This is a genomic window from Helicobacter suis HS1 (genome assembly GCF_026000295.1).
GTDB lineage: Bacteria > Campylobacterota > Campylobacteria > Campylobacterales > Helicobacteraceae > Helicobacter > Helicobacter suis.
Window position 1 is genome coordinate 57,672 of sequence record NZ_AP026769.1, and the last position, 56,253, is coordinate 113,924.

Here is a 56,253-nt window from a genome sequence, read left to right on the forward strand (position 1 = left end):
GCGTCTTTCAGATACAATCCCCTTATGCAACACCTCGCCCTTAAAGAGCCACACCTTTACCCCAATGTTTCCATAAACCGTAAAAGCCTCCGCAAAGCCATAATCAATTTTAGCCCGCAGCGTGTGCAAAGGCACGCGCCCTTCCATATACCACTCTGTGCGGGCAATCTCAGCCCCTGCTAAACGGCCTGAAACCCGTACCTTAATCCCTCTTGCGCCTGCTTTCATCGCGGTTTGCATGACCTTTTTCATCGCCCGCCTAAAAGCCACCCGTTTTTCTAGCTGGGTTGCAACATTTTCTGCAGCAAGTTGGGCGTCAGCTTGAGGCCGTTTAACCTCTTTAATATTAAGCGCGACTTCTTTACGAATCAGGTCTTTTAAAGAGGTTTTAACTTTCTCAATATCCACGCCCTTTTTACCAATGATAAGCCCGGGGCGTGCGGCTACCACAGTGACACGCAGCTTCTTAGCCGCCCTTTCAATAAGAATCTCACTCACCCCCGCGTAGTAAAGCTCTTTTTTGAGGAATTTACGGATACGGTAATCTTCTTCAATATTAGCCACTGCCACGCCAGAACTAGGAAACCAGCGAGAAGTCCAGTTGCGATTAATGCCCAGTCTCAAGCCAATAGGATTAACCTTTTGTCCCATTACTTGCTCCCTTCTTTGCCCACTTCCACCCGAATATGTGCGGTGGGCTTTCTAATAGAAGAGGCGCGGCCTCTAGCTCTTGGCATATGCCGTTTAAGAACAGGACCTGCATCCACGCGGCAACTCAAAACTTCTACATCTTTAGAGTCATGTTGGCCATTGTAGACCGCTGCGCTAATCACACGCGAGAGAATTCTAGCAGCCTTGTTGGGGGTAAATTCTAATCTAGCGATCGCAACTTCAGCGTTCATGCCTTGAATCTGTCTAGCTAGCAAGCGCGCCTTTGTAGGGGAAAGTCTGGTGTATTTAAGGAGTGCCACGCTCATTGATATTCCTTTATATAGTATGGTTATTTGCCTATTTTCTTTTGGACTGTGCCCTTATGCCCTTTAAAAGTGCGGGTGGGAGCAAATTCTCCTAATTTATAGCCTACATGGTTTTCGGTGATATAAACGGGGATAAAAATCCGCCCATTGTGCACGCTATAAGTCAAACCTATCATCTCAGGCAAAATTGTACTGCGCCGCGACCAAGTTTTAATGGGTCTGTTGTCTTTTTTGGCTTTGTGTTTGAGGGTTTTATCCATGAGATGCTTATCAATAAAAGGACCTTTTTTAATTGACCTTCCCATTACTTGCCTTTCTTGCGTGAAATGATCAAGCGATCGCTTGCTTTTTTATGTCTGGTTTTATAACCCTTAGTAGGTAATCCCCAAGGCGAAACCGGATGTCCACTAGATCCGGTTTTACCCTCACCGCCCCCATGGGGGTGATCAACTGGGTTCATTGCGCTACCTCTAGTCTGAGGTCTGACTCGTTTATAGCGGTTGCGCCCTGCCTTGCCAATGGTGGTGTTAATAAAATCCTCATTGCCCACCACCCCAATAGTGGCCATGCATTCGCTTAAAATATAACGCATTTCGCCACTTGGCATGCGTAAAGTCGTGTACTTGCCCTCTTTGCCCATGATTTGTGCGCTCATTCCGGCACTTCTGGCTAACTGCCCACCCGCACCCGGATGCATTTCTACATTGTGTACAATTGTGCCAATAGGAATACTCCTAAGCTTCATCGCAAAGCCCGGCTTAATATCTAACCCGCCCTCTGCTGCGATGATGGTATCGCCTACTTTTAGACCGCTGGGTTGTAAAATGTAACGCTTATCTCCATCAGGATAGATTATAAGAGCGATGCGGGCGTTGCGGTAAGGATCGTACTCAATACTAGCAACTTTGCCCTCAATGCCAAATTTATCGCGTTTAAAATCAATGATGCGATAAAGCCGTTTAGCCCCGCCCTCTTTGTGGCGGCTAGTGATACGGCCTTGGTGGTTGCGCCCGGCGTGTACGGGGAGTTTGATTAAAAGTTTTCTTACACTAGGTTTTGCGCTGATGTCTGCAGAGCTTAGTGTGCTCATAGAGCGACGGCTGGGGGTGTAGGGTTTGTAAGTTTTAATAGCCATAATGTCTCCTTAAGCGCTTAAAGCCGCAATATTGGCATCTTTGGGGAGGGTTACATAAAACTTTTTATAGCTACTGCGCTGTCCTGCCCTACCCTTAAACCGCTTGGCTTTGCCCTCTTGACGCAAAGAATTGATCTTAAGAGGCACAAAACCAAAGTAATCCTTAAAAATTGCCTTGAGTTGGTTTTTACTCACACCAATAGAAGTTTGAATCACAATCCTCCCACTTTCCTGCATAGACAGGGATTTTTCCGTATAAAGAATTGCTTTTATATCCGTGATGTCTGCCATGCTCATTCTCCTTCTTTGGCTGAGATAAGAGCCTCAAATGCGGACCTTTCCATGATAACAGCACTAAAGGCTGCAACTATATACCCATTTACCTCGCTTGATTCTACTAAAAAACAATTAGGTAAATTTCTAAAAGCTAGAACCGAATTTTCATCTAAAGCATGTTGGATCAATAACACATCTCTAAAACCTAGATTTTTCAAGAAAGCGTGGGCGTCCTTAGTTTTTTTACTAGGGATTTGGATGTTCTCCATTACAACTAATTTATCCGCTAAAGCCTTTTGAGCTAAAGCATACTCTAGGGCTAATTTTTTCTGCTTTTTATTAATCTTAAGGTGGTAGTTGCGCTCATTAGTGGCCCCGTGGGATACACCCCCGCCCACAAACACAGGAGAGGTGATACTGCCTGCCCTAGCGCGTCCGCCTCCCTTTTGGCTCCAAGGTTTGCGCCCCCCGCCACTGACTTCACCGCGATTCTTGCTTTTAGCGGTGTTGGCGCGTGCTAGAGCGCGGTAGTACTTGACAAATAAATATAAATTATGCGCGTTGATCTCTTGATACCTAGCAGGCAGATCTAGCGTTCCTGTTGCCTGCCCTTGCTGATCTAAGACTCTTGCTTTCATGATCTTCCTTTCTGGATACTGATACGGCCATAAGCACCTGCATAGCCAGCCGTCGATCCCTTGAGGACTAGAATTTTGTTTTCTTTATCAAAGGAGAGTACTTGGTTATGGCAGGTTACTTTTTCATTGCCATAGTGCCCTGCCATTTTTTTACCTTTCTGTACTCGTCCCGGCCACTCTCTATTCCCAATTGAGCCTAAACGGCGGTGGAAACGACTCCCGTGGGCTGCTGGTCCGCCTTGGAAATTCCAACGCTTCATCGCCCCACTAAAGCCTCGCCCTTTAGTATAAAAGGTGGCCTTGATGTATTGTACCCCCTCTAAAGGTTCTATACTCAAATCCCCCACCGCTTCCACATGCCCTTTTAAAGTAGCAAAATGGTTAAATTCTTGGCTTAACTGGTATTTTTTCTGCTGGCCGGCAATGGCTTTATTGTGTTTTTTATGCAGGGCATAAGCCACTAATAACTGCCCCTCTTTAATCTCGCAAACCTTGCTATCTAAAACTTTAAGCAAAGTTACAGGTACGCTACTAGCCCCCACAATGCGACTCATCCCGATTTTTTGCACTAAATATTCCATTTACATTCTCCTTTCCACAAAATCGCACTGGCCATTTAGGAATTACTTTTCCTCCATAGAAGTAACTTCTACTTCCACCTCGGGGGCTAGATCAAGTTTCATGAGACTATCTACCGTCTCTGGAGTGGCTGCCATAATATCAATCAAACGGCTATGTACGCGGATTTCAAACTGCTCTCTGGAATCTTTGTTGATGTGAGGGGAGCGTAGCACGGTATAGCGCCTGTTTTTGGTTGGCAGAGGAATAGGCCCTCTAATCTCAGAGCCCGATCGTTTCACCGCCTCCACAATCGCCACGACAGAGCGATCTAATACGCGGTGATCGTAGGCTTTCAACTTGAGTCGTATCTTTTCCATTTAGATCCTTAAAAACTATCAAACTTTTAGCGATTAAAAACTATTAGCCCGCTTTTTTGGATTATCTACCCTCACCTCCTTATCCTCTGTTTTAAGAATACAAACAAATCAGCGCGCCTATTGCTTTCTCCCTTTAGCTTTCCCCACACAAGAGCAACTTGAATACAGTCTACCCCTACTTGCCAATATTTTAGAAACTAGTTTTACACAAGCTAGCCAAAGACAACTCAAACCCCGCGATTATGACATCAAGCCTTCCACTTTACTTTATGGGGGGGCTAAGGTGGGTAAAAGCGCTTTGGCTCTGTTTGTCGCTAAGAATTATAAAAAGCCCATTTATGTAGACGCCACAGACTGGCGTTTGCCCTTAGACGCGCTTTTTAAATTTTTACCCTCCTTTGCTCAAGATTATGGAGCAGATCTGCTTATCCTCAAACACCCCCCTAAAGATTCTCCCCTGCCTACTTTGCCTACTTTACTCATTCAAAGAGACACCAGCAACACCCCAGAGGGTTTTAAGCAACAAGCCATTTCCCCTTTAAGTTTTTCTGAATTTGTCCATTTTTGCAACAAAGACCCTGCTACTCTCCTTGCTCGTTTTTTAAAAGAGGGGAATTTGCCTGAAATGCTAGCTTTATCCTCGCATGAGAAAATGCTTAAAAAACAAGCGCTTTTTACCTTAGAATTTGGCGCACAAACCCCTCTTTTTAAAGCAATTTTGCCTTTCCAAGCTAAGAGTTTGAGTACAAATCACCTCTACACCCAGCTTAAAAAGCAACTTAAAATTTCTAAAGATACTCTTTATCGCTTCCTTGCCTCTTTACAAGCTAACCAAATGCTTTTATCCATTCCCACAGAAAAGGGCTATCCTAAGCTCTATTTCTATGACTTTTCCTTGCCCTATACTTTTAGTTACAGCCACCCCCTCCCCCCTGTGTTTGAAAACATGATCGCTTTAGAATTAGCCCGCTTTTTTGGATTATCTACCCTCACCTCCTTATCCTCTGTTTTAAGAATACAAACAAATCAGCGCGCCTATTGCTTTCTCCCTTTAGCTTTCCCCACACAAGAGCAACTTGAATACAGTCTACCCCTGCTTTTAAAAAAGATACCCGCAGACCCGCTTTTTTGTATCAGCCTTAACCCCCTACCCTTTTCTTGCAAACTTCCTTGTACCCTCTGTGATTTCCTCACTTTTTGTCTAAAAATCCTCCCCACTCTTTAGCTCTCTCTCATGTATTTTTAGCTAGACTAGCGCCCTATTAAATCTTAAGGTTGGAAGTTTTGGTTGCGCGCTTTCTGACTAAAAAAATCTTTGTCGGTCCTGTGGCTGTGGGAGGCGATGCGCCTATTAGTGTGCAGAGCATGACCTATAGCCAAACCCATGATATAGAGGCCACTAAAAGCCAAATTGATCGCCTCAAATTAGCGGGAGCAGATATAGTACGCGTGGCTGTGCCCTATAAAAAAGACGCCCTTGCTCTTAAAGAATTGAAAAAAGCCACCTCTTTGCCCTTGATTGCAGACATTCATTTTCATTATCAATTTGCTCTTATTGCCGCTGAAAGCGTGGACGGTATCCGTATTAATCCGGGAAACATTGGCTCATTAGAAAAGATCAGATCTGTTGCTAAGGCTTGCAATGCACGCTCTTTGCCCATCCGTATTGGGGTAAATGCAGGGAGTTTAGAAAAACAATTTGCGCTCAAATACGGCCCTACGCCTGAGGGAATGGTACAATCTGCTCTTTATAACACCAAGCTTTTAGAAGATGTTGGGTTTGATAACATCAAGATTTCTTTAAAAGCTAGCGATGTAGAACGCACCGTTTTAGCCTACCAAAAACTCCGCCCGCTAGTTCCCTACCCCTTTCATTTAGGCGTAACAGAAGCCGGGAGTTTGTTTCACTCCACCATTAAAAGCGCGATGGCTCTAGGCCAATTGCTTAGAGAGGGCATAGGCGATACTATGCGGGTTTCTATTACAGGAGAACTAGAGGAGGAGATTCGCGTAGCTAAGGCCATTTTGCGTTATAGCGGGAGGCAAAAGGAGGGCATTACTTTTATTTCCTGCCCTACTTGTGGGCGCATTGAATCTAATCTAGTGGCTTTGATGGCTGAGGTAGAACAACGCCTAGCGCATATTAAAATCCCTTTAGATGTGAGCGTAATGGGTTGTGTGGTCAACGCGCTAGGGGAGGCTCAACACGCTGATATTGCGATTGCCTTTGGCAATAAAAGCGGGCTCATTCTTAAAAAAGGCAAGGTGATTCATAAATTACCCGAAGATCAGCTTTTAGAAACCTTTGTTGCTGAAGTGCAAGCCCTAGCAGATGAACATGCAAAGGAGATCCATGCCCTCTTTTAAACCCCTTGCCTTTGGCATTGCAAAAATGCAGTACGGACAAAAGAGTCAAAAGCCTTTGAGTGCGTGTTTTTTATGTTTGGAGTGGCAACCTTTAGAGCACTCCATTTTAAAGGCTTTGGAAGGGTTAAAACCCCTAAGTAAAACCCCAAGCGAGGCTATTTATAGCATTGATAAACTCTTTTTAAAGCAAGCTCTCCCCTACATTTCTCAAGAAAAAACCCCCCTTTCAGAAGTGCTTTTAGCCTTAAATGAGCAGGAGGAAAACCCGCAGTTTTCTTTTTATCACTTCGTTATTCTTTATGAAGATGGGCCATGCCAAAGTCTACAAACGGCCTATCTTAAACTCCACGCCCTTTCTCTAGGTAAAGCCCCTTTGCGTAGTTTAAATTTAGAAGGTATTTTTGCGCTGTTGCCTAATGTGGCTTGGAGTGGCAATAAAGCCTATGAATTAGAATGGTTACGCGAACATGAAATTTCTTTAAAAATGCAGGATAAATTTCCCTGTATAGATTTTGTAGACAAGTTCCCGCGCTATTTAATGCAAATCATTCCCCAGTTTGATAATATCCGCCTGCTAGATAGCGCTAAAGCGCGCTTTGGAGCTTATCTTGGCAAAGGGGGCTATACCCAAATGCCCGGGGCTAGCTATATTAATTTTAACGCCGGTGTAGAGGGGGCTTGCATGAATGAGGGGCGTATCTCCTCCTCTGTGATTGTAGGGGAGGGTACAGATATTGGCGGGGGCGCGGGGATTTTAGGCGTACTTAGCGGAGGCAATAGTAAACCTATTAGCGTGGGAAAAGATTGTCTTTTGGGGGTTAATAGTGTACTAGGCATTAGTTTAGGAAATGGTTGTATTGTAGATGCTGGTATTGGCGTGCTAGCGGGTACAATTTTTTATATAGCCTCTGAGGAATTAGCCAAATTGCAAGAAATCAACCCGCAACTAGAAACAAGAGATTCAGGGCTATATAAGGGTAGAGAATTATCCGGTTTGCATGGTTTGCATTTTAGGCAACACAGCCAAACGGGTAAAATGGTCGTTTTGCGTAGCACGCGCTCTATTGCGCTCAACACGGATTTACACCACTAGGGAATAAAATGGATTTTAAAAAATGGGGTTTTTGTCTTTTTTGCTTGCTCCTTTTAAATATAGTCCACGCCGCGCCTACACAGCCTAATGCCCAAACTCAAGCCACACCTCCGGCTACGCCTCCTACAGCCCCACAAAATGCCAGACCCCGCTTGATCCTAACTTGCGTTAAAGGCACTTTAAACCCGGATATTTTACAATTAGATCGCCTCACCCCCCCTGCAGTGGCACAAGATGCCTTGAGCGCGGGTATTGCTGCGGTTAAAAGTGGGGATTATAAAGATGCTTTTATACTCTTTTCTAGGTCCTGTGATCAAGGTAATCCGGCCGGTTGTTTTGCGGTGGGTACGATGTATGCTAATGGGGTGGGTATCCAAACAGATACAGAAAAAGCCACGCGTTATTATGAAATGGGCTGTAGTGGAGGCGATGCAAGCGCTTGTGCGAATTTAGCCCAAACCTATGATTATAAACAAAATGCCACCTTAGATGATAAAGAAAAAGCCGCCCAGCTTTATGCGGTGGGTTGTCGTGGAGGGAGCGCTCTAGCCTGTAATAATTTAGCATGGATGTATGCTAATGGGGTGGGAGTGCCTAAGAATTATTTTAAGGCAATAGATTATTACAAATACGCCTGTGAACATGGGAGTGATTTAGGTAGTTATAATTTTGTGGCTGAGTGATTTTGTAATGTTTCATGCCACTACGATTTTGGGCTATAAAACCCATTTTGAGGGGAAAGATTGGCCCATTATGCCGGAGACATGCAGGGTTGTGCCAACTTAGGTTGGATCTATGCTAAAGGAGCAGAGGGCGTACCCATTAATAATTTTTATGCTGCTAAGTATTTCCAACTAGCTTGTGAGAGTGGCAATCTCTCTAGTTGCAATAATTTAGGTGTGTTGTATCAAAAAGGTTTGGGCGTACCCCAAAATGACAAACGCGCCCTTGCACAGAGTGGCGCAAGGATAAATTTTTACGCCGTTTAGAGGTGAGATTGATTGTGCTTAATAAACAATCTATTTTTATTTTAAGCGGAACAGGAGATGTAGTTGAGCCTGAAGATGGCAAAATCGCTGCTATTGGAAGCGGGGGCAATTATGCTTTAAGTGCAGCCCGTGCGCTTGATTCATTTGCACACCTACCGCCTAAGACTCGCTACAAGATGTTAAAAATCTAGGCAAAGCTGGAGATGTGTGTGAGGTTAAAGATGGCTATGGCAATAATTTTTTACTGGCTAAAAACTTAGCCCAATTAGCTACTACAGAGGTGATTCGTAGATATAAAGCTAATGTGCAAAAACGGGTACAACAAGAGGCTTTAGAGTTAGCTGCCAAACAAGAGCTTGCCCAAACATTAGAGGGGATTATTCTAAAGATTAGTAAAAAAGTAGGGGCTAATGGCGCGCTTTTTGGATCTATTACTAAAGAAGAGGTGATTGAAACCCTGCAGGCAAACCACCCTATCAGCCTTGATAAAAAAACACTGGAACTTAAAACGCCTATTAGAAGCACCGGGATTTATGAAATTGATGTTAAGCTTGGATCGGGCGTGGTGGGTGTTTTAAAAATTGATGTTGTGGCTGAGTGATTTTGTAATGTTTCATGCCACTACGATTTTGGGCTATAAAACCCATTTTGAGGGGAAAGATTGCGCCATTATTGGCGGAGATGGACAGGTTAGTTTTAATAATTGCATTCTTAAGGGCAATGCCACCAAAATCCGCACTCTCCACCATGGCCAAATTTTAAGCGGGTTTGCAGGCAGTACAGCCGATGCCTTTAGTTTATTTGATATGTTTGAGCGCATTTTGGAGGGCAAAAAAGGGGATTTGTTTAAAAGCGTGGTGGATTTTAGCAAAGAGTGGCGCAAGGATAAATTTTTACGCCGTTTAGAGGCAATGATGATTGTGCTTAATAAACAATCTATTTTTATTTTAAGCGGAACAGGAGATGTAGTTGAGCCTGAAGATGGCAAAATCGCTGCTATTGGAAGCGGGGGCAATTATGCTTTAAGTGCAGCCCGTGCGCTTGATTCATTTGCACACCTACCGCCTAAGACTCTGGTAGAAGAATCGCTTAAAATCGCGGGTAATCTTTGTATCTATACCAACCAAAACATTAAAATTTTGGAGCTTTAATGGTAGGCCATGCAAAATTAAATTTAACACCTCAAGAGATTGTCCGTTATTTAGATGACTACATCATCGGACAACAAGATGCAAAAAAGATGATTGCTATTGCTCTGCGTAACCGCTGGCGGCGTCTGCAATTAAGTAAAGAACTCCAAGAAGAGGTCATGCCTAAAAATATTTTGATGATAGGCTCAACAGGTGTTGGTAAAACCGAAATTGCGCGGCGCATGGCTAAGATGATGGGTTTACCCTTTATCAAAGTAGAGGCTAGTAAATACACAGAAGTCGGCTTTGTGGGGCGCGATGTAGAATCTATGGTGCGTGATCTGGTAGTGGCAAGTATTCATCTAGTAGAAAATGAGGAGAAGGAAAAAAATCAAGCTAAGATTGAGGATTTAATCATTGAGCGCATCACTAAAAAGCTTTTGCCTCCCCTTCCAAGTGGTGTAGGTAAGGATAAACAGCAAGAGTATGCGCTAAATTTTGAGAAAACCAAACAAAAAGTACGCAGCCATGTTTTAGATGATCAAAAAATCCAAATTGAATTAGATAAAAGGGGTGTAGAGGGGGATTTTAATATGCCGCCTGAGATCATCAAAGTTCAAGAAAGTCTAACCAAAATTTTAAATAAGGGGGGTGAAAAGGTTAGTAAAGAAATGACTATTAAAGAGGCTAAAGAAGCTTTACGCCACGATGTTTCTCAAGCCATTTTAGACATGGAACAAGTACAAAGAGAGGGGGTTCAAAGAGCCGCACAGTGCGGGGTTATCTTCATTGATGAGATTGATAAAATTGCGGTTGGTTCTAAAGAGGGGCGCACCCAAGACCCTAGTAAAGAGGGTGTACAACGCGATTTGTTGCCCATTGTGGAGGGGAGTACGATTCAAACTAAATATGGACCCATAGCCACCGATCATATTCTTTTTATTGCCGCTGGGGCTTTTCATTTGAGTAAACCTAGCGATTTGATTCCTGAATTACAAGGGCGCTTTCCTCTGCGTGTGGAATTAGAAAGTTTATCTGAGGAAATCATGTATGAGATTTTGACTCGCCCTAAAAGCTCGCTGATTAAACAGTACCAAGCGCTTTTAGAAGTAGAGAATGTAGATTTAGCTTTTGAACCTGAAGCTTTAAGAGAACTTGCTAGATTCTCATATTTGGCCAATCAAAAAACAGAGGATATTGGTGCGCGCCGTTTGCACACCACTTTAGAAAAGGTGCTAGAGGATATTAGTTTTAACGCTACAGCTTATGCGGGGCAAAAGGTAGTGGTTTCTAAAAAAGATGTGAGCCAAACATTACAAGATTTGGTAGAGGATGTGGATCTAGCGCGTTTTATTCTATGAGTAAAGCCGGCTTTATCGCACTTATCGGACGGCCAAATGCTGGTAAAAGTACTTTAATTAATGCACTAGTTTATGAGCGTCTTTGTCTAATTTCTCATAAAGCTAATGCCACCCGTAAGATTTTAAAAGCCATCGTGCCCTACATGCAAGGGGATATAGAATGCCAGATGGTTTTTTTAGACACCCCCGGGATTTGTAAGCCCACCAAATTACTCAATCAAGCTATGATAAAACAAATCAGGCATGCACTAGAGTCTTGTGATTTGGCTATATTTCTAGCTAGTATCCATGACAGTCCAGAAAAATACCAAGAATTTTTAAACCTAGCCCCTAATAAACCCCATATTCTAGCTCTTAATAAAACAGATACAGCCACTCCTACTAAAATTCTAGCCCAAATTAAAGCCTACCAAGTTTATAGCGCCCACTTTGGTGCACTCATTCCTTTAAGCGCGGCTAAGGGGCATCATTTAGAGATTCTCTTAGAAGAGGTGGCTAAACTCTTGCCTGAATCTCCCTTTTATTATGATCCCAAACTTCTTAGCGATATACAGACTAAAGAGATTTATAAAGAGATGATTCGCGAACAGATTTTTCGCTTTTTGAGTGAGGAAATCCCTTATGCTAGCGATGTGCTCATTATGCGCATAGAGGAGGGAAAGACTAGGGATTTTATTGATGCTAGAATCATCGTAGAAAAAGAGAGCCAACAAAGAATGGTGATTGGTAAAGGGGGAAGTGTGGTTAAGAAAATCGGGCGGGAGGCAAGGTTACAAATAGAGGCTTTTTCTGAAAAAAAAGTGTTTTTACAGCTAGAGGTATTGGTACAGAAAAACTGGACTCAAGAAAAAGATCAGCTAAAAAAAATGGGGTATATGATAGAATAGCCCGTTTTCTTTTTGATTTTTACGCTTAGGGGTTTGTATGGTTAGAATGGGTTTGCGATCTGCTTTTTTAATTTTTGCTCTAACTTTAGGGGCTCAAGCAGGCACTTTAATGGGTTTTGTTAAAGTCTACCATGAAAAGGGGATAGGCTCTATTGAAAGACTTTTGCAGTCCTATTTAAGCCAAAAAGATTTTTGGGAAGATGTGCTAGAAACAAAAGACACCACCTATGGATACTACGAAAGCCTAGACTACCTTTTTATTATTAATAAAGCCGATCCTAAACTTATTCTTTACAAAATGGATGGGGAAAAAATCTCTAAGGTCAATGAAAGTAAGGCGTTGGTGGGTTCTAAAATTGGAATGAAAGTGAGTGAAGGGGATAAGGCTACTCCCATTGGTGTTTATCAAATCATTAAAAAGATCACCAATTTAAGCGCTTACTATGGACCCTTAGCCCTTGTAACTAACTATCCAAATCCCCTAGATGTGGTGCTTAAACATACAGGTCATGGAATTTGGATTCATGGCATGCCCTTAAAAGGTGATCGCGATAATTCCTACACTAAGGGCTGTATCGCTATTGATAATAAGATTTTGCAAAATTACGATAAATTGGTGCGGAATAAAAAGGCTCTATTAGTTGTTTATGAGGGGGATTTCCCCCATGCAAGCAAACAAGAGTTGGCGTTGTTATTGAGTAATTTATATGCTTGGCGCATGGCTTGGGCTAAGAATAATTTGATCTCTTATTTAGAGTTTTATTCCCCCAATTTTAAGCCTCGAGCAGGAAGTTTTGCCTCTATGCTTGAATGCTAATATTTTAGAACAAACCTATTTTTTAACACTCTTACAAGAAAGCGGTGCGCAGGTGGTGTTGTATGCACCAGAACTAGGAATAGGAACTTTAGAGAGTATTACACTACTTAATGCCATTTATCAAAAACTCTATGGACTAGATGCTATTTTGTATGCCTCTGATCTCACTAAACTTATAGAATGTTTAGAGCAAGCTAGAATTTTAGATTAGTGGAGAAATAAATACTAGATGTTTGGGTGGCTAGTACATGGTTGAGTTTGTCTATGTTAAAAACCCACATTATCCCCACGCGGTACTCCATGATCATATTCAGGTGTTAGACACGCCTATAGATATAGAATGTGTGGTGTCTAATGTGCCTTTAAAGGGCGCTCAAAGAGTGGCCACTGAAATTGATTTTCTAATAGAACACAGCGCCCAAGATCCTTTAGAATTAGCCAAGAGTCTTTCTTTACTCTATGAACTTCATGGCCTACAGTTTGATTTTAAAAACACCAAAACTTTAGAAACTCAGGAAGGTTCTCTTATAGAATACTTCACCTATGATAGTAATATCTGCCAATACCATCAAAGACGCGTAGAGTGTTGTGGCAAATGTAGCGAGGTGTGCCCAACTTTAGCGATCACCAAACTAGATCCTCAAATTGCCCAAGAAAAGGGTTTAGAATGCCATGATAACCGCCACTTGGTTTTAAAATACGAAGCTTGTATTGATTGTGGTAAATGCATAGCGGTTTGCCCTAGTGGGAGTTTGGAATATGGGGCTTTGAGTTTAGAGTGCATGCAGGCTGTGGCTAAACTTTATCAGGGTTATATCCCTTTGGTTATAGATCGCAATATAACCTTGCCTAATGTTGCGCTCGAGCAGGAAGTTTTGCCTCTATGCTTGAATGCTAATATTTTAGAACAAACCTATTTTTTAACACTCTTACAAGAAAGCGGTGCGCAGGTGGTGTTGTATGCACCAGAACTAGGAATAGGAACTTTAGAGAGTATTACACTACTTAATGCCATTTATCAAAAACTCTATGGACTAGATGCTATTTTGTATGCCTCTGATCTCACTAAACTTATAGAATGTTTAGAGCAAGCTAGAATTTTAGAGTACACCCACTTTAGCCCGCCAACAACCCCCACACACACTAAGCGCGATCTCTTTGCTAAACGGCTAGCGCATATAGTTGGAGAAAAAGATTATGGTCAGGTAGGCTGTGGAAACTTTATCCGTTATGGGCATATTCAAATTCAGGATAATTGTACCCTTTGTCTTTCCTGTGTGGGGGCGTGTAATACCCATGCTTTAAGCATTGATGGAAACCAATATACTTTGCTTTTTAATCCATCTCTTTGTACGACCTGTGGCTACTGTGTACCCACCTGTCCTGAAAAAGATTGCTTGAGTTTAGAGCGCGATGGAATTGCTCTAAACCCGGCCTATTTTAAACCCAAAGTCATGGCTCAAGACACACTATTTACCTGCCGTGTGTGTGGCAAGCCTATGGGTACAACTAAAAGTGTATTAAAAATTGCTAAATTTATGGAACCTCGCTTTAAAGGCGATGCGCGCCGTATCGCCTCTCTTTATGCTTGTGCTGATTGCAAGGTTAAGGTTATGCTAGAGGACATGCTAGACATCACCTCTATTTTACGCTAGCTTAAGTTTAAGATTATCTTTTTTTAACCAATAGCTTAACAAAGGCTATTCTTCTTTGATTGTATAGGCAATGGGAATGCGCAAACGCACGGTGTGTTTGGGGGCAGGGAAGAGTTTAGAAGCCTCTTTAACAGCCTGCAAGGCGGCGTGGTTAAGAATATCTGAACCTGAGCTTTTAGAGATTTTAATATCCTCCGTACTGCCATTAGCATTGAGTACAAATTCTACCAAAACTTCCCCCTCAATGCCCCTTGCCATAGCCATGCGAGGGTAGCGGTTTTTAGATGAGATAGCCTGTTGAATCTGCATTAAAAAGGCATCGCTAACCCCTTGATTATAGGCTAGGCTTGCCTTAGCCCCTTCTGCTGTCTGGTTAGACTGCTCTACCTTTTTGGGCTTCTCTTTAGGCGGCTCTTTAGCGGGTGGCGCTTTTTGAGGGGGCGCTTCTTTTGGTTTAGTTTCCTGCTTAGGCTGAGGTTTTTCCTCTACCTTAGGTTTAGGCTCAGGTTTGGGTTTTTCCTGTGGTTTAGGCTTGGGCTTAGGTTTTGGTTTGGGTTTTGGCTTTGGTTTAGGTTGTTCTTTAGGTTTATCCTTAGGTTTTTCTTGTACTTGTGGGGCTTGCTTAGCATGGCTAAGATGATTTGCATGTGTGTTGATACTAGCTAGGCTCATGGTTACAGATTGCGTACCTGCCTGAGCTATTTTTTGGATATGATTAGAGTTAGAAAAAAAAGCCCAAAGCGCCCCCGCGTATAAAATTAAAGTAATAAAAAAGCTAATCCAGGTTGCAGACTTACTTTTTTTCTGTAGAGATGGAGAAGTTTTCATGGTTGTGTTCTTTGAGAATATCAATGATCTCAATGAAAGTACCAAATTTAGAATCTTTATCGCTACGCAAATCCACAAGGGTTTTTGGATCTAAAGTAGAGATTAAGGCGCGTAATTGCTCTAAACTCTTTTGTTTGTCATCTATAAAAATCCCATCGGATTTATCCACCACAATCGTAACTTTCTTATCCTCTTTCCCTGCCTTTTCTGCACTAGAAGCACTGGGTAAGTTAACTTTGATTTTGCCCTGAGCGATGAAGGTAGAAACACTTAAAACCAATGCTAAAAGCACTAACATCACATCAATAAAGGGAACGATATTTAAACCATCACCTCTTCTTAATTTGGCGCGCATTAAGCCCTCTTTTTGTGCGCTAATTTAAATTGCTCAGATAGCACATCAGTTTTACGCAACATCGCGTTATAAACAACCAAAGTTGGAATTGCTACCACCAAGCCAAAGGCTGTAGCTTTCAAGGCTAGAGATAACCCTAAAGTAATAGCTTTAGCATCTAGCCCTGTAGAACTCGTACTCATATCATAAAAGGTAACCATCACCCCTAAAACTGTGCCCAAAAGTCCTACATAAGGTGCGTTAGAGTAGATGATATAAAGAGTGGTTAGATTTCTACTTAAATCTAAATCTAGGCGATCTGGATCGTCATATAAACTAAAATCTAGTTTAGTATAAAAGATGATTCGCTCAATGGTAAACCACACCGCTACAAAGCTCATTAAACCTAGTGCCGAAAAAATGGCGATGTCTACATATTCGCCAATTAGCTTAACAGATAAACCAGAATGCATGGCTATCCTTATTAAAAAGTTAAAAAAGAAGTGTTGATTGTATTCGCTTTGTAATAAAAAGTCAATACAAAAAGCCCTATTATGACAATAATAATAAATATGATTCTAAGAATTTAGAATAAAAAGGCATAACTAACATAAAATTGGCTTTGTGCAGAAATACTTAGAGTTTGCTTGATAGTTTGTTGGGTACCGGGGTTGCTATTTCCATAGTTATACCAATTTTGAGCGGTAATTTTATAGTAGGGAATCTTCCAGCCTAAATTAAAGCGGTTGTGTTTTCCCAAATATAATTGGTAGCCCACATTCACATAAAAGCCATTGCCAGCGGTAAAAAAGCGGGTTTTCTGTATATGGCCTTTGCTAAGAGAAGATCCACCCAGAGTACTTAAAGCTTGGTTGTTAAAATCATCGCTCCAAAGCATCGCATACTCCACACCCCCGCCTACAAAAACCCCCATTTTAAAAAAGAACATTTTAGAATAAAGGCGTTTGATCCAGTAATCAAGGGGGATATTGAGGAAAAAATCTACATTAAGCCCTAGAGTAACTAAATTAGCCGGCCGTTGTAATAAAACTTCTTGCGGATTGGGTGTAGGGCATAATCCTAGAGGGTTAGTTGTGCTTAGAATAGCACAAGGGGAGGAATAATCACTATGTACACTCTCTCCAATGACTTGATTATTGTTAGAATTAATGGCTTTAATATATTGTGGGTTATAGTTTTGCCCCCCTTGATTTTGAATCTTATAACGACTCCCTAAATTAGCCTGTGCGTATTCAATAGTCCCATAAACACGAATCCCACTAATGGCCAATTTATCAAAAAAGATTTCATCACCTAGCGTGTAAGTAAAGGCCGGACTAAGTTTATTAGATTTATAAAAGCCTACAATTTTATTTTCTTCGCATAATTCATTAGGGCAAACAAAAGTACCATTTGGCATGGTGCTAGGATTTTGCATGCTCACTTGTTGACTCAAGGTGCTCGTGGAATTTTTAATATAACCCAGACGCACACCGGTAAAAATATGGTTTTTAACCGCCCCTAAAAACTGACAACAAAGCATACTTAAGGCAACAAAAAATACAAGGCTTTTGTTCATCTAAAGGCTTTGGCGATTTAGAGTAATGATTTGTGGTAGGGGGCTAAGGGGTGCGTGGGTGCTAAAAAAATCCTCAATTTGAGCGCGGCTCTGTGCTGGCATAACCATCGCATTAACAGCCGATCTAAAAGCCCCAGCCCCTACATGCCCTTTGGCATAGGCATGGAGATTTTTTCTAAACATGATAACCCCCCTATCCCCATAAAAGGCCACCATTTTATCAAAATGCTCTAAAACCAAATCTTTTTTAAGAATCGCGGGTAATTCTTCGGTGTTATGTTTGATTTGCCAAAAAATCCAAGGCTGCGTTAGCGAGGATCGCCCAATCATCACCCCATTAGCCCCTGTATATTCTAGCACCTCCCTAGCCTTCTTAGGGCTATCAATTTCTCCATTAGCAATCAATGGTTTATGCAGTATTTGGCGCATCAAACGCACGCTATCATAATCAATGCGCTCTTTTTTATAGCGATCAGAACGAGTGCGCGCGTGTACCACCACAAAATCCACCGGCGCATCGTTAAGGGCATGGGCGATCTCTAATGGAATCTTTTCATCAAATCCTAAGCGCACTTTTACACTAGTATAAGGCTTATTGGTGGTTGTTTTGATCAACTCTAAGAGTTTAACCAAGTGTTTTAAATCCTTAAGTAGCCCGCTTCCATTGCCGTGATTGGCGACTTTAGGTGCTGGGCAACCGCAATTAAAATCTAAAATATCAATCCCTGTAGTGGTGTTGAGTAATTCTACTGCCTGTTTGACAACCTCCATTTTAGACCCGGCAATTTGCACGCTAAAAGGGCTTTCCTCGGGAGATTTTTGTAACATTTTACTGGTTTTATCAAAGGCATGTACCAAAGCGTGGCTACTAATCATTTCACTCACCGTTACATCTACCCCAAAGCGTTTAACCACACTTCTAAAGGGCAAATCCGTATAGCCTGCTAAGGGTGCTAAAAACAGCAAATCCTTAAACACCAATTTTTCCATAAACTTTATTTTAACGCATATTCTCTTAAATCTTTGATCCATTTTTGAGCCCATTCTAATAATGCTCCTAGCTCATTTTTAACCCTCTCTTGTACTACCTCTTTTAAACAGGCCTGCAAACACGCCCCAATTTCTGCACCTCTTAACCCTAGATTTTTGACATGATCACCTTTAAGGGCTAAAAAATGTAAAGAATAAACTTCTTTTTGTATGCCAATTACTTTAAAATGCACGCGTAAAGCACGGCTTAAAGGTACATCACTAGCCTGTAGCCACCCTAGCCACGCTCTAAACTGACTTAAACTTAAAACCTGTAATTGTTGCTTAACCCAGATTTTAGAGTCTTGCGGATTAATTTTGGTATATGGGTGTAGCTTATTTAGGGTTAGAATGAATTGTTTAGGGGCTTTTAAGTTTTTTAAACAAGTTTGCATACTTAATTGATCGCAATTTTGATAGATCAATAAAAGCCGCGCTACTAAATTAGGGGGTGTGCATGAGAGCTTGGCTAAAAGTTTACTATCTAAACTTCCAAAAATGCGCTCTAAAAGAGTGCAATAGCGCATACAGACATCAGAAGCGTTAAAACCTACCAACAATCTGGAGCATTCATGCCAAATGCGCTCTTTGCTGATTTTGTCTAATAAATTTGCTTGATCAAAGAGCGCATTCTCACTTTTAACATCTAGTTTAAAACCTAGAGTACTGGCAAAACGCATAGCTCTTAAAATGCGCAAAGCATCTTCTTCTAAACGCACAGAGGGCACACCTACGAAGGCAAGTTTGCGATCTTTTAAATCTTGTAGCCCTCCATGTAAATCTAAAAGCCCTTTTTTGGGGTGAAAGGCTAATGCGTTAATCGTTAAATCGCGGCGACTCAAATCTGATTCAAGTGAGTTAACAAAGCTTACTTTTGGGTGGCGGTGGTTGGTATAATCAAACTCTAAGCGATAAGTGGTTATTTCAAAAAACTGCCCTTTATATAAAACCCCTAGAGTGCCAAATTTTAAACCCACAAGGCTAGTTTGCATTTTAGATTGTAAAAGGGCTAATAATTGTTCCGGCGTAGCATTTGTCGCTAAATCATAATCCTTAGGCTTTTTATTAAGAAGTAAATCGCGCACACTCCCACCCACCACCACAGCTTCAAACCCACCTTGTTCAATTAAATCTATTAATTCTAAGAGTGCATGAGGGAGAGTTAAAGCATAGGTTAAATCCCAACCCACTGACAAGTCCTTTGCTATAATCCTTTCATTTTAATATAAAGAGCCACCATGAAACCCTTTGATTTACAAAGTTTACTAACCAAGCGCTATAAAAGTAGCTGTGTACTTTGCTTTAGTGGAGGACAGGATAGCACGACTCTAGCGCTTTGGAGTTTATCTGCCTTTGAAAAAACCTATTTATTGGGTTTTGATTATGCCCAAAGGCATGGCATAGAGCTAGAACAAGCCACAAAAATTGCCACACAATTAAAGTTACCTTTTAAAATTCTTAGTTTAGATTTTTTACAAGAGTTGAGTAACTCCGCTCTCTTTAAAAAAAGCCCCCAATCAATCCAAGCCCCACACATGAAAAACCCGCAATTACCCGCCTCCTTTGTACCCGACCGTAACGCTTTATTCGTCACTCTTGCTCATGCCTATGCTTTCAATTTAGGGGCTTCTTTTGTACTCTTGGGTATTTCAGAACAAGATTACAGCGGCTATTTTGATTGCCGCCAAAATTTCTTAGAAAGTTTACAAACTTCTTTAAATCTAGGTGCTTTTGGCACTCCTGAGGGCATCACTTTACTAGCCCCTTTCATGTTTATGAGCAAAGCCCAAGAATTTGCTTTAGCCCAAAAATTAGGGTTTTTAGATTTTATACTAGAACAAACCCATACTTGTTATATCGGGGATCGTAGCACCCGCCACCCTTATGGCTATGGCTGTGGTACATGCCCAGCTTGTCTTTTAAGACAAAAGGGTTATGAAAACTTTTTAAAAGAATCTAATAAATAAAATTGATACTATAAGACTAAAGTTTTATGCTATAATAGCTTTATATTTTTTAAAGGATATACATGGGAAAAAGTTTATACGCGACCTTAGAGGTGAGCGAGCAAGCCAGCAATGAAGAAATTAAAAAATCCTACCGCAGGCTAGCGCGCAAATACCACCCCGATCTCAATAAGGGTAAGGAAGCTGAGGAAAAATTTAAAGAGATCAATGCTGCTTATGAAATTTTAAGCGATCCACAAAAGCGCGCCCAATACGATCAATTTGGCGATAACATGTTTGGAGGGCAGAATTTTAGCGATTTTGCGCGTTCTCAAGGCAAGGGCGCTAATTTTGATGATATTTTAGCCCAAATCTTTGGTCGTGGAGGATTTGGAGGGGGTGGTTTTGGGCATGGAGGTTTTGCAGACTTTGGAGGGTTTAATTTTGCTGAAAATTTAGATGTGCACGCAGAAATCCAAATTAGTCTACAAGAAGCTGTTTTAGGCGCTAAACGATCTATCAAACTCAACCACGATAGTTTTGAGATTAAAATCCCAGCAGGGGTTAAAGAGGGGGAGGTTTTGCGGGCTAAAGGTAAAGGGCGTACTCAGGGAGGATTAAGAGGCGATGTACTTTTAAAAGTGCATGTATTAGAAGATGGCACTTATACCCGTAGCGGTGATGATCTGATTAAGGATTTTGATTTGCCCTTAAAAACGGCTCTTTTTGGAGGTAAAATACAAGTCCCCACTTTACATAAAGAAATTGCCCTTAAAATCCCGCCTAATACCAAAAATGCCCAAAAATTCCGCATTAAAGGTTTGGGGGTGAAGAATCGAAAGAGTGCAGAAATGGGGGATTTGTATTTAAAAGCCCATGTGATTTTGCCCCATACAGATACTTTAAGTGCAGATGTTAAACAAGTTTTACAAGAACAATTACCCTAAGGAACAAACATGGTTGATTATGATGCACCTCTTTACTTAATTAGTGTGGTAGCCAAGATGTTAGATGTCCATCCCCAGACTCTGCGCCAATATGAAAAAGAAGGGCTTGTTGAACCCAAACGCACAGATGGAAAAGTACGCCTATATTCTCAGAGGGATATGGATAAGATCAAAACCATTTTGCGCTTAACTAGAGATATGGGCGTTAATTTAGCGGGGGTGGATATTATTTTGCGCCTTAAAGAGCGATTAGACGAGTTAGATAGCCTTAATGAGCAATTACAAACACACATGCAACAAAGTACGCCAAGTAGATCAGAAACCAAACAACTCCAAAAAACATCTTATGAATTAATTTTGTTTAAAAAAACCTAGTTGCCTACAATAAGCCCTTTAAAGCGCTCGCCAAACCCTTCAGGGTTGATAAGAGCACGGGCTTTAATGCTCTCTCTTTGGTAGGTTGTAAAGGGGGCGCTAGCATGGAATAATTCTAATAAAGACGCTAACCCCATTTTTAAAAGAGTCGTGCTTTGCGTACCATAAAAAAGGGTGTGTGCCCCCTGTGCTAGAAAGAGTGTTTCTAAGAGTTTAAAATCTACCTTAGGCATCTTATTTAAATTCTTTTTAGAAGGTTTAGAGAGTTCTATTTCTTTTAATTCAGCCTCTAAGGGTCTATTGACACCGCGTCTTAAACTAATCCCCCCATAACTCCCATATTGCCCATAATCAAAACTAACCATGATCCATTTTTTAGCCTCTTGCATGCTAGGCGTGATTTTATCTGCATAAAAAATCACCCTGCCATGTATATGCCGTGCTGCTCTGCCCATAGTTTGGATTAAAGCCATATTGCTACGCAAAAACCCTTCTTTATCTGCATCTAAAATAGCCACTAAAGACACTTCCGGTAAATCTAAACCTTCTCTAAGTAGATTAATACCAATTAAAACATCAATTTCTCCAAGCCGCAAGGCACGGATACTGGGTTGCGCGCGATCACATCTGCATTCAAGATCAACCCCTCTTTTGGCTAATTTTTCTTTTTGTAGATTAACTAGTCTATCTAAAGGTTCTACACTGATAAATCTTATGTGCTCTAACACGCCTTGACTTAAATCTTTTAAAAACCCCACCACATCACTTAATAATAACCCCTCTCCTGCCCCTATTTCTACAACACTTAAAGGCAAAGAAAGCCACCCATTCTCTAGTAAGGATAATAAATAAAACGCTAGTGTACCCCCAAAAAAGGCACTACTATTTACGGCTGTATAAAAATCCCCTTGCATGCCAATTAATGCGTGCCTATAATAGCCATTTTCACCATATAGCCACTCTTGCATGCACTGGCTAAAACTCTGCATTAAAGACCTCTAATCCTTGCAATTTCATCTCTTAGCTTAGCCGCATTTTCAAAGTCTAAAACCCTAGCCCTCTCTTGCATTTGGGCGCGCAAAGTTTTAATCAGCCGTTCTTTTTCACTCTTAGGCATCTTATTTAAATTCTTTTTAGAAGGTTTAGAGAGTTCTATTTCTTTTAATTCAGCCTCTAAGGGTCTATTGACACCGCGTGGAGTTAATCCATGCTCTTGGTTAAAGGCCATTTGTTTAGCTCGTCTACTATCTGTAATATCCATAGCCTCTTGCATGCTAGGCGTGATTTTATCTGCATAAAAAATCACCCTGCCATGTACATGCCGTGCTGCTCTGCCCATAGTTTGGATTAAAGCCGTACTGCTACGCAAAAACCCTTCTTTATCTGCATCTAAAATAGCCACTAAAGACACTTCCGGTAAATCTAAACCTTCTCTAAGTAGATTAATACCAATTAAAACATCAATTTCTCCAAGCCGCAAGGCACGGATACTGTGGTTGCGCGCGATCACATCTGTATCGCTGTGTAAATACTGCACTTTAAGCCCACATTCTGCATAGTGTTTACAGAGTTCCTCAGCCATGCGCTTTGTTAAAGTAGTTACCAATACCCGCTCTTTTTTAGCCACTACGCTTTGAATGGTCTTTAAAAGATCGTTAACTTGATTTTGTGTAGGTCTTAAGCAATACTCCGGATCTAAAAGCCCGGTTGGGCGGATAATTTGGCTAGCTACATGATTGCCTGAGAGTTCTAGCTCTAAAGGGTTTGGTGTAGCTGAAACAAAGAGAAAATGCGGAGCTTTTTGGATAAATTCCTCATATTTAAGAGGGCGGTTATCTAGGGCTGATGGGAGTCTAAATCCATGCTCAACAAGTACTTGTTTGCGACTCAAATCTCCAGCATACATGCCCTTAAATTGAGGCAAGCTTACATGGGATTCATCTACAATCACAAGATAGGGGCAATTTTTCTGTGCAAAGTAATCCATAAGAGTATAGGGAGTTTCTCCGGCTTGTTTACCTGTAAAATGGCGGGAATAATTCTCAATACCCTTACAAATCCCAGTTGTGCCCATCATTTCTAAATCAAATTCTGTCCGTGTTTTAAGCCGTTCATACTCTAAAAGTTTTTGTTCTTGTTTGAAAAATTCTAAACGCTGCGCTAATTCTGTCTCAATGCTAGAAAGAGCTTTTTTAAGGCACTGCGGACTGACAATAAAGGCACTTGCCGCATAAAGAATATAAGAATCTAAGGATTGGATAGGGGTGTTTTCTAAAGCGTCCATGTAAGTGATGCGATCTACCTCATCTCCGAAAAATTCCACACGGATAAAATTAGAATCATTATAAGCCGGGAAAATATCTACACTCTCCCCAACTACCCTAAAATACCCCCTCTCTAAAATATCTTGCCGTTCATAACCCATTTCTACTAGCTTAAGTAAAAATTGTGTGTAAGAAATTTGTTGCCCCACCTCAATTTTTTCAAGCATGCTTAGATATTCTGCCGGATTACCTAGCCCATAATTAGCCGAAACACTAGCAACCACCACCACATCATCATAGCCTAGTAAAGAAGTGATCGCACTCAAACGCAAACGCTCCAAATCCTCATTAATGGAGCTGTCTTTTTCTATGAATAAATCGCGTCTAGGGATATAAGATTCAGGCTGGTAATAATCAAAGTGAGAGATAAAATATTCCACATGGTTTTTAGGGAAGAAACTTTTAAATTCGCTATAAAGCTGGGCGCATAGGGTTTTATTATGCGACATCACCAAAGTTGGCATCTGTAATTTAGAAATCAAGTAAGCCATGCTAAAGGTCTTGCCACTGCCTGTAACCCCTACTAGAGTTTGGTATTTTGCATTCAGATTAATTCCCTCTTGTAATTTTTGTACGGCTTGTTCTTGCTCTAAACTTGCTTTGTAAGGGGCATTTAGAATAAAACCCATGTCTTTGCCTTTTGATAAAATCAGGGGGTATAATAACTAAAAACCTAAGGAATTTAATGATCGATCGTTTTTATAGTGTTGCGCCACTTAAACACCATCTCAAACCCCTTACCTATAAAAGCCAAACCCCACTAGCAAAAGGCGATTTAGTACAAATCACTTTGCGTAAATCGCGCCTAAAGGGTGTTGTACTGCAAGAATGTGAAAAACCCCCTTTTGATTGTGTTTTGGCCACTTCAGAATTAACTTATTTTAACGCCCACCAAATGCTACTTTTAGAGTTTATAGCCAAATATTATTGTTGTTCCCCCGGTTTAGTCGCTTCTTTATTCATTCCTTTTAATAAAAATAACCCGCCGTCTAATCCTATTTCTATCCCATTTGAGATAAACCCCTTAAGTTTTGCACAAAACCAAGCCTTAGAGGCACTCAAACCGGCTTTACAAATCAAATATTTTAGACGCCTTTAACCGCCAAGAACTTGATATTTTAATCGGAACACAGATGTTAGCCAAAGGCCATGATTATCCTAAAGTAAATCTTGCCATTATTTTAGGTTTAGATGAGGTGCTTAACAATGGGAGTTATCGCAGTTTAGAAGATGGGGTGTCTTTAATGCACCAAATTGCTGGCCGTAGTGCGCGCAAAGAACATTAAAACAATTAGATTTAGGACAGATAAGAGTAGTGGTGGGTACGCGTAGTGCTTTATTTTTACCCATGCCAAATTTAGGGCTTATTCTTATTGATGAAGAGCATGATCAAGCCTATAAAGCTAGCCAAGCTCCCTATTATAATGCCCGCGATATTGCCCTTTATCTTTCTAGTAAAATGCCTATCCAAGTGATTTTAGGCTCAGCCACACCCCATGTGCGTAGCTATTATCTAGCCAAGAAAAACCAAACACTTGTGCGTTTAAAAGGGCGTTTTTTTAACACCTCAAAAGAAATTCTTTTTGAGGAAAATAAAACAACACTGAGCCAAAATTTACTGGAGTGTCTGACAAAAAGTTTAGAAAAAAAAGAACAAAGCATGATTTTTCTACCCACCCGCGCTTCTTTTAAAAAATTGCTTTGTTATTCTTGTGGAAATGGCGTACAATGCCCTTTTTGTAGCGTGAATATGAGTCTGCACCTTAAAGAAAAATGCATGCGTTGTCATTATTGCCAACACCAATTAGAAATTCCAAAAGTTTGCCCTACATGCAAGCAACCTACTTTGGCCGGAAAAAGAATAGGTACGCAGCAACTTAAAAGCGAATTAGAAACACAGTTGCCCCAAGCGCGCATTGGGATTTTAGATAAAGATCACACCCACACGGCTTTACAAATCCAAAATATTTTAGACGCCTTTAACCGCCAAGAACTTGATATTTTAATCGGAACACAGATGTTAGCCAAAGGCCATGATTATCCTAAAGTAAATCTTGCCATTATTTTAGGTTTAGATGAGGTGCTTAACAATGGGAGTTATCGCAGTTTAGAAGATGGGGTGTCTTTAATGCACCAAATTGCTGGCCGTAGTGCGCGCAAAGAACATGGAAAAGTTCTGATTCAAACGCTTAATGCCGCGTTTTTAAAACGCTATATCCAAGACTATGAAGATTTTTTAAAAGATGAGTTACAAACACGCATGCCCCATTTTCCCCCTTTCATGCGTTTAGCTCAGATTGAATTTAGAAATAAAGATGCCTTAATCGCCCAAGAGAACATGCAGACAAGTTTAAAAATGCTACAAACTCTTTTAGATCAAAATAAAGGCGTACAAGTTTTAGGGTCTGGCTGTGCGCGCGTGGCTAAAATTGCGGGCAAATACCGCTACCAGATTCTTTTAAGCGCGTCTTCAACTTTAGGGCTACACCAAGTTTTACACAACCTGCAAGAACATGCTAAAGGTATTTTTAAAATTGATGTAGATCCGCTAGATATTTAGAAGGATATTTTGTAATGGAAGTTTGCTATAATAGGGGTTTAATCTAGTTTAAAAGGGCGGATATGGGGGCAGAGATTTTAGACAAGCTCCATGAAAAGATTGAAGATCTCCTTATCAGGCTTGCGCTTTTAGAGGAAGAAAACAAGGAACTGCAACTTAAAAACGCGACACTTGCCACACAAAACGAGGAAAAAGGACGCCAGCTTGATACGCTTTATGATGAGATTGCTGCACAAGATAACCGGTTGCAAGAAATTTATGACAGAATCCACAAAGTTTTAGAAAATGGATAACCAAAAACCCGCTGCCGTTGACATGATTGAGGTGAGTATCGGGGGCAGGCGTTATAAGATCACGCTTAATAAACGCTTCAGCTTAGATACACGCGAAGAAATCAAAGAGAGCTTTCATAAAAAGGAAATTGAGCCCATCGAACTTTTTAAAATCCACCTTAATAAAATCCAAGAAATTGCAGATTTAAACGCCAAAATCGGCCAACTACTCAATAAAATCCCCTAGCTATTTTAAATTCCCCATGTCAGTAACCTTGCCCCACATTAGGCGGTACTTGCGTTTCATAAATTCCACTTCCTCGCGCACTTTGCTTAATTCTTCTTGTAAAACTTCAATCGTTCTTTTATCCTCTTCATAAACCTCTTGCATAGAGATCACTGCATCTTTTAAAAACACATTTTCATTTTTATAGGCACAAATAGCCTCATCTTTAGCACTCACCACCTTATCATGGAGTCCTAAAATCGTATTAATCGTCTTTTCTACAAATACCGGATCTACTTGTTGCATGTTCTCTACTAAAGCTGGATAGCCGGCTTTAGTGGCGACTAAAGTATTTTTATGTACCGCCTTTTTGGCTAACACCTGCGTAGCACTCTGTAAATCCACCCAAATTTGCTCCTCATCGTGTTTACTCACAATGCTTTGATCTTGAATCAAGGTCAACACTCGATCTTTAGGCAGTTTAGAGATGTCTAAAAATTCATCTAGCGTAACCCAAGTTTCTTTTTGTGTTGTATCCACTTCAACCTCCACGCAATGTCTTAATGGCTTTTTGGAGTCTGTCTACTAAATAATCAATGTCTTCTAAACTATGGGTGTAGTGTAAACTCACCCGTAACCAGCCGGGTTGTTTTTCTCTACTTAAAATGTAATTACTATCCTGTAATCCTAGCAAATCATGGCCATAAGGCCCAGCACAGCTACACCCCGCCCGCGTTTCTATCCCAAATGTATAACTCAAAAGAGGCGCTAAATCATAGCAAGACACCCCGCTAGCATTAAAAGCCACATTCCCCACCCGTTTAGCAAGCAAAGACCCATAAATACTCAGTGCGGGGATTTCTTTAAGAGCGTGCATGAAAACTTGGGTTAGCATACTCTCGCGCCGTCTGATGTAATTAGCGCCTAATTCATTGCGCAGTTGTAAAGCTAGCGTAGCTCTTAAAAGTTGGATTAGCCCATAAGTGCCTACTTCCTCTCTTAGCGCAACTTCTTTAATGTATTCATGTGTGCTGCGACTCACATAGCAAACAACACCCCCCCCGCTAAAACTAGGCGCTAAACTTGTATCAATTAGATCGCGTCTAATGCCTAAAATCCCACAACTCCCCACCCCTCCTAAAAGTTTATGTGTAGCGATACAACACGCACTAAAATCTGTTGTGTATAAATTGTCATGTGAGATAAAAGCGGCCAAATCAAAAGCTAAAATTGCCTTGTATTTTTGACAAAGTCTAGCAATGTCCAAATAGGGAACTACTAAGCCTGTTACATTGGAGGCCACTCCTATAGAAACAATAATTTGTGGTGCTTCTTGATATTCTTTTAAAGCCCGCTCTAAATGTTCTAAGCAAAATAAGCCATGTTCATTCAAATCCAGACGCAACACATGGCAAAGCCCTTCACGCCAGCTTACTTCATTAGAATGGTGCTCATAAGGACCAATAACAACTTGAGGCAAAGAGACTCCTTTTAAATTAAGCCTCTGACGGCTCTTTGGAGGCAAATATATCCCTAGAATTTCTTGTAAGCGCTTAATTGCATGGCTAGCTCCAAACCCAGCTGTTAGAATGATAAAATCCTCTCCTAAACCTAGAGCTTTTAAAATGTTTTCTTTACATCTAAGATAGACTAATTCCATTAAGTGGGCATGTTTGGACATGCCAGAGTGGGCATTAGCATAAAAGGGTAAAAGTTTAGCCACCCGTTTTTCAATAAGAGTACTGGCTAGCCCTGAGGCTGTCCAGTCAAAGTAATACACGCCCTTTTTGAGTACCACACTTTTACGAATCTGATTTAATTGTTCTTCTTTGGAAGCGTCTTTTAAAAGAGGCGCAAATACACTTTCTAAAAACTGCTCCTGTTTACCTAAAAGAGTTTGGGCCATGTAAGCTTAGTGCCCCCCAAAATGTGGAAATGCAAGTGGGGTACTTCTTGCCCTCCATCTGCGCCAGTATTGGTAATGAGGCGATAACCACTTTGCTTAATGCCTAAAACCTCCACCACCTCTAAGATAAACGCGCTCATGCCTGCTATTAGCTCTGGGGTAATGGCATTAAAATCTTTCACGCCCACCTTAGGAATTACCAACACATGGATAGGTGCTTTAGGATTAATATCCTCAAAAGCTAAAAAAGCCTCATTTTCTAGCACTTTTTTACAAGGAATTTCCCCATCAACGATCTTTTCAAATACATTTTTCACAAGAACTACCCTTTTGTAATTTGCCCTGTATTATAGCTGAATCTAATAGATTTGCTAAAGACTAGATTTTTAAAAAAGTCATTTTAGGCTTAAGTGGTGTTGGCGCTAGAAACATTTAGGTGGCTATAACCGCTCTTATTAAGAGTTAGAGTACACTAAAAAACCCTATAACAAAACACAATTAAGAGAAAGTAAGATAAGGGTTATATCGCCTTGATAGAAATTGCCCTAGTTGTACATCAAATTATCCTATTTATAGGGTTTGAGACTTGAAAGACTATGATAAAGATCAAAATCACTTTCAAAAGTAAACCCGGGTCTGAGGATTTTAAAACTCTTCTCTGCCTGTTTGGCTAAATTCTCTGCTTTTTGCTGATCATCTATTTTTAGAGACTGTCTATCCATCTTAAACACCTCCCACCCTTGATCTTTAAAAGGCTCATTTCTTTTAGTCCACCCAAAAGTCTCATTCTTTGTCCCCACCCCATGACAGATGCGATAAATCCTTTCATACATCACCCCTTTAGCGATGTTGTTTTCATTGCTAGTTACTAAAATACAGCGCCGGTTGCCCCCATCCTCTCTATTTAGCTCCATCACCGCTTGCCCTGTTGTCCCACTCCCGGCATAAAAGTCTAGGATTAAAGAGTTAGGAGAAGTGGCATGCAATAAGATTTTTTGGATAAACGCCGCGCTTTTAGGGTAGTTAAAGCTCTCAGCCATGCCTAAATCTAGCAATTCTTTAGTAGCCGCTTGATTCATGTAGGCATTGTCTACAAATGCCAAACTATCAAAGGTTTTTTGCGTGCTTTTAAGATCGCTTAAATAGCGTTTGTAGATAAACCCCCGCTCATGAGGGGCATGTTCTTTCTTAAAGCAAATACGCCCGCTTTCAATATGTTTTTGTAGAGTTTTTTCAGAGAAACGCCAAAACATGCCCGTTGGAGGATAATCTATTTTGCCCGTGTAGGGGTTTGTAACGCCAAAGTAGCCTGTTTTTAGGTTACCACTCTTGGCGCTAGGATTATCCGCAGCCCACGCTCCGTTAGGATCGTTATCAGGGTTTGTATAATGGCTTAGGTCTTTTTGCCCGCCTCTAAGATTGACAGATATTTTATTTTTGGCATAGCCCAACAAAAACTCATGTTGGTAATTTACGCCGATCTTGGCATCGTTGATTGTACTTTTGGTTTTTCTAATAAAATCGCCCACAAAATTCCCCTCCCCAAAGATTTCATCGCATAGCACCTTTAAATACGCCTGCTCGCTATCATCAATGCTAATAAAGATCACGCCCTTAGGGCTTAACAAGTCTTTAGCTAACTTTAGCCGTTCATTTAGCATGTTAAGCCACCCGGTGCGCATAAATTTATCGCGGTAGCCAAACTTCCCGCTTATATTCTCTTTGCTTTTATAATCATTGCCATCTTGTTTGGTGCTCTCTGTGTTATAGGGCGGATCAATGTAAATACAATCCACACACCCGCGATAAAGCACCAAGAGATTTTTTAACGCATCGTAGTTTTCCCCAAAAATCATGGCATGGCTTTGTGTGCAAAGAGCCGGTGTAAAGCTTAAATCTGTATCGCGTTTTAGTAGACAAATGGCATCATGTTGGATTTCTGGGGCACTATCAAAGACAAAGCCCACATCTATTCCTTTAACTTAACAGACCATTAGATAACATTAAACGTACCATTTTGCAACAAAGGATTTAGTCGTGAGCTTTTTGCCCATTCTGCTGATTGATTTTTTTGCTCTACTGCTCCCAGGACCTGACTTTTTAATTGTTAGTTCTTATGCCTTAAAAACAAACTTTAAAAGCGCATTTTTGGTTGTTTGTGGCGTTTCTTTAGGCTGTTTTTTTTTTGGATTATTCTCTCATTAAGTGGATTAAAAATGGTTTTAGAGGCTTTCCCTCTCATGAAAATTTTATTAACTCTCTTTGGCATGTTTTATCCGTCCTATCTAGCTATTATAAAAAGGCTGGAGACTTAGGGAATGCAGAAGGGTATTATAATGTGGCCGAGTATTTAGGAGATTATAGGGGAGATTATAACCAATGTCAGCAATGTTAAGATTTTATTTTATTTCAGTAGTATTTTCTCAAGCCTAAACTTTTCCTATCACTTTTTAACCCTCTGTTTTCTTGTGTTTCTTTTCGATTTGAGTCTCCTTTAAAAAAGCAAGATTACAAAAAAGCTTTTGAGTATTATAAAAAGGCTGCAGATATGGGGGATACTGAGGCTACTACCCAACTAGCAATCATGTATAAAGATGGGCTTGGTGTGCAAAAAGACCCGCAAAAGTCTAAGGAGTATTATGAAGAAGCGGGTACAGAATAGTGAAAAGCAATGCGCTAAGCAAGCCACTAGGAGTTTAAATCCTAAATCAAGCTAAGGAGAAGAGCGCTTATTCTATCGCTGAAAAAGCCCTTAGAAGTGCAGACACTCAGAAAGCTTTAAAGTACTATAAAAAGCTGGAGAGGAGGGAGATTCTAGGGGCTATTTAAGTCTAGCAGTTTTTCTGATTCTATTTTCGCGATCCTGATCTCAGATTCTTCACCATCTGCAAAAATAGCAGAATTTTTAATGGTAAAATCAAAAGGCAATAGATATGTGAAATATAGATGCTTATATTGGCCTAGGGTTTCTCTATCAAAATGGAGAAGGTGTGAAAAAAGACCACCAAAAAGCTAAAGAATATGTTCAAAAAGCTCTACAATACTGGCAGGAGGCTGCAAAGAGAGGAGATACTCAAGGCTATTTAAACTTAGCAGAGATCTATAAAGAGGGGGATATTTATGAAGGGATGGGTGTAAAAAAGACTGCCAAAAAGCCATGCAATATTATAAAAAGGCTGGAGACTTAGGGAATGCAGAAGGGTATTATAATGTGGCCGAGTATTTAGGAGATTATAGGGGAGATCAATATGAGTGCCGTATCAAACAGGATGTGCAAAAAGCCATGCAGTATCTTTACAAGGCTGCAGGTATGGGTTTGGCTAAAGCTTATGAGTACTTAGGGACTATGTATCGATTTGAGTCTCCTTTAAAAAAGCAAGATTACAAAAAAGCTTTTGAGTACTATAAAAAGGCTGCAGATATGGGGGATACTGAGGCTACTACCCAACTAGCAATCATGTATAAAGATGGGCTTGGTGTGCAAAAAGACCCGCAAAAGTCTAAGGAGTATTATGAAGAAGCGGGTACAGAATAGTGAAAAGCAATGCGCTAAGCAAGCCACTAGGAGTTTAAATCCTTCTCTTGATTGCTCTTTTGTTGATCGCTCCTTTGCTTTTCTACAATTTCTAGGATTTCAGGTAACACTTTTCCAAATTCCTTAAAAATGTCGCCTTTTTTAAGATCAATCATAATGGGTTCCTCCTCCTCTTGTTTTTCTGATTCTATTTTCGCGATCCTGATCTCAGATTCTTCACCATCTGCAAAAATAGCAGAATTTTTAATGGTAAATTGGCGAGTTCCCCTGTTGTTTTCATATTCTAAGCCTAATTCTTCAATTTTTTCTTTTTTACAGTAGCAGTATAAGGCATAGCCTAAAAGTGGTCTTAACCATGAATAAAAGTGCAAAGAAATAGCATACTTCTTTATTCCCCAATGTATCCGAATCCTCCCGCAATCTTTGGATTGATTTTGATTAATAAATCCAACCCTCCTCTTGCCATTGTGGCAATAATCCAATCATTCTATTGAGTAGCTCTAAGACTCTAAACTCTCATCACCCTCTAATTTTTTTGTCAATAGCACGCTCTGTATTCAAAATATCTGTAATAGTGATATTTTCTTGGCCTTGTTGGTCTTTGTTATCTTGCTCTGTATACTTATGCTCGAGTGCAAAAAAGGCATTGGCATAGTGCAAAGCTTATCTCTTTTTTCAAATAGACTGAATACAGGTTGTCTATATCTAAAACTCCCTGTCTTGTGACGGTTACCAAAAAACATGTTGTTTGTAGTCTTAGTTGCTCCAACACTATAATTCCCAAAACACAAGAACGCTCTTTGGAATAGTGCTAAATCCCCTGTTCATTTTGATGTAGAGGTCTTCACCGAGTTTAAAATCTTCCATGCTCTCTAAACTTTTCTAAATCTTCCTTATCTTTCCCCCCGCTAAAATTTAGTAAAAAATCCACATACCCTCTCAAATATTTATGATCGCTTACTTTTTCTAAAACCTCTCTCCAGTCTGGATTATTAGAGATAAGTTTAGCCTTTCTGTGTTCCACTTCGTAGACTTTTTCATTAAATTGTGATGTTCTCTTATACTCAGATAAGAACCGGTAAAAATTATCCTTAGTAACCCCCTCAGAAATTTCTTTTAAAAGTCTAAAACACCCTTCGATTTCTTCAATGTACAAGTAGGAGTTCTCTATAAAATGCCCACAAATGCGCAGATAATCCAGATTCAATTTTCCTGCACTGGTCTTAACCATGAATAAAAGTGCAAAGAAATAGCATACTTCTTTATTCCCCAATGTTTGATTAAAGAACTTAGGCCCTTCAACTCCAAAAAACCACAGCTTTTTCCCCTCCTCTTGCCATTGTGGCAATAATCCAATCATTCTATTGAGTTGCATAATCTCTTTGAAGCATAGGTATTTCTGCTGTTAAAATGTTATGAGCCTTAGATACTTCTAAAAATTTAAAATCTAAGAATTCTAAAAGAGTGTAGGAATCCATGTTTATCCTTTTTGGCTTGTAAGCTCGAGTGCAAAAAAATATTTTTTAATGGCCTTTAGATACTCTTCTTGGTCTTCTTTTGTAAAAATAGGGCTATTTTTATTCTCATTCTCACTAAAGACTTTTCTAAATACTTCCCGTGTATAAATAGGGATAAGCCGTTTTTGATCATCAAGTTCTTTGATTTTCTGTTGTTTCTCACTAAAGTTACCTCTAGCATTCATTTTATTAGATCTTTCTTCACCGAGTTTAAAATCTTCCATGTTGATAACACTAAAAGTGACATTCTTGAGTCTGTCTATCAAATTAGCTATATCCTGTAATTGATTACTTTGCAACTTATCATAGATAAGATCGAGCATATGAATCATTGCCTTAATAGTGGGATCGTTTTTAACATCCCCTGAATCCCCAAATATTCCCCCCTTAAGATATATTACGCTACTAGGCTCTTTATTTGACTCAAACTCCTTCTCTTCTTTTAAAAGATTTTGGCAAAACTCTGCAGAGCTCTCACTCTAACTCCTTTGCTGACACCACGCCTTCTGAATTTTGCGCATAAATGTGTTCTAAACTCCATTGTTCCAACACAAAGCGGTTGAATTCAAAATACGATTTTAAAGACTATCTATGAGCTTGAAAATATTTTTATCTTGATAACCATAGATCAAATCAAGATGCAGCACTTCTCTTTCACCCCTCAAAACATCAAAAATTGCGTCCAAAAAAGCATTTGCTACCCTCTCTTGAGATCGCCTCCCCTGTGCATAATCTCTTTGAAGCATAGGTACTTCTGCTGTTATATATCTGATCTATTCTGTTAACATGGAGTGTCAAAAAACCTAAGTAGTGGAAAATTTCCCTATCTAGTTCCTCACTCCCCTTACCTGAAGCATGGCCAGAAAGAGTTTGGATCGCTTTTATAAGCTTATCCCATTCCTCACCTATGGATTTAAAAAATAGGGCTATTTTTATTCTCATTCTCACTAAAGACTTTTCTAAATACTTCCCGTGTACAAATAGGGATAAGCCGTTTTTGATCATCAAGTTCTTTGATTTTCTGTTGTTTCTCACTAAAGATGAGATTACCTATAGCGCTATTAGATCTTTTGTCTAGCAGGGTGAGGTTTTGTAAGCGGTGCAAAAAATCATTCTCTTTAAAATTCTCATCCATTGCTTTTAGTAGCCCAACCCTTACTAGGTTTTTGAAGAAATTTTTTGAAAACCCTAAAGCACTTTTGATGTCTTTGTTGAGTTTTTCATCTTCAAGGTGTTTTTGCACTATTTCTTCATCTTGACTTTCATCTTAAAAATACTTTGCATTTATCAAGCAAGGTTGTAGTGAAAGAGATCGCTTTTTCTCTAAATTTTCTAATTTTTGTAAGGCTTCTAACTCCTTTGCTGACACCACGCCTTCTGAATTTTGCGCATAAATGTGTTCTAAACTCCATTGTTCCAACACAAAGCGGTTGAATTCAAAATACGATTTTAAAGACTCGTTTTGGTTGAGGTATTCCAGATTAAAGAGCAAAAGAATTGCTTGTAGGGCCTCTTTATCTTCATTGTATGTCAGTTCGTCTATCCTTTGAATGTACTTTTCAACATTCTTGTTAACCAACTCAAAAAGACAAGCTGCAAATTTACTTTTATCTTTAACCTCTAACCATTTTTCATATATCTGATCTATTCTGTTAACATGGAGTGTCAAAAAACCTAAGTAGTGGAAAATTTCCCTATCTAGTTCCTCACTCCCCTTACCTGAAGCATGGCCAGAAAGAGTTTGGATCGCTTTTATAAGCTTATCCCATTCCTCACCTATGGATTTATCTTTGTATTTTTTGTAGAAATGGTTAAATAAGTAACCTTCTTTGTTTTCATAGGGCACAATTGCTTTAAGATACACCTCTATTCTCTGGATATCATCAGATAAAACTGGCATCTCCTCCATGATATGCTCTTTGCTCACATGCTCTAATACGCAATAAATAAAATCGTTATTATCCCTAGCCTTTTTTTCAGCCTCATACCATTTTTTTGCTCTCTTTTCAATCTCTTTTTCTTCTACTCCCTCTCTTTTAGCTAAAAATAAAGCTTTAATATTCTCTGCCTCTAATAAAGGAATCTTGCCACTATTTAAACGCACAAATACTTCTATTTCTTCATCTTGACTTTCATGCCAAAGTACTTTGCATTTATCAAGCAAGGTTGTAGAAAATTCCTTCTTCTGTTCATCCAGTTTACCCTCAAAAAAGTTCTTAATGCTCTTATAAGCGTATATATTTTGAGAGTATGCACAATAGCCACGCGCGACATTTAGTCTTTGATGGCGTATGTCTACCACGCAACTAACCCTAGATCAAAAAGGCGTGTTTGAAGCGAATACTTATAAACATCTGCAATCATCAAGGTATTTGATGATCAAAAAGAGAGTTGTCAGGCGTTGTTGTCCATCAATTACATTCCAAACTTCCTTCTCATTCTTTTTAACGACTAAGGGTTACAGACTGTAATATTTATCTACTTCATCTGCCTTCTCCTCAATAAAATCTGTAATATCCTCAAGCAAAGTTTTAACTTCTTTTTCTCTCCAGCGATATCCTCTTTGATAGGCTGGTATCTTAAAGGTAAGTCCCATAAGATCATTTACAAAACACGGAGAATTGTTTTCTATTGCCATTTGTAGCCTCCTTGAGGTTTTGGTATTCAAACTTAGTCTAAATGGTGGCTTGTGTAGTTATACAATCACTACGCCCAGAGAGCTAAAATCATAATTTAATGCGTGTTAAACTACACTTAAATTACACAAGAAAGAAAAAAGAAACTAGCCCCACAGGTTAAGTACAAGTGAGTAAAAGCCTTAACGGTGTCTTTGCCTGTGTGCTTGAGAGTAAACCTAATAATGTGAACAAGTGGCTTTGTAGGTGCAGTTTGGCACAACGATTGATTTTTAATTATGTACTAGAAAAGGCTATTGCCAATAGGCAAACGCACCATGAATTTTTTAAGGCTAATCCTGATTTAGTGCAAAATCTAGGCGCTAAAAGACAACAAGATTTATAGCCACACGCGGGCTAAGATGTTGCAGTTTAAACACACCCGGCGATGCTAGTGGCGAAAATGGGGACGGGGTGGTATATATTTTGAGAGTATGCACAATAGCCACGCGCGACATTTAGTCTTTGATGGCGTATGTCTACCACGCAACTAACCCTAGATCAAAAAGGCGTGTTTGAAGCGAATACTTATAAACATCTGCATAAATCTAATCGCAAGTAGAGCTGAGTTTAGTAACGCTACTAAAGCCCTAATTAGAGAGGTTGAACAGAATTTACCTAAGAGTGTGGAGAGTGGGGGCAGTGCTAGCAGTGGGGGAACTCAAGTAAGTAAAGAGGGGAGAGCTTTAGAGAGTGAGGCGGATGTAAAGGCTAGGGGTTTAGAGAGTGAAACACCAGAAACAGGAGCGGGGCAAAAGCTAGAGGGGAGGGGGTTACAAAATGAGCAAGAGGCAAGAGCTCTACCAAATGAGGGGATAGGTGAAATCCCCCACAATCCAGCCTTTGGTAAAAACTTTGAGGAATTCTACCATGATCCAAAAGGTGCAATCGCTAAACTCATAGAGGCTAAAGAGGGACAAGTAGCCGGGGCATTTTATAGAGAGGATTTAGGCGATATAGATTTGGTGTGGGGGGAAATTAGAGATCAAAGTGGCAAACTTAAAGGACATGGGCTAGCTAAGATTATAGAAAAACACCTTGATGACTTTAAAGGGTTTGAGGGAAATAGTGCACTTGAGAAGTTGGGTAGGGGGTTGGAGGAAATAGTAGAAAATGGAAAGGTAGTTACAGATCAAGCGGGAATAAAAACCATCATCTTAAAAAAAGACAACCAAGAATTTAGAGTAGGCTTAACACAAGGGTGGAAACACGAAGGAGATAATTACTGGATTGTAACCGCTTATAAGAGATACCCTAAAGAATCCCCCGCGCAGAAGTTCGACCAAGTCGCGGCTAAGTCTGGGCTTGGCTCCGATCTAGCCCAAAAGGATAAGCCAAACCCTACCACTCCCCCCCTTAAAAGTCAAGAGACTAAACTACTCACTTACAAACCTGTATCAGAGATTTATAAGGAGGCTAAGGCTAAAGGTTTAAGCTATGCGGAGTTTAAGGCACTTCAGAGTCAAAATAAAAGGCTTTATTTAGAAAATCTAAGCACGCCTAAGAGTACCGCCGCAGTGATCAAAGAGGCTAGAGCTCTAGGATTAAAGGCAGATGAGGCGATTAAGGCCATTAAGCAAAATCAAAAGGCTAATTTAGCCGGCCTTAAAGAAAATGAAAGACCGCTTGAGATAGGGGAAAGTATTCCCATGCAAAAGTTAAATGGCTATGCCAGTAGTATTAGCCTAGATGATACCCATATTTACCCACTTGATTTTGTGGTGGTTAAGACTACAGATGTTAAGCCTAATATGCAGGCTAAAAGCGGTGTGCAGACTCGCACACAAACAGATTTAAACAAAGTAGCAGAAATTGCAAATAACTTTAAACCCGAATATGTGATCAATCGTGGAGGCTTTGATGATCTACCCATTATTATTAATGACGGGCAAGTGATCGTAGGTAACCATAGAGCTTTAGGCATGCAAGAGTTTAGCCCAGAGAGTAGAAAAGCTTATGAACAAGCTATATCAAATACTTATGGCATTGAGTTAAAACATGATGAACTACTTGTTAGAACTCCTAAAAGTAATCTAACTGATAAAGAATTGATCAATCTTGCCAGTGCTAGCAATAAGGAGCGCACAACTACTTTTGGGGATAGACTAATAGCCGCTATTGGAAAGTATGATGAATACATCACCCCGCAAAATCTTAAAGTTTTAAGTTTAGAAAGTAGCGATGTGGAGGAATTAGCCCTAAGAGTGGCTAAAATGCTAGATAAACAAGCTAAAGCCCCAGATATTGAGGCCACTAATTTAGCCTTGCTTGCTCATAGTGCACGCAATAACCGCACAAGCTTATCTGAAGCCCTAGACTTTGCCCAAAAACATTTAGATCAACTAGAATTTACCCGTTTAAAAGATATGTTTGTGAAAAACGCAGGGAGTGTTTTATAAAAATACCCAATATACTTAAAAATAGGACTAAAGGGGGGTATTACACTCAATGTCTAGGACAGTCGTGCGGACTTGATGAACGCCCATATCTTTATCTATTTTGAGATGTCAAGATGTTTAAGATGATTGTGTAGGTTTTAGGGTAGTGTCTTTCAAGTGTTCCATACATAGCTGTCATATCGCGTAAAAATTCTAAAATGTCTTTATCTCTTTTAGCTATTTCCTTTAACATTTTTCTTATCTCTAGATATTGCGTCTTATTAACGAGGTCTAAAACCGCTGGATGATTTGGTGGAAGATTTGAGGCGGCTTGGGGATATATGCGCTTGATCATTTCTTTTAAATAATAACGATAAGACTCTGTGGTAAATTCGTGGCCTGTAAATTCGGGCAATCCTTCTACTTGTGTGGAATGTATATCGGTTCTGTGTGGCTTTTTCACTAGATGCTTCTTTATTTCCTTAGATCTTTTGTTTTTTAGTGAGAAAGCCCCAAATATACTCGCTGAGACTTTTAAGGCTAAGACCTTCCCTAACCAACTCAAGCAAAAGGCTACTAAAGCACCGCTTAAAAATCAAGAAATCCCTCATAATCCAACCTTTGGTAAAAACTTTAAAAAGTTTTACCACGATCTAAAAGGCGCAATAGCCAAATTCATAGAAACTAAAGAAGGCCAAGTAGCCGGGGCATTTTATAGAGAGGATTATTGTGTTAAAATTTTCTTATAAAAGATTTTGATATAGCTAAAAACATAGCTAAAAACACGCGCACCAGTCCACACGCTTTATGACTTGTGCTAATGCGCTTAAATATAGTTCTCAAAATCCACTTGGCTTAGAGTACATGTGTAAAGATGGGATATTAGAGAGAAAATCGCGCTATCGCCCTAAAATTTAGCATAAGCTTAACCTCTGAGCCTAATTTTTTGTGTATCAATATCTTTAATTATCTGGGGTATCTCAAAAAAATCTTTTAGATTTGGCCAATCATATTCTCTTAGCGTGATCACCTCATGGAGATAAAAACTCACATAAACATTCCCTAACTTAGAGATAAATTTTTCTGTATCCACTTTTTCGCGGGCTATTTGGCAATAGTGCCAATCCTTTTCAAAGCCTATAAAGTTTCTTTGTAATCTCTTAGCAGCAATGGCTGTAGTGCCTGTACCCAAAAAAGGATCTAAGATCACCTCACCCTCTTCCATACTCATCAAGATAAGGCGTTCTAGCAAATGCGGGGGTAATTGGCAGGGGTGTTTATCTCTTTTTTTAGCATGGCGGATTCTATGAATATCGCTCCACACATCTGAACAAAGCGGTCCAAAGGGGTGTAGCATTTGCTTTTTGCCTCCATAGTCTTTCAAGAGTGTGCCTTTCCTATCTTTTTTATGTGGGTAGCGGATTTCCTTAAAACGCCCCTTTAGCTCTCCTTTAGAATAAAACAAAATACCATAATGAGCGGGTTGTAAAGTCTTGCCCATAGGCGCACTCATCGCATCCCAGCTAATCCAATGTCTAAAAATAGCCCGTGTATTAAGAAAAGAGGCGTAAAAAGTTAGCCATTTGGGAATATTGTGCAAAAAAAAGACAGCCATCATTTTTAAGCACTCTTAAGCATTCATTAATCCATTCTTGACACCACTGTAAACTATCTTTTACAATTCTTGCTATTGTAAGAATGCGTTTGAGATTCTCATGGGCTAGGGCGTTGAGTATTAACAAAGCTTCTAAGCCAAGTTTATGGCTTTGGATAAATTCTACAAAAATTTCTTCCTTGCAACCTTTGTTGTGAATCGTATTTTGTAAATTGAGTAGTAAAGTTTTTATACTTTAAAGCGTTCTAGCTCATCTACTCTAAAAGTAAAAACTTCTTGATAAGCCTCTACCATGCGTTTTAAATCTTACTTGGTATTTGTCCAACCAACTTATTTTTAGCGCGCAAAACTTGTAAAACCAACACCCCCACCAAACAAGTTCCTAAACCCAAAAGATAGGGTTTGGGCATGAAAGATGGGTGTGTAAGAGATAGAAAAGAATAAAGAGAAATAGCGCATATGCTCCCAGTTTTAAAAACCCAAAAGAAGTCTTTAACCCCAAAATAAAGGCTGAGAACTTGCGCTTAAAAGGGGTAAATCTCCGTTTTCAAAAGGGATTTTACAGGCTTTTAAAATTTCTTTAATCGCTACTTCGGGATAAGCTGCCATAGAGCCTAATAAAGAGACTCATTCCCCACTTTAGACCTATTAAAGCCGTTAGTAAGGCGTTATAAAGCAAAAGTAGCAGAGCACATTTTAAGGAACACATTAGATTTTATGGTGTTGGTATTTTGGATCAGAGGCTAAACTATCTAGCTCTGCTTTGGCTTGTTTATAGGCTTTATACACATTTAAAATAGCCCCGCCCACTCCCCAAAAAAACCCCTAACCAAAAGAGCCAAGAGATTTTAGTGAGTCTAACAAGACCATAGCCAATACCAACCCCTAGCAAAAGCGCAACCACAATAGAAATACCTAAACTTAAAGTGTTTGCCCCTTCTACAACGGGTTTAAATTTAGGATCAGACTTTATGGGCGATTTCATAAAAACTCTCCTGAGCTCTGCTTAGACATGCTTCTAAAATAGAGGAATCCATAGGTGTATAAAATAAAGCTAGTTTCAAAGGCTGAAGCGGGTAAATACACCCCTCGCTTCATATTCCTCTTCAAACTTGATATTTGAAAAATAAAACGAGTTTCTCTCTATCACGATTTGGTATTTGTCCATGCTACTTATTTTTAGCGCGCAAAACTTGTAAAACCAACACCCCCACCAAACAAGTTCCTAAACCCAAAAGATAGGGTTTGGGCATGAAAGCATGGGTGTGTAAGAGATAGAAAAGAATAAAGAGAAATAGCGCATATGCTCCCAGTTTTAAAAACCCAAAAGAAGTCTTTAACCCCAAAATAAAGGCTGAGAACTTGGGAGGAATTTCAGCTCCATTTTTTAACCTAGTTTCAAGTTGTCTATAGCCGGCTAGCAAAACACCTAAAAAACCTAAAAAGCTAGCCTCAAAATTAATAGCCCCACTCATTCCCCACTTTAGACCTATTAAAGCCGTTAGTAAGGCGTTATAAAGCAAAAGTAGCAGAGCACATTTTAAGGAACACATTAGATTTTATGGTGTTGGTATTTTGGATCAGAGGCTAAACTATCTAGCTCTGCTTTGGCTTGTTTATAGGCTTTATACACATTTAAAATAGCCCCGCCCACTCCCCAAAAACCCCTAACCAAAAGAGCCAAGAGATTTTAGTGAGTCTAACAAGACCATAGCCAATACCAACCCCTAGCAAAAGCGCAACCACAATAGAAATACCTAAACTTAAAGTGTTTGCCCCTTCTACAACGGGTTTAAATTTAGGATCAGACTTTATGGGCGATTTCATAAAAACTCTCCTGAGCTCTGCTTAGACATGCTTCTAAAATAGAGGAATCCATAGGTGTACAAATAAAGCTAGTTTCAAAGGCTGAAGCGGGTAAATACACCCCTTTTTGTAACATCTTTTGATGGAAAGTGGCGTATAGGGCGGTATTTGATTGCTGGGCGTCTTCAAAGTTTTGCACCTCTTTATCTGTAAAGAAAAACCCAAACATGCTTCCTCTGACGCATGTCTGCAATGCCAAATCACAAGAGGCCGCAGCTGTTTTAAGCCCTTGAGTAAACTGTGTGGCTAGTGCTTCTAAGCGAGAATAGAGTTTAAGATCATGCTGGATTTTTTCTAAAGCCATAATACCAGCTGCTACGGCTACTGGATTACCACTAAGTGTACCCGCCTGATAAACCCCCCCAATTGGAGCAAGCATATCCATGATTTCTGCGCGCCCTCCAAAGCAAGCTAGAGGCAAGCCCCCCCCAATAACCTTACCAAAGGTTACTAAATCAGGCACGAGGTGATGATAACTTTGTGATCCGCTAAGAGATGCCCTAAAGCCACTCATCACCTCATCAAAAATTAGCACCGCTCCCTTAATTTGACAAAGATGTTGTAACTCTTCTAAAAACTCTAATTTAGCTGGCACTAACCCCATATTACCCGCAATAGGTTCAATGATGACACAGCCAATATCTCCTTTTTCAAAACAAGCTTTAAGAGAGGCTATATCATTATAACGGGCTACCAAAGTGTGTTTACTAAAATCCTCTGGTACTCCCAAAGAAGATGGATGGCCAAAAGTAGCACAGCCACTGCCAGCGCTCACTAATAAACTATCGCTATGGCCGTGATAACACCCCTCAAATTTAAGAATATCATCTTTACCACTAAAGGCCCTAGCTAGGCGGATAGCACTCATAGTAGCCTCCGTACCACTACTGACTAAGCGCACCTTTTCTACACCCTCATAACTCAACACGATTTTTTTAGCTAAAGTGGTTTCTAATTCAGTGGGCGCGCCAAAACTTAAACCTCTTTGTAAAGTGGCGATCACCTGCGCTTCAATATCAGAATCAGCATGTCCAAAGAGTAAAGGTCCCCAACTTTGTACAAAATCTACATAAGTGTTTCCATCTACATCAAAGAGAGTATAGCCTTTGCCTTTAAAAATAAAGGGAGGAGTCCCCCCTACACTTTTAAAAGTCCGCACAGGTGAATTAACCCCCCCCACAATCACCTGCTTAGCCTCATTAAAATCGTTGATACTGTGCAAGAGCGGGTGTTCCAACTCTTTTTTTGCCATTGTGTTATTCTTTAAGAGCGGCTTTGAAAGTGATCTCTACTTGAGACCATGTGAGTTTTTCATGCTGGGCATGGCACTGCGCGGCTAGTTTAGCAAACTCATTTTGTAAGCCAAATTCTAAAATATCTAATACACCAGTAGCTACAAGTTCTTTATTGGCGATGTGATAACTCATGGGTACTTTTACACTTTTACCATTCATGCGCACACTGGCTAAAATACTGCCCTGTCCATCGCCTGCTACCACATTTCTAAAAATGACTTTGAGAGTTTTATCTTTGAACAAATCAAAAAACGCCTCTTTAACATTTTTGGTTTTAACTGGATCGTTTAAATTGACATGAGAAACATCAATAGTAGCGCTTGCCTTATCTAGCATGTGTGCGATGCTAGAAGTGTCCTTACCAAAGCGATAGGCTACATGATCAAAACTCCCATTGACCCCTACCTTTTTGGCAGTCTTAAAAGCTGTAAATCCCATGCTAACCTTAGTGGTATCAATGCTAGTTGCATGGACTAGCCCACATGCTAATAAGACGCCTAATGCCATTTTTTTCACAATAACTCCTTATAATCTAATCGCGTTATCATAACATGAAAACAAGTTTTTGTATGCTGGCTGGTTTTTACAACAGCATTGAAATAGGGGTTTATATAAACATGGCAACATTGGGTTTTAAATGCGTTTAGATCAATATTTGGTTGAAAAAGGGCTAGCTAAGAGCCGGACATGGGCTAAGCAACTGATTTTAGAGGGGAAGATTTGCACTAATGGCTATATTCTTAGTAAGCCTAGTTTAGAGATTAAGGGAGTACTATTAGAAAGTTTAGAGCAAAATCTAACCCTTATACCTAAACGTTTTATTAGCCGTGCAGGCCAAAAGCTTTGGCATTATTTAGAAAAATACCCTATTGATTGTTATCATAAAATTGTTTTAGATGTGGGTTCTAGCACGGGTGGGTTTGCACAAGTACTTTTAGAAAAAGGAGCGATGCGGGTTATATGTGTAGATGTGGGCAAAGATCAGTTAGACCCAAGCCTTAAAACCCACCCACAGATTGAATTACATGAAAGGTGTGATATCCGCTATTTTAAAACTAGTACAATGCATGATTTATTAACCTGTGATGTGAGTTTTATTTCTTTGCATTTGCTTTTAAAAACTCTCTTACCCTTAAGCCGGCGCTATCTCTTGCTTTTTAAACCCCAATTTGAAGTGGGTCGTTTTGTTAAGCGCAATAAAAGAGGGGTGGTTATGGATTTTAACGCTACAAGGCAGTGTTTAGAAAATTTTATAAAAGAAGCGCAAGGCTATGGTTTAAAAGTAATGCGGATAGAAGAATCAGGCCTTAAGGGTAAAGAGGGCAATGTGGAGTTTTTTATTGATCTGCAAAGGTAGAGATTACTCTTTTAAGCCACTTCAGGTTAGAATAAAATAAAAATTCTAAGGATTTTTATGGATTTGCCTCCCTTTGATCTAGCCTTAGAAAAGCATTATTACAGTATTTGCCAAGACAGAGGCTATTTTGAAGTAGATAAAGATACAAATAAGCCTCCCTTTGCCCTCATGATGCCCCCGCCTAATATCACCGGTCGCTTGCACATAGGGCATGCCCTCACTTTTAGCTTGCAAGATATTTTAGCACGCTTTAAACGCATGGACGGTTATCGCGTACTCTACCAACCCGGTTTAGATCATGCCGGTATTGCTACGCAAAATGTTGTAGAAAAGCAGCTATTAGAACAGGGAATTAAAAAAGAGGAGATTGGCCGTGAGGCTTTTATCCAAAAGGTTTTAGAATGGAAAGAGGCTTGCGGGGGGCAGATTGTAGAGCAAATGCAACAACTAGGTATTTCTTGTGCTTGGAGTCGGTTGCGCTTTACGATGGATATAGGGTTAGAAAGGGCGGTTAAACAAGCGTTTAAAACATGGTTTGATCAAGGCTTGATTGTGCAAGGGACTTACATGATCAACTGGTGTTGTAAAGACGGGGCTTTAGCAGATATTGAGGTGGAATATGCAGAAGAGCAGGGTAAGCTTTATCATTTACGCTACTTTTTAGAGCAAGGCGGATTAGTCATAGTAGCCACTACACGCCCTGAAACTTTATTTGGCGATGTAGCACTCATGGTACACCCCGAAGATGCGCGCTATAAACACCTCATCGGCCAAAAGGCTATTTTGCCTCTAAATGGGCGGGTTATCCCTATTATTGCTGATTCTTATGTAGATCCTAGTTTTGGAAGTGGCTGTGTTAAAGTAACACCGGCGCATGATTTTAATGATTATGAGGTAGGCAAGCGCCACCAACTAGACTCCTTAGTGATCTTTGATGAAAAAGGGATTTTAAATAGCCATGCAGGTACATTTACTAATCACGATCGCCTAGAAGCTAGAGATTTAATTGTGCAGGCCTTGCAAGAAGGGGGCTTTATAGAAAAAATTGAGGATCACACCCACCAAGTGGGCAAGTGTTATCGCTGTAATAGTTCTATTGAACCTTATATTTCTAAGCAGTGGTTTGTTAAAAAAGAGGTGGCACAAGATTCAATTAGAAAAATCAAACAAGGTTTAGCGCACTTCTTCCCCTCCCATTGGCGCAATAATTACAACGCATGGATGGAGCAATTACGCGATTGGTGCATTAGCCGCCAACTTTGGTGGGGACATCGCATTCCTATCTTTACCTGTGCTAATCACCACCAATTTGTCAGTCTGGATACGCCCAAAACTTGCCCTAAATGTGCTAATACCCATTTAGAACAAGACCCTGATGTACTAGATACTTGGTTTAGCTCAGGGCTTTGGCCCTTTAGTACTCTAGGCTGGGCTCAAGAAAATCTGGGTTTAGAGGGGGTTTTATTTGATCCCCATGATTTAAAAGATTTTTACCCCAATAGCGTTTTAATCACCGGTTTTGATATTTTATTTTTTTGGGTGGCGCGCATGCTTTTGGCTGGAGAAAGTTTCTTAGGTGAGTTGCCCTTTAAGCATATCTACTTACACGCCCTAGTGCGCGATGAAAAGGGCGAGAAGATGAGCAAATCTAAGGGCAATGTTATTGATCCTTTAGAGATCATTAACACAGAGGGGAGTGATAGTTTGCGCTTTGCTTTGGCTATGCTTTGCGTACAAGGGCGGGATTTGCGCCTAAATAAGGAAGTGATCACCCAAGCACGCCACTTTACCCATAAACTCTACCACGCTAGTTTGTTTTTATCTAAAAGTTTGATAGAGGCGGGAGGGAATTTACAAGTTAATTTAATAGAGTGTAAAAGCACACTAGGGCGGTATGCCAAATCGCGTTTAAATGCTACCACTAAAGAAGTGCGCCTTGCGCTTGAATTGTACCGTTTTAATGATGCGGCTACAATTTTGTATCGTTTTTTCTGGGGGGAATTTTGCGATTGGGTGGTAGAATTTTCTAAGGCTAGCAAAAACACCCAAGAAGCCCCCCAAGTTTTTAGCGAACTCATTTCTATTTTTAAAGAAGCTTTATTGCTACTTCACCCTTTTATGCCCTTTATTAGCGAATATTTCTACCATCATTTAAGCGGGACTTCTTTAGAAAAAGACCCTTCAATCATGATATGCCCCTATCCTAAAGGGGGGGACTTAGATCATGCCTTAGAAATGCGTTTTGATGCGATTAAAGAGGCTATTACAGCCATTAGGCGGCTAAAAATTCTTTTAAACGCCCCCATTCAAAAGGTTTATCTGGAAAGTAAAGTGAATTTACAAATAGAGGAGCGCTAGTTTATTAGTAAACTTAGCAAAGTTGCACATTTAGAGTTGATAGTGCGGGGCGTTGCTAAAAGTTTGAGCGATACAGGCGAATTAGGGCGCGTACAAAAGAGTTTGGAGGGCGTTAATCTGACCTTTTATGTAGCCGATGCGCTCAGTGGGCAAGATGGGGTGCGCTCGGCTGGAACTTTCCATACAGAAGATAACCCTAATTTTTTGGCTATAAGTAAGTTTGATAGCGATAGCAAGGGCGGGGTTGCGTTAGGCATTGCCCACCAGTTACAAATCCCCTTGCGCTTTATCGGGCATGGGGAGAAGATCCCAGATTTTGTTTGATACGCTAACCCAATCCTTTAAAAATGCCCTAGCTAAAATCCGTTTTCAAGACGATACAAAAGCTTTAGAAAAAGCTTTAGAGGAACTAAAAAAAGCCCTTTTGCGCAATGATGTCCACCATAAAGTGGTTAAAGAACTGGTTAAAAACATTGAGGCTAAAACTAAAGCTAAGGGCATTGGCAAACAACAATTCTTTGATGCCTTACAAGAGAGTTTATTAGAAATTTTAAGTGTACCGGGTTGTTCTAGCGGGTTTGTTTATGCTCCCACCCCCCCTACTATTGTTTTGATGTGTGGGCTACAAGGAGGGGGTAAAACCACCACCTGTGCCAAACTAGCACACTATCTTAAAACCCGCCATAAAAAGGTTTTATTAGTGGCTTGTGATTTAGAACGCTTGGCTGCTGTTGAACAGTTACAAGTTTTAGGTACACAAATTGGGGTAGAGGTTTTTTACCAAGAAGGCTCCATTTTAGAAATTGCTAAAGGAGCGCTAGAGCGCGCTAAAGAAGGGCAATTTGATGTGGTGATTGTAGATAGTGCGGGGCGTTTGGCTATTGATCAAAACTTAATGCAAGAACTTAAGGCTTTAAAAGATTTAATTAAACCTTCAGAAACCTTTTATGTAGCCGATGCGCTCAGTGGGCAAGATGGGGTGCGCTCGGCTGGAACTTTCCATACAGAAATCGGTTTAAGTGGGGTGGTTTTAAGTAAGTTTGATAGCGATAGCAAGGGCGGGGTTGCGTTAGGCATTGCCCACCAGTTACAAATCCCCTTGCGCTTTATCGGGCATGGGGAGAAGATCCCAGATTTAGATATATTCATGCCCGATCGCATCGCTAATCGTTTAATGGGAGCGGGGGATATTGCAGGTTTAGCGGAAAAAACGGCTAGTGTGATTAGTGCGTATGGCTAAGCGGCTAGTGTTTTTACTTAAACAACAGAATTGGGCAGCCCCATTAAAAAGTATACAACCTAAACGCTTTTTACCTTTTCATTCTCACAACCAAGAGGCGTTTTTAAACCAAGTAGAGCCTTCTTTTTCACTAGCCAACATGTGGTATTTGCTAGCGATGCGGGGTGTCCTTGTGTGAGCGATCCGGGGGCTAAATTAGTGGCATTTGCCCAAGAGAGAAACGATCCAAGTATTTTAAATGGAAGCCGTAAAAAACGCATCGCCTTAGGTTGTGGGTTAGAAGTGGCTGAGATTAATCGCATTTTAAAGCGTTTTGATCAAGTTAAAGATTTAGCTAAAAAAATGAGCTCTAAGGGTGGGGTGGCGCATTTATTACAAACACTCCAACAAACCCGTATGCCCAAGAGATGAGGTTTAAACCATTAATTTGGCAAGTTCTTACAGTCACAAAAGTATTTGCCATTAAAGAAATGACTAAATTAAACCAGCAATACTATAAAGGAGAGATCTCTGTTGTTTCATACATTCCATGCAAGGTTACTTGTGTAACTAGTGGTAAAGAAATTGAAGTACTGAGCACTAAAAGCGAATTAAGAATTGATATTTCTAGCTTTTGCCACCCTTTTTATACAGGTAGCGATAAAATCGCCGACACCACCGGACGCGTGGAAAAATTCAGACAAAAATACAAAATGCAATAATTTTGCTCACCTTGCTACCCACTCCTATTGGCAATCTCAAAGATATGACTATGCGCGCGCTGGAGGCTTTGGCTAGTTGTGATGTGTGTTTGTGTGAAGATGTGCGTATCGCTAAGCGGCTAGTGTTTTTACTTAAACAACAGAATTGGGCAGCCCCATTAAAAAGTACACAACCTAAACGCTTTTTACCTTTTCATTCTCACAACCAAGAGGCGTTTTTAAACCAAGTAGAGCCTTCTTTTTTCACTAGCCAACATGTGGTATTTGCTAGCGATGCGGGGTGTCCTTGTGTGAGCGATCCGGGGGCTAAATTAGTGGCATTTGCCCAAGAACATGGGATTACCTATGATGTTTTACCCGGGGCAAGCGCGTGTATTAATGCTTATAGTGCCAGTGGGTTTCAATCTTCCTCTTTTTATTTTGTAGGCTTTTTGCCTCCTAAGAGTTTGAATCGGCGCGCTGCGCTTACTAAATTACGCGGTGTTGCTCCCCTTTTAGTTTTTTATGAAAGCCCTAAGCGTCTTTTGGACATGCTTGCCGATCTCAAAGAGATTTTCTCAGATGCAAAAGTATTTGCCATTAAAGAAATGACTAAATTAAACCAGCAATACTATAAAGGAGAGATCTCTGTTGTTTATGACAAACTTAGAGGTGCGGGTGCTAAGGCTTTGCAAGGAGAATGGGTATTGGTGGTAGAAAGCCAAGCTAATCAAGAACCTAGTTTATCGGCTATAGAAATTGAGTGCATGGATTTACCCCCTAAGATCAAGGTCAAGTTATTGGCTAAATTAGCACAGATAAGCCCTAAAGAATTGTATACGCGCGCTTATAAAAACCCATGATTGTCTTTGGTAAGCAAGTCGTGTTGCACATGCTCACGCATTATCCGAATAGGGTTTCTGTGTTGTATTTGGCTAAAGAGGTGGATAAAAAAACCTTTAGCTTATTTAGGGCACATCAAAGGGAGTATCAAAGCCAAATTATTAATTTAGACTTTAAAAAAGCCCAAGCAATGGCTAAAGGGGCTAATCATCAGGGTTTTTTAGCAGAGGTTTTACCTCCACAAAAAAGCACATTAAAAGATATTAAAACTCTTGATAAAATTTTGGTGCTTTGCGGGTTAAGCGATGTGGGCAATGTGGGGGCTTTATTTAGAAGTGTAGCCGCTTTAGGTTTTGAGGGGGTGATTTTAGATTTGCACATGCCCTATGAGGGGTTGGTGCGCTCTAGTTTGGGGGCGTTATATGATGTACCCTTTTGTGTGTGCCAAAATATTTTAGATGTTATTTGTGAACTCAAAGAGGCGGGGGTATTTTGCTATGGAGCGCACATTAGGGGACAAGATGTGAAAAATGCGGTGTTTACACACCCATTAGCTTTATTTTTAGGAAGCGAGGGAATGGGTTTACATTCTAGGATTTTAAACAAAATGGATCAACTTTTACATATCAAAATGCAGGGTAAAATGGATTCTTTAAATGTGAGTGTAGCGGGGGCAATTTTAATGGATAGGGTGAGAGGATGAATGAACAAGAAAAAATAGAGGCGCTAGATCAGGCGCTGGCATTATTACAAGAAAAGGGAATTAAAGAGATCGTACAAACCACTAAAATTGCTAACCCACGAATCAAGGCAATTTTAGAAAAAGACTTTAATTCTTTGCAAAGAGTGCATGCTGTGGGGTTTTTGCAGATCCTAGAAAAAGAGTACCGGATTGATCTAAGCCAGTGGTTGGTGGAGTATGATAAAAAAAATTCTTTTGCCGGCTCTAAAGAAAGCCCTAAAGAAGTAAATGCCACTCCAGCGCCACAAGAGCAAAAAGTACAAAAAGAGTCAAAACAGGAGCAAGAAAAACCCCTGCCTTTTTTAGACGCTGAGCGCGTGGGGGATTTACCCCCCCCTAAAATCTCCTATGAACAAAAAACCTCTAAATGGGTTTTTATCGTCCCTGTCATCGTGCTAGCTCTTGCTCTTGGTTTGTATCTGCATTATAGTACTAACACCACTCAAGAAAGTATATCAGAAAACACCCCCCTAGCAAAAACCCCGGATTCCCCCTCTCAGCCTCAAATAACTAGCACACAATCCTCCCCCACTCCACAAGAACAAAGCATACAAACAAAAACCTCAGAGCAAAACCAACCACAGCCTAAATTAACTCAAGAATCCCCAGCCCCAAGCTCTACCCCCTCTGGTTTAAAAAGTGCAGAAAATACTCCACCCTCTAATACACCTAATACGCCCCCTTCTAAAGAGGAGCAACCCCCCAAAGAAGAGGCAGAAAAATACCCCACTATTGAGATCACGCCTAAAGAAGATGTGTGGATGGAAAGCATTGATTTACACACTAAGGATAAAAAACAAACAATTCTTAAAGAACCTTTTACTTTAAACACACAGGGGCATAAGTGGCTCTTAGCCTTTGGGCATGGAAATTTATCCATTAAAGCCAATGGCAAACTCTTAGACTTTAATCGCGAGCGTCCTTTGCGCTTTCTTTATACCCCCAAAGGAGGATTACGACGCCTTAGCCTAGCCCACTACCAAGAGCGTAGCCGGTGAGGTTGGTTTTACTCATCACAGCGTTTTACTTTTGCTTAAGCGCTGATGCCCTAGATACCAAAATTAAAAGTCTCATGGATCACACCTTTTACCAAACCAATAAAAATTTTATCCAGCGAGTCTTTAGCCATAAAAAGGCCTTTTATGAACAAGGGACTTTACAGATTCAAAAAGTGATCAATGCCCTTAAAGAAAATGGCCTACTACCCCTTAAGTTTAAAAAACCCAGCTCTTTACGCGTGCATTTTGAGGCAAAAACATCCCCACTTCTTTTACTTAAAACGATTCGAGGTGTACTTTCCTCTATGGGATATGCTTATTTCCCCATTTTAGAGGTTACGCATAACCAAGATGATAGTAGCGCTACCTTTGCCCTCACTACAGAATATGCCCTTGATCCAACCCTTCTTGCTAAACTCTTTGCCAAACAAGGCTTTGTACTTTTAGATTTAAAGCGCAATAGCCTTAAAGATTGGAGTTATACCTTCCAAGTTAATACCCCAAAATTAGCCCATGCCACCCCAATTATCCCGGTTAATGATGGGATAGAGTTAAAAGAAATTAGCGGGGTGTATTGGCTGGACATGACTGATAGTGGTAAATTAATTATAGCGGCCAATGATAAGGAATGGCAACCCCAAGTTAGTTTTTTTGACGCCACCCTGCACATGCTAAATTACACAGCCACAGATACCCCTACAGAAAAAATTAGCCTAGACATTACAGATAAGGTACGCTTTGTGCGGGTGAGTGATGTGAATAACCCTCTTGTTTTAAAGGGAGGGATTAAAGTTTGGTTAGAACCTATAAAGCGGTGATATGCAATATTTTCTACTGGGCACTTGTGGGCATGTTGATCATGGCAAAAGCGCTTTAATTAAGGCTTTAACAGGCTTTGATGGAGACACTAGTGTACATGAACGCATGCGTGGTATTACTATTGATTTAAGTTTTACAAGTTTAAAAACTTCTAAACGAACTTTAGGTTTTATTGATGTACCCGGACATAAAAATTTAGTCTCTACGATGATTGGGGGGAGTTTTGGATTAGATGCAACCTTGCTTGTAATAGATGCCTTTGAAGGATTAAAAGAACAAAGTTTTGAACATGCTTTAGTGCTTTCATTACTACAAATCCCCTGTCTGATTATTTTAAGTAAAGCCGATAAATGCCCTGATATTAAGGCTCAAAAACAAGCCATAATAGAAGCGCTTAAACCCTATTCTCTTTGTATTTTAGGTGTGTTAGCCTGTAGTATTTATAATCCTGAGAGTATCCAAACACTCAAAGACTTTTTACTCCAATATCCCTTTAGCAAACGCCAAACCAACCAAGATTTAAACCACCTTTTTAGGCTTTATATTGATCGTGTTTTTACAGTGCAGGGGCGAGGGGTGGCTGTAAGTGGCACGGTGCTTGGAGGCTGTATTAAACAAGGGGATAAAATCACTATCGCGCCTTTATCTAAAGAAGTTAGCGTTAAAACCTTGCACCAACATGGAGAGGAAGTTAAGCAGGCTCATATCCATGAACGCGTGGCGTTGCATTTACAAAATATAAAAGCTACAGAATTACAAGAAGGCATGCTTTTAACCCTTAAGGGTTATTTGCGCGGATTTGATAGCATTGATGTAGAATTGCGCACCTGCAATAACCCCGCACTCAAGCATAACCAACACATCACCCTGCAAATTGGCACACTCAAACTACAAGCTAGGGTGTTGATCTTACAATACCCCTATGCCACTTTAATCTGTAGCCAAAAAATCTTTGCATGTTATTTAGATTTAATCATTATTAGCATTAACCAGCGGGTTTGGGGAGCAGCTTTAGTACTTAACCCTATTACTGATTTACTCAAAAAACCTATCAAATTAGCTTTACTTAAAGCGCTATCTTGCAAAGATTTAGCCCAAAGTTTTAATATCTTAACTAAAGCCCATAAAAAAGGCTTTGGGTTGCTCTCTTCTATGCAGCGCTTTGCTTGTACAACGCATAAAGCCTTAGAAATTGCTAACACTCTCCCTGATGTCTTAGTAGACTCACAAGAGTGTGTACTTTATGCCCCTAGCACTCTTAAAAATGTGATTCACACTCTTTTAAATATTTATAAAAACAACCCCCAAGCGCTTTTAAGCGCTAAAAGCCTTAACTCTAAGCACAACTACATTAGCCCCTATTTGGCCACTCTAGCGTTTAAAGTTTTAGAACAAAGGGGGCAATTACAAGAGGAAAAAGGGCTGTGGTTTTTAAAAGGTCTTGTTTTAGAAAAATTACAAGACAAACTCCAAGATAAGCTTTATCAACTCATTGCACAGGCTAAATTTAGCCCCCAAGCCCCCTATAATCTTTACGATCTTTTAGATATAGATCGAAGAGTTGGGGATCTAGCTTTAAAAACTCTATGCCAACAACGCAAGGTGATACGGTTATGCCATAACGTGTTTGTGCAAAAAGAAGCCTTAGAGGAGATGGTGTGTTTAATGAGAGATTTATTAAACACGCATAGGAGTTTAGATATTCATTTACTTAAAGAGAATCTATCTCTCTCACGCAAATACTGCATCGCCTATTTAGAATATTTTGATCATTTAGGTTATACCCATAATCAAAATGGCCAACGCACCCTTAAATCTTAACCCAATTAAGGCATGTAGTGAATTACATTGGCTCTAAACGCAGGTTATCTAGTTTTTTACTCAGTAGTATTCAGGATACTTTAAGATCCCATGGGGTTTTGCTTGCAGACTGCGTTTTTACCGATCTCTTTTCCGGAACAGCAGCAGTAGGGAGGTTATTTAAAAACCATGTTAAACAAGTACTAAGTAATGATCAAGAGTTTTATAGCTTTGTACTAGCCAAGCATTATATTGAAAACACACAACCCTTAAAACGGGCTATCAAACTTATCAATACCCTTAATCATCTCCGGCCTATCAAGGGTAAAATTTATAAACACTACGCTTTAGGGGGCGGTGAGAAGCGGCAGTATTTTAGCGATACAAATGCCATGAAAATTGATAGCATGCGTACCCAGATTGCGCGCTGGCAAGAAAAACAAGCCATCACTCAAGCCGAATTTTACTTTTTACTCACCTCGCTTTTAGAGTGTGCGGATAAAGTGGCTAACACAGCCTCTATTTATGGCGCCTTTTTAAAACATCTTAAAAAAAGCGCACAACAAGATTTGTTTTTATCTCCTGCTGCTTTAGAGTTAAGCATGAATTCTCACTATGCCTACCAAACTGATGCGAGTAAACTTATTAGACAAATTAAAACCGATGTTTTATATTTAGATCCCCCCTATAACCAACGCGAATATGGGGCTAATTACCATATATTAAACAGCATTGCTATTTATGATGATTTTATCCCACAGGGTAAAACTGGTCTTAGGGTCTATCAAAAATCTGCGTGGTGTAACAAACACGCCGCATACAAGGCCTTAGAATATGTGATTAAACACACCAACGCGCGTTTTATCTTTTTAAGTTATAACAATGAAGGGTTATTAAATTTAGAGGAAATTAAAACTCTCTTTAGTAAACACGGTAACTACAGCCTTAAAAGCCAAGTGTATAACCGTTTTAAAGCCAATTCTAGCCCTAAAAAAGAAAGCACAATAGAGTACTTGCATGGATTAGAAAAACTAACCAAGTCAAGCTAGAAAAGATGAGTAAGGCTAATTAATGATCGCTATAAAAAATTTAAAAGAGGTACTTCTAGCTTTAGGGTTTGAAGGGAAGAGTGTGTTCACAAAATCCTATGAAGTGGGGGCTAGGATTGAGGTGGATTTTACAAAGAAAAGCATCACATATACACCCCTTGATACAGACTTTAAAGAGGGGGAGTATCCAAGTTTAGATAAGCCTAGCAAGGGTTTTATTATCCATAGAAACACCACCACTAATTTTAAATCTAATGAAAACTTTGTCTGTTTAGTGGCTGTGCATAAACTTTTAGAAAAAGGCTATAAGCCAGAGCATATTATTTTAGAACCTAGCTTTAAAGTGGGGCATAAGCCACAGGTTTATAGCGATATTTTAGTGCTTAATCAGAAATTTGAAAACTTAGTTTTAATTGAGAATAAAACCTATGGGAGTGAGTTTAGCAAGGAATGGAATAACATGCTTAAAAATGGTGGCCAACTCTTTAGTTACTATGCGGTGAATAAAACCCCCTATCTGTGTTTACTAGCCTTTGAAAATGGAAACAAGTATGAAATGCGCTTAATTTCTATGCAAGATAATTCAGATCACTTAGAGCACATCAACAGCACACTTAAAAAGGAGGATAACAAGCGCGGTTTTAATGATCCGGCTAATACCAATGCTACAAGTTATTTTGAAGTGTGGAAGGAAACTTATTCTACAGCCTCCACCACTAAAGGCCTTTTTGAAACAGATATAGAGGCCTATAAAATTGGCAAGGAAAAATATAAAATAAGCGACTTATCTGTTGTTTCTAAAGATCAAATTGCAAGCATTTACCATGAATTTGCCACAATCTTACGCCACCACTCCATTGGTAATCATGAGAATAGTTTTTATTCTTCACCCAACCC

68 protein-coding genes and 7 pseudogenes (2 of these 75 running past the window's edge) are annotated in these 56,253 nt (G+C 40.0%); 41 read left to right on the forward strand and 34 right to left on the reverse strand.

All coding sequences use genetic code 11. The features are described from left to right. The 8 genes in view from rpsC to rpsJ are tightly spaced (at most 42 nt apart) and all read right to left on the reverse strand, a layout consistent with a single transcriptional unit that may run on beyond the window. Positions 1 to 651: the 5' portion of a 30S ribosomal protein S3 gene (gene rpsC, locus OO773_RS00380; protein ID WP_006564213.1), read on the reverse strand. 42 nt of this gene lie to the left of the window's left edge; 651 of the gene's 693 nt are visible here — the first part of the coding sequence; its start codon is at positions 649 to 651; the stop codon falls past the left edge of the window. Further along, complete coding sequence (gene rplV, locus OO773_RS00385) at positions 651 to 977, reverse strand: 50S ribosomal protein L22 (RefSeq protein ID WP_006564214.1); 327 nt, start codon at positions 975 to 977, stop codon at positions 651 to 653. The genes rpsC and rplV overlap by 1 nt, the downstream gene beginning before the upstream one ends. Positions 978 to 1,000: 23 nt before the next feature. Beyond that, positions 1,001 to 1,282 (reverse strand): 30S ribosomal protein S19, encoded by a 282-nt coding sequence (gene rpsS, locus OO773_RS00390; RefSeq protein WP_006564215.1) that lies wholly within the window; start codon positions 1,280 to 1,282, stop codon positions 1,001 to 1,003. Then, positions 1,282 to 2,112: a 50S ribosomal protein L2 gene (gene rplB / locus OO773_RS00395; RefSeq protein ID WP_034376678.1), complete on the reverse strand. Its 831-nt coding sequence runs from the start codon at positions 2,110 to 2,112 to the stop codon at positions 1,282 to 1,284. Before rplB ends, rpsS begins: the two co-directional genes overlap by 1 nt. 9 nt (positions 2,113 to 2,121) lie before the next feature. Next, positions 2,122 to 2,403 (reverse strand): 50S ribosomal protein L23, encoded by a 282-nt coding sequence (locus tag OO773_RS00400; protein ID WP_034376680.1) that lies wholly within the window; start codon positions 2,401 to 2,403, stop codon positions 2,122 to 2,124. A gap of 2 nt (positions 2,404 to 2,405) precedes the next feature. After that, positions 2,406 to 3,029 carry a 50S ribosomal protein L4 gene (gene rplD, locus OO773_RS00405; protein ID WP_176485291.1) on the reverse strand — a complete coding sequence of 208 codons (624 nt, stop codon included), beginning with the start codon at positions 3,027 to 3,029 and terminating at the stop codon, positions 2,406 to 2,408. Then, positions 3,023 to 3,607 (reverse strand): 50S ribosomal protein L3, encoded by a 585-nt coding sequence (gene rplC / locus OO773_RS00410; RefSeq protein WP_006564219.1) that lies wholly within the window; start codon positions 3,605 to 3,607, stop codon positions 3,023 to 3,025. The genes rplD and rplC overlap by 7 nt, the downstream gene beginning before the upstream one ends. 42 nt (positions 3,608 to 3,649) lie before the next feature. Next, positions 3,650 to 3,964, reverse strand: coding sequence for a 30S ribosomal protein S10 (gene rpsJ, locus OO773_RS00415; protein ID WP_006564220.1), 315 nt, complete (start codon positions 3,962 to 3,964; stop codon positions 3,650 to 3,652). Between the two features lie 298 nt (positions 3,965 to 4,262). Here rpsJ and OO773_RS00420 point away from each other — a divergent pair, with 298 nt between their 5' ends. From OO773_RS00420 to OO773_RS00475, 12 genes and pseudogenes are all read left to right on the forward strand, one after another. Beyond that, a complete protein-coding gene (locus OO773_RS00420; RefSeq protein WP_264828578.1) occupies positions 4,263 to 5,189 on the forward strand; it encodes an ATP-binding protein in 927 nt (308 codons plus the stop codon). Between the two features lie 59 nt (positions 5,190 to 5,248). After that, positions 5,249 to 6,331 (forward strand): flavodoxin-dependent (E)-4-hydroxy-3-methylbut-2-enyl-diphosphate synthase, encoded by a 1,083-nt coding sequence (gene ispG / locus OO773_RS00425; protein WP_006564222.1) that lies wholly within the window; start codon positions 5,249 to 5,251, stop codon positions 6,329 to 6,331. Next, the gene (locus tag OO773_RS00430; RefSeq protein WP_006564223.1) at positions 6,297 to 7,424 is read left to right on the forward strand and encodes a tetrahydrodipicolinate N-succinyltransferase N-terminal domain-containing protein; all 1,128 of its coding nucleotides are present in this window, start codon (positions 6,297 to 6,299) and stop codon (positions 7,422 to 7,424) included. The genes ispG and OO773_RS00430 overlap by 35 nt, the downstream gene beginning before the upstream one ends. A 218-nt stretch (positions 7,425 to 7,642) precedes the next feature. Next, a pseudogene (locus OO773_RS00435) lies at positions 7,643 to 8,374 on the forward strand (tetratricopeptide repeat protein); the annotation flags it as partial. A gap of 5 nt (positions 8,375 to 8,379) precedes the next feature. Then, positions 8,380 to 8,577: pseudogene (locus tag OO773_RS00440) on the forward strand (ATP-dependent protease subunit HslV); the annotation flags it as partial. A gap of 41 nt (positions 8,578 to 8,618) precedes the next feature. Next, positions 8,619 to 9,014, forward strand: a complete 396-nt coding sequence (gene rplI, locus OO773_RS00445) for a 50S ribosomal protein L9 (protein WP_264828579.1) — start codon at positions 8,619 to 8,621, stop codon at positions 9,012 to 9,014. 7 nt (positions 9,015 to 9,021) lie between these two features. Beyond that, complete coding sequence (hslV, locus tag OO773_RS00450; protein ID WP_006564226.1) at positions 9,022 to 9,564, forward strand: ATP-dependent protease subunit HslV; 543 nt, start codon at positions 9,022 to 9,024, stop codon at positions 9,562 to 9,564. Continuing rightward, positions 9,564 to 10,904, forward strand: a complete 1,341-nt coding sequence (gene hslU / locus OO773_RS00455) for an HslU--HslV peptidase ATPase subunit (protein WP_006564227.1) — start codon at positions 9,564 to 9,566, stop codon at positions 10,902 to 10,904. Before hslV ends, hslU begins: the two co-directional genes overlap by 1 nt. After that, on the forward strand, positions 10,901 to 11,791 hold the full coding sequence (gene era, locus OO773_RS00460; protein ID WP_176485331.1) for a GTPase Era: 891 nt from the start codon (positions 10,901 to 10,903) through the stop codon (positions 11,789 to 11,791). The genes hslU and era overlap by 4 nt, the downstream gene beginning before the upstream one ends. A gap of 37 nt (positions 11,792 to 11,828) precedes the next feature. Further along, positions 11,829 to 12,608 (forward strand): L,D-transpeptidase family protein, encoded by a 780-nt coding sequence (locus OO773_RS00465; protein ID WP_264828580.1) that lies wholly within the window; start codon positions 11,829 to 11,831, stop codon positions 12,606 to 12,608. Next, positions 12,598 to 12,819 carry a hypothetical protein gene (locus tag OO773_RS00470; RefSeq protein ID WP_264828581.1) on the forward strand — a complete coding sequence of 74 codons (222 nt, stop codon included), beginning with the start codon at positions 12,598 to 12,600 and terminating at the stop codon, positions 12,817 to 12,819. The genes OO773_RS00465 and OO773_RS00470 overlap by 11 nt, the downstream gene beginning before the upstream one ends. A gap of 37 nt (positions 12,820 to 12,856) precedes the next feature. Next, entirely contained in the window at positions 12,857 to 14,263 is a 1,407-nt protein-coding gene (locus tag OO773_RS00475) for a 4Fe-4S binding protein (protein WP_034376682.1), read from the forward strand. Positions 14,264 to 14,308: 45 nt separating this feature from the next. Here OO773_RS00475 and OO773_RS00480 read toward each other — a convergent pair whose 3' ends face one another. The 6 genes from OO773_RS00480 to OO773_RS00505 form a co-directional block, all read right to left on the reverse strand. Continuing rightward, entirely contained in the window at positions 14,309 to 15,091 is a 783-nt protein-coding gene (locus tag OO773_RS00480; protein ID WP_034376685.1) for an energy transducer TonB, read from the reverse strand. Then, positions 15,057 to 15,446 (reverse strand): TonB system transport protein ExbD, encoded by a 390-nt coding sequence (gene exbD / locus OO773_RS00485; RefSeq protein ID WP_006564231.1) that lies wholly within the window; start codon positions 15,444 to 15,446, stop codon positions 15,057 to 15,059. The genes OO773_RS00480 and exbD overlap by 35 nt, the downstream gene beginning before the upstream one ends. After that, positions 15,446 to 15,898, reverse strand: a complete 453-nt coding sequence (exbB, locus tag OO773_RS00490; protein WP_006564232.1) for a TonB-system energizer ExbB — start codon at positions 15,896 to 15,898, stop codon at positions 15,446 to 15,448. The genes exbD and exbB overlap by 1 nt, the downstream gene beginning before the upstream one ends. Before the next feature lie 113 nt (positions 15,899 to 16,011). Beyond that, positions 16,012 to 17,004, reverse strand: coding sequence for an outer membrane beta-barrel protein (locus tag OO773_RS00495; protein ID WP_006564233.1), 993 nt, complete (start codon positions 17,002 to 17,004; stop codon positions 16,012 to 16,014). Beyond that, positions 17,005 to 17,994, reverse strand: coding sequence for a tRNA dihydrouridine synthase (locus tag OO773_RS00500; RefSeq protein WP_370413094.1), 990 nt, complete (start codon positions 17,992 to 17,994; stop codon positions 17,005 to 17,007). A 5-nt stretch (positions 17,995 to 17,999) separates the two neighbouring features. Beyond that, positions 18,000 to 19,223, reverse strand: coding sequence for a CCA tRNA nucleotidyltransferase (locus OO773_RS00505; protein ID WP_006564235.1), 1,224 nt, complete (start codon positions 19,221 to 19,223; stop codon positions 18,000 to 18,002). 48 nt (positions 19,224 to 19,271) lie between these two features. Between OO773_RS00505 and queC the strand changes: the two genes are divergently transcribed. The 3 genes from queC (at position 19,272) to OO773_RS00520 (ending at position 21,301) form a co-directional block, all read left to right on the forward strand. Continuing rightward, positions 19,272 to 20,000, forward strand: coding sequence for a 7-cyano-7-deazaguanine synthase QueC (gene queC, locus OO773_RS00510; protein ID WP_006564236.1), 729 nt, complete (start codon positions 19,272 to 19,274; stop codon positions 19,998 to 20,000). 62 nt (positions 20,001 to 20,062) lie between these two features. Continuing rightward, positions 20,063 to 20,926, forward strand: a complete 864-nt coding sequence (locus OO773_RS00515) for a DnaJ family protein (protein WP_034376687.1) — start codon at positions 20,063 to 20,065, stop codon at positions 20,924 to 20,926. 9 nt (positions 20,927 to 20,935) lie between these two features. Beyond that, positions 20,936 to 21,301, forward strand: coding sequence for a heat shock protein transcriptional repressor HspR (locus tag OO773_RS00520; RefSeq protein WP_006564238.1), 366 nt, complete (start codon positions 20,936 to 20,938; stop codon positions 21,299 to 21,301). Here the strand turns inward: OO773_RS00520 and OO773_RS09785 are convergent. Both OO773_RS09785 and uvrB read right to left on the reverse strand, forming a co-directional pair. Beyond that, on the reverse strand, positions 21,298 to 22,290 hold the full coding sequence (locus OO773_RS09785) for an SAM-dependent methyltransferase (RefSeq protein WP_319952020.1): 993 nt from the start codon (positions 22,288 to 22,290) through the stop codon (positions 21,298 to 21,300). The two genes, OO773_RS00520 and OO773_RS09785, sit on opposite strands and share 4 nt — an antisense overlap. Continuing rightward, positions 22,290 to 24,254, reverse strand: coding sequence for an excinuclease ABC subunit UvrB (gene uvrB / locus OO773_RS00535; RefSeq protein ID WP_073115472.1), 1,965 nt, complete (start codon positions 24,252 to 24,254; stop codon positions 22,290 to 22,292). Before uvrB ends, OO773_RS09785 begins: the two co-directional genes overlap by 1 nt. 56 nt (positions 24,255 to 24,310) lie before the next feature. On the opposite strand from uvrB, the gene OO773_RS00540 reads away from it, so the two are divergent. The 5 genes from OO773_RS00540 (at position 24,311) to OO773_RS00560 (ending at position 26,704) form a co-directional block, all read left to right on the forward strand. Beyond that, positions 24,311 to 24,724, forward strand: a complete 414-nt coding sequence (locus OO773_RS00540) for a primosomal protein N' family DNA-binding protein (RefSeq protein ID WP_264828582.1) — start codon at positions 24,311 to 24,313, stop codon at positions 24,722 to 24,724. Positions 24,725 to 24,758: 34 nt separating this feature from the next. Further along, positions 24,759 to 24,911, forward strand: coding sequence for a hypothetical protein (locus OO773_RS00545; protein ID WP_406600081.1), 153 nt, complete (start codon positions 24,759 to 24,761; stop codon positions 24,909 to 24,911). Between the two features lie 32 nt (positions 24,912 to 24,943). After that, a complete protein-coding gene (gene priA / locus OO773_RS00550) occupies positions 24,944 to 26,185 on the forward strand; it encodes a replication restart helicase PriA (RefSeq protein WP_264828583.1) in 1,242 nt (413 codons plus the stop codon). 62 nt (positions 26,186 to 26,247) lie between these two features. Further along, entirely contained in the window at positions 26,248 to 26,478 is a 231-nt protein-coding gene (gene zapB, locus OO773_RS00555; RefSeq protein ID WP_034376690.1) for a cell division protein ZapB, read from the forward strand. Beyond that, the gene (locus tag OO773_RS00560; protein WP_006564243.1) at positions 26,471 to 26,704 is read left to right on the forward strand and encodes a hypothetical protein; all 234 of its coding nucleotides are present in this window, start codon (positions 26,471 to 26,473) and stop codon (positions 26,702 to 26,704) included. Before zapB ends, OO773_RS00560 begins: the two co-directional genes overlap by 8 nt. Here the strand turns inward: OO773_RS00560 and OO773_RS00565 are convergent, their stop codons facing one another. From OO773_RS00565 to OO773_RS00580, 4 genes are all read right to left on the reverse strand, one after another. Beyond that, positions 26,705 to 27,223: a DUF3972 domain-containing protein gene (locus OO773_RS00565; RefSeq protein ID WP_006564244.1), complete on the reverse strand. Its 519-nt coding sequence runs from the start codon at positions 27,221 to 27,223 to the stop codon at positions 26,705 to 26,707. 1 nt (position 27,224) lies between these two features. Then, positions 27,225 to 28,589, reverse strand: a complete 1,365-nt coding sequence (locus tag OO773_RS00570) for an aminotransferase class V-fold PLP-dependent enzyme (RefSeq protein WP_006564245.1) — start codon at positions 28,587 to 28,589, stop codon at positions 27,225 to 27,227. Beyond that, positions 28,571 to 28,906, reverse strand: a complete 336-nt coding sequence (locus OO773_RS00575) for a histidine triad nucleotide-binding protein (RefSeq protein WP_006564246.1) — start codon at positions 28,904 to 28,906, stop codon at positions 28,571 to 28,573. Before OO773_RS00575 ends, OO773_RS00570 begins: the two co-directional genes overlap by 19 nt. Before the next feature lie 249 nt (positions 28,907 to 29,155). Next, a complete protein-coding gene (locus OO773_RS00580; RefSeq protein ID WP_233424212.1) occupies positions 29,156 to 30,556 on the reverse strand; it encodes a site-specific DNA-methyltransferase in 1,401 nt (466 codons plus the stop codon). A 70-nt stretch (positions 30,557 to 30,626) separates the two neighbouring features. On the opposite strand from OO773_RS00580, the gene OO773_RS00585 reads away from it, so the two are divergent. From OO773_RS00585 to OO773_RS00605, 6 genes and pseudogenes are all read left to right on the forward strand, one after another. Then, positions 30,627 to 30,794, forward strand: coding sequence for a LysE family transporter (locus OO773_RS00585; RefSeq protein WP_256623998.1), 168 nt, complete (start codon positions 30,627 to 30,629; stop codon positions 30,792 to 30,794). Beyond that, positions 30,775 to 30,984: a hypothetical protein gene (locus tag OO773_RS00590; RefSeq protein WP_264828584.1), complete on the forward strand. Its 210-nt coding sequence runs from the start codon at positions 30,775 to 30,777 to the stop codon at positions 30,982 to 30,984. Before OO773_RS00585 ends, OO773_RS00590 begins: the two co-directional genes overlap by 20 nt. Positions 30,985 to 31,047: 63 nt before the next feature. Further along, a pseudogene (locus tag OO773_RS09900) lies at positions 31,048 to 31,122 on the forward strand (hypothetical protein); the annotation flags it as partial. A 15-nt stretch (positions 31,123 to 31,137) separates the two neighbouring features. Then, a complete protein-coding gene (locus OO773_RS00595) occupies positions 31,138 to 31,251 on the forward strand; it encodes an SEL1-like repeat protein (RefSeq protein WP_264828585.1) in 114 nt (37 codons plus the stop codon). A gap of 292 nt (positions 31,252 to 31,543) precedes the next feature. Beyond that, positions 31,544 to 31,777: a hypothetical protein gene (locus OO773_RS00600; protein ID WP_255298816.1), complete on the forward strand. Its 234-nt coding sequence runs from the start codon at positions 31,544 to 31,546 to the stop codon at positions 31,775 to 31,777. After that, positions 31,747 to 32,124, forward strand: coding sequence for a tetratricopeptide repeat protein (locus OO773_RS00605; RefSeq protein ID WP_050780169.1), 378 nt, complete (start codon positions 31,747 to 31,749; stop codon positions 32,122 to 32,124). The genes OO773_RS00600 and OO773_RS00605 overlap by 31 nt, the downstream gene beginning before the upstream one ends. Positions 32,125 to 32,150: 26 nt before the next feature. On the opposite strand, the gene OO773_RS00610 is transcribed toward OO773_RS00605, so the two are convergent. The 7 genes and pseudogenes from OO773_RS00610 to OO773_RS00640 form a co-directional block, all read right to left on the reverse strand. Then, complete coding sequence (locus OO773_RS00610; RefSeq protein WP_264828586.1) at positions 32,151 to 32,495, reverse strand: hypothetical protein; 345 nt, start codon at positions 32,493 to 32,495, stop codon at positions 32,151 to 32,153. A 148-nt stretch (positions 32,496 to 32,643) separates the two neighbouring features. Then, entirely contained in the window at positions 32,644 to 32,784 is a 141-nt protein-coding gene (locus tag OO773_RS00615) for a hypothetical protein (protein WP_264828587.1), read from the reverse strand. Positions 32,785 to 32,977: 193 nt separating this feature from the next. Then, positions 32,978 to 33,499 (reverse strand): hypothetical protein, encoded by a 522-nt coding sequence (locus OO773_RS00620; protein ID WP_264828588.1) that lies wholly within the window; start codon positions 33,497 to 33,499, stop codon positions 32,978 to 32,980. A 105-nt stretch (positions 33,500 to 33,604) separates the two neighbouring features. Then, positions 33,605 to 33,964, reverse strand: coding sequence for a hypothetical protein (locus tag OO773_RS00625; RefSeq protein WP_264828589.1), 360 nt, complete (start codon positions 33,962 to 33,964; stop codon positions 33,605 to 33,607). Positions 33,965 to 34,554: 590 nt separating this feature from the next. Continuing rightward, positions 34,555 to 34,884, reverse strand: a complete 330-nt coding sequence (locus tag OO773_RS00630) for an HNH endonuclease family protein (RefSeq protein ID WP_264828590.1) — start codon at positions 34,882 to 34,884, stop codon at positions 34,555 to 34,557. Between the two features lie 24 nt (positions 34,885 to 34,908). Continuing rightward, positions 34,909 to 35,943, reverse strand: a complete 1,035-nt coding sequence (locus OO773_RS00635; protein ID WP_264828591.1) for a hypothetical protein — start codon at positions 35,941 to 35,943, stop codon at positions 34,909 to 34,911. A gap of 42 nt (positions 35,944 to 35,985) precedes the next feature. Further along, positions 35,986 to 36,279 (reverse strand): annotated as a pseudogene (locus OO773_RS00640) (DUF262 domain-containing protein). Positions 36,280 to 36,530: 251 nt separating this feature from the next. Between OO773_RS00640 and OO773_RS00645 the strand changes: the two are divergent. Together OO773_RS00645 and OO773_RS00650 are read left to right on the forward strand one after the other, a co-directional pair. Beyond that, positions 36,531 to 36,662, forward strand: coding sequence for a hypothetical protein (locus OO773_RS00645; RefSeq protein WP_255298813.1), 132 nt, complete (start codon positions 36,531 to 36,533; stop codon positions 36,660 to 36,662). Positions 36,663 to 36,831: 169 nt separating this feature from the next. Continuing rightward, a complete protein-coding gene (locus tag OO773_RS00650; RefSeq protein ID WP_073115475.1) occupies positions 36,832 to 38,715 on the forward strand; it encodes a putative barnase/colicin E5 family endoribonuclease in 1,884 nt (627 codons plus the stop codon). A 91-nt stretch (positions 38,716 to 38,806) separates the two neighbouring features. On the opposite strand, the gene OO773_RS00655 is transcribed toward OO773_RS00650, so the two are convergent. Continuing rightward, entirely contained in the window at positions 38,807 to 39,157 is a 351-nt protein-coding gene (locus OO773_RS00655) for a hypothetical protein (protein ID WP_034376698.1), read from the reverse strand. 28 nt (positions 39,158 to 39,185) lie between these two features. On the opposite strand from OO773_RS00655, the gene OO773_RS00660 reads away from it, so the two are divergent. After that, positions 39,186 to 39,443 (forward strand): hypothetical protein, encoded by a 258-nt coding sequence (locus OO773_RS00660; protein WP_034376700.1) that lies wholly within the window; start codon positions 39,186 to 39,188, stop codon positions 39,441 to 39,443. Positions 39,444 to 39,619: 176 nt separating this feature from the next. Here OO773_RS00660 and OO773_RS00665 read toward each other — a convergent pair whose 3' ends face one another. The 6 genes and pseudogenes from OO773_RS00665 to OO773_RS00690 form a co-directional block, all read right to left on the reverse strand. Further along, a complete protein-coding gene (locus OO773_RS00665) occupies positions 39,620 to 40,309 on the reverse strand; it encodes a DNA-methyltransferase (protein WP_073115478.1) in 690 nt (229 codons plus the stop codon). Between the two features lie 708 nt (positions 40,310 to 41,017). Next, positions 41,018 to 41,294, reverse strand: a pseudogene (locus OO773_RS00670) (AtpZ/AtpI family protein). Between the two features lie 184 nt (positions 41,295 to 41,478). Next, the gene (locus tag OO773_RS00675) at positions 41,479 to 41,784 is read right to left on the reverse strand and encodes a hypothetical protein (RefSeq protein WP_231102884.1); all 306 of its coding nucleotides are present in this window, start codon (positions 41,782 to 41,784) and stop codon (positions 41,479 to 41,481) included. 77 nt (positions 41,785 to 41,861) lie between these two features. Beyond that, positions 41,862 to 42,136: pseudogene (locus tag OO773_RS00680) on the reverse strand (AtpZ/AtpI family protein). Beyond that, positions 42,114 to 43,427 carry a glutamate-1-semialdehyde 2,1-aminomutase gene (gene hemL / locus OO773_RS00685; protein WP_040499141.1) on the reverse strand — a complete coding sequence of 438 codons (1,314 nt, stop codon included), beginning with the start codon at positions 43,425 to 43,427 and terminating at the stop codon, positions 42,114 to 42,116. Before hemL ends, OO773_RS00680 begins: the two are co-directional and overlap by 23 nt. Before the next feature lie 4 nt (positions 43,428 to 43,431). Continuing rightward, entirely contained in the window at positions 43,432 to 43,986 is a 555-nt protein-coding gene (locus OO773_RS00690) for a YceI family protein (RefSeq protein ID WP_034376710.1), read from the reverse strand. Between the two features lie 121 nt (positions 43,987 to 44,107). Between OO773_RS00690 and tlyA the strand changes: the two genes are divergently transcribed. The 12 genes and pseudogenes from tlyA to OO773_RS00755 form a co-directional block, all read left to right on the forward strand. Then, positions 44,108 to 44,827: a 23S rRNA (cytidine-2'-O)-methyltransferase TlyA gene (gene tlyA, locus OO773_RS00695; protein ID WP_006564154.1), complete on the forward strand. Its 720-nt coding sequence runs from the start codon at positions 44,108 to 44,110 to the stop codon at positions 44,825 to 44,827. A gap of 57 nt (positions 44,828 to 44,884) precedes the next feature. Beyond that, complete coding sequence (locus OO773_RS00700) at positions 44,885 to 47,185, forward strand: valine--tRNA ligase (RefSeq protein WP_456152233.1); 2,301 nt, start codon at positions 44,885 to 44,887, stop codon at positions 47,183 to 47,185. 42 nt (positions 47,186 to 47,227) lie between these two features. Further along, positions 47,228 to 47,509 (forward strand): P-loop NTPase family protein, encoded by a 282-nt coding sequence (locus OO773_RS10200; protein WP_456152234.1) that lies wholly within the window; start codon positions 47,228 to 47,230, stop codon positions 47,507 to 47,509. Next, positions 47,481 to 48,836: pseudogene (locus OO773_RS00710) on the forward strand (signal recognition particle receptor subunit alpha). The gene OO773_RS10200 and the pseudogene OO773_RS00710 overlap by 29 nt, the downstream one beginning before the upstream one ends. Before the next feature lie 59 nt (positions 48,837 to 48,895). Next, on the forward strand, positions 48,896 to 49,126 hold the full coding sequence (rpmE, locus tag OO773_RS00720; protein ID WP_264828592.1) for a 50S ribosomal protein L31: 231 nt from the start codon (positions 48,896 to 48,898) through the stop codon (positions 49,124 to 49,126). Positions 49,127 to 49,128: 2 nt separating this feature from the next. Further along, entirely contained in the window at positions 49,129 to 49,968 is an 840-nt protein-coding gene (rsmI, locus tag OO773_RS00725) for a 16S rRNA (cytidine(1402)-2'-O)-methyltransferase (protein ID WP_006564158.1), read from the forward strand. Continuing rightward, positions 49,965 to 50,651: a 23S rRNA (guanosine(2251)-2'-O)-methyltransferase RlmB gene (rlmB, locus tag OO773_RS00730; RefSeq protein WP_006564159.1), complete on the forward strand. Its 687-nt coding sequence runs from the start codon at positions 49,965 to 49,967 to the stop codon at positions 50,649 to 50,651. Before rsmI ends, rlmB begins: the two co-directional genes overlap by 4 nt. Beyond that, positions 50,648 to 51,688: a hypothetical protein gene (locus OO773_RS00735; protein ID WP_006564160.1), complete on the forward strand. Its 1,041-nt coding sequence runs from the start codon at positions 50,648 to 50,650 to the stop codon at positions 51,686 to 51,688. Before rlmB ends, OO773_RS00735 begins: the two co-directional genes overlap by 4 nt. After that, entirely contained in the window at positions 51,685 to 52,506 is an 822-nt protein-coding gene (locus tag OO773_RS00740; protein WP_040499142.1) for a hypothetical protein, read from the forward strand. The genes OO773_RS00735 and OO773_RS00740 overlap by 4 nt, the downstream gene beginning before the upstream one ends. Before the next feature lies 1 nt (position 52,507). Further along, a complete protein-coding gene (gene selB / locus OO773_RS00745) occupies positions 52,508 to 54,328 on the forward strand; it encodes a selenocysteine-specific translation elongation factor (RefSeq protein ID WP_040499143.1) in 1,821 nt (606 codons plus the stop codon). 17 nt (positions 54,329 to 54,345) lie between these two features. After that, positions 54,346 to 55,356: a DNA adenine methylase gene (locus OO773_RS00750; protein ID WP_006564162.1), complete on the forward strand. Its 1,011-nt coding sequence runs from the start codon at positions 54,346 to 54,348 to the stop codon at positions 55,354 to 55,356. Between the two features lie 22 nt (positions 55,357 to 55,378). Continuing rightward, on the forward strand, positions 55,379 to 56,253 hold the 5' portion of the coding sequence (locus OO773_RS00755) for a hypothetical protein (protein ID WP_034376718.1). It continues 25 nt past the right edge of the window; the window shows 875 of its 900 coding nt (coding positions 1–875); its start codon is at positions 55,379 to 55,381; its stop codon lies beyond the right edge, outside the window.

Coding starts and splice junctions, on each gene's coding strand:
- rplV (WP_006564214.1), bottom strand. CDS start 977: ATGAGCGTGGCACTCCTTAAATACACCAGACTTTCCCCTACAAAGGCG.
- rpsS (WP_006564215.1), bottom strand. CDS start 1,282: ATGGGAAGGTCAATTAAAAAAGGTCCTTTTATTGATAAGCATCTCATG.
- rplB (WP_034376678.1), bottom strand. CDS start 2,112: ATGGCTATTAAAACTTACAAACCCTACACCCCCAGCCGTCGCTCTATG.
- OO773_RS00400 (WP_034376680.1), bottom strand. CDS start 2,403: ATGGCAGACATCACGGATATAAAAGCAATTCTTTATACGGAAAAATCC.
- rplC (WP_006564219.1), bottom strand. CDS start 3,607: ATGGAATATTTAGTGCAAAAAATCGGGATGAGTCGCATTGTGGGGGCT.
- rpsJ (WP_006564220.1), bottom strand. CDS start 3,964: ATGGAAAAGATACGACTCAAGTTGAAAGCCTACGATCACCGCGTATTA.
- OO773_RS00430 (WP_006564223.1), top strand. CDS start 6,297: ATGAACATGCAAAGGAGATCCATGCCCTCTTTTAAACCCCTTGCCTTT.
- hslV (WP_006564226.1), top strand. CDS start 9,022: ATGTTTCATGCCACTACGATTTTGGGCTATAAAACCCATTTTGAGGGG.
- hslU (WP_006564227.1), top strand. CDS start 9,564: ATGGTAGGCCATGCAAAATTAAATTTAACACCTCAAGAGATTGTCCGT.
- era (WP_176485331.1), top strand. CDS start 10,901: ATGAGTAAAGCCGGCTTTATCGCACTTATCGGACGGCCAAATGCTGGT.
- OO773_RS00465 (WP_264828580.1), top strand. CDS start 11,829: ATGGTTAGAATGGGTTTGCGATCTGCTTTTTTAATTTTTGCTCTAACT.
- OO773_RS00475 (WP_034376682.1), top strand. CDS start 12,857: ATGGTTGAGTTTGTCTATGTTAAAAACCCACATTATCCCCACGCGGTA.
- OO773_RS00480 (WP_034376685.1), bottom strand. CDS start 15,091: ATGAAAACTTCTCCATCTCTACAGAAAAAAAGTAAGTCTGCAACCTGG.
- exbD (WP_006564231.1), bottom strand. CDS start 15,446: ATGCGCGCCAAATTAAGAAGAGGTGATGGTTTAAATATCGTTCCCTTT.
- exbB (WP_006564232.1), bottom strand. CDS start 15,898: ATGCATTCTGGTTTATCTGTTAAGCTAATTGGCGAATATGTAGACATC.
- OO773_RS00495 (WP_006564233.1), bottom strand. CDS start 17,004: ATGAACAAAAGCCTTGTATTTTTTGTTGCCTTAAGTATGCTTTGTTGT.
- OO773_RS00500 (WP_370413094.1), bottom strand. CDS start 17,994: ATGGAAAAATTGGTGTTTAAGGATTTGCTGTTTTTAGCACCCTTAGCA.
- queC (WP_006564236.1), top strand. CDS start 19,272: ATGAAACCCTTTGATTTACAAAGTTTACTAACCAAGCGCTATAAAAGT.
- OO773_RS00515 (WP_034376687.1), top strand. CDS start 20,063: ATGGGAAAAAGTTTATACGCGACCTTAGAGGTGAGCGAGCAAGCCAGC.
- OO773_RS00520 (WP_006564238.1), top strand. CDS start 20,936: ATGGTTGATTATGATGCACCTCTTTACTTAATTAGTGTGGTAGCCAAG.
- OO773_RS09785 (WP_319952020.1), bottom strand. CDS start 22,290: ATGCAGAGTTTTAGCCAGTGCATGCAAGAGTGGCTATATGGTGAAAAT.
- uvrB (WP_073115472.1), bottom strand. CDS start 24,254: ATGGGTTTTATTCTAAATGCCCCTTACAAAGCAAGTTTAGAGCAAGAA.
- OO773_RS00540 (WP_264828582.1), top strand. CDS start 24,311: ATGATCGATCGTTTTTATAGTGTTGCGCCACTTAAACACCATCTCAAA.
- OO773_RS00545 (WP_406600081.1), top strand. CDS start 24,759: ATGTTAGCCAAAGGCCATGATTATCCTAAAGTAAATCTTGCCATTATT.
- zapB (WP_034376690.1), top strand. CDS start 26,248: ATGGGGGCAGAGATTTTAGACAAGCTCCATGAAAAGATTGAAGATCTC.
- OO773_RS00560 (WP_006564243.1), top strand. CDS start 26,471: ATGGATAACCAAAAACCCGCTGCCGTTGACATGATTGAGGTGAGTATC.
- OO773_RS00570 (WP_006564245.1), bottom strand. CDS start 28,589: ATGGCCCAAACTCTTTTAGGTAAACAGGAGCAGTTTTTAGAAAGTGTA.
- OO773_RS00595 (WP_264828585.1), top strand. CDS start 31,138: ATGGGGGATACTGAGGCTACTACCCAACTAGCAATCATGTATAAAGAT.
- OO773_RS00605 (WP_050780169.1), top strand. CDS start 31,747: ATGCAATATTATAAAAAGGCTGGAGACTTAGGGAATGCAGAAGGGTAT.
- OO773_RS00620 (WP_264828588.1), bottom strand. CDS start 33,499: ATGCAACTCAATAGAATGATTGGATTATTGCCACAATGGCAAGAGGAG.
- OO773_RS00625 (WP_264828589.1), bottom strand. CDS start 33,964: ATGCTCGATCTTATCTATGATAAGTTGCAAAGTAATCAATTACAGGAT.
- OO773_RS00665 (WP_073115478.1), bottom strand. CDS start 40,309: ATGGCTGTCTTTTTTTTGCACAATATTCCCAAATGGCTAACTTTTTAC.
- OO773_RS00675 (WP_231102884.1), bottom strand. CDS start 41,784: ATGAGTGGGGCTATTAATTTTGAGGCTAGCTTTTTAGGTTTTTTAGGT.
- hemL (WP_040499141.1), bottom strand. CDS start 43,427: ATGGCAAAAAAAGAGTTGGAACACCCGCTCTTGCACAGTATCAACGAT.
- tlyA (WP_006564154.1), top strand. CDS start 44,108: ATGCGTTTAGATCAATATTTGGTTGAAAAAGGGCTAGCTAAGAGCCGG.
- OO773_RS00700 (WP_456152233.1), top strand. CDS start 44,885: ATGGATTTGCCTCCCTTTGATCTAGCCTTAGAAAAGCATTATTACAGT.
- rpmE (WP_264828592.1), top strand. CDS start 48,896: ATGACTAAATTAAACCAGCAATACTATAAAGGAGAGATCTCTGTTGTT.
- rlmB (WP_006564159.1), top strand. CDS start 49,965: ATGATTGTCTTTGGTAAGCAAGTCGTGTTGCACATGCTCACGCATTAT.
- OO773_RS00735 (WP_006564160.1), top strand. CDS start 50,648: ATGAATGAACAAGAAAAAATAGAGGCGCTAGATCAGGCGCTGGCATTA.
- selB (WP_040499143.1), top strand. CDS start 52,508: ATGCAATATTTTCTACTGGGCACTTGTGGGCATGTTGATCATGGCAAA.